At 44.8% G+C, this 57,671-nt stretch carries 52 protein-coding genes, 6 pseudogenes, 1 riboswitch and 2 other annotated features (1 of these 61 only partly in view); of the genes and pseudogenes, 10 read left to right on the forward strand and 48 right to left on the reverse strand.

Annotated elements, in window-relative coordinates; genetic code table 11:
- The first annotated feature begins 194 nt into the window (after positions 1–194).
- Positions 195–320: a sporulation histidine kinase inhibitor Sda gene (locus BTO30_RS09270; protein WP_342743396.1), complete on the forward strand. Its 126-nt coding sequence runs from the start codon at positions 195–197 to the stop codon at positions 318–320.
- Between the two features lie 39 nt (positions 321–359).
- Here BTO30_RS09270 and odhB read toward each other — a convergent pair whose 3' ends face one another.
- Together odhB and BTO30_RS09280 are read right to left on the reverse strand one after the other, a co-directional pair.
- A complete protein-coding gene (gene odhB, locus BTO30_RS09275) occupies positions 360–1,604 on the reverse strand; it encodes a 2-oxoglutarate dehydrogenase complex dihydrolipoyllysine-residue succinyltransferase (protein ID WP_075398443.1) in 1,245 nt (414 codons plus the stop codon).
- An 86-nt stretch (positions 1,605–1,690) separates the two neighbouring features.
- The gene (locus BTO30_RS09280) at positions 1,691–4,504 is read right to left on the reverse strand and encodes a 2-oxoglutarate dehydrogenase E1 component (protein WP_075398444.1); all 2,814 of its coding nucleotides are present in this window, start codon (positions 4,502–4,504) and stop codon (positions 1,691–1,693) included.
- Between the two features lie 487 nt (positions 4,505–4,991).
- Between BTO30_RS09280 and BTO30_RS09285 the strand changes: the two genes are divergently transcribed.
- Complete coding sequence (locus tag BTO30_RS09285) at positions 4,992–5,780, forward strand: ABC transporter ATP-binding protein (protein WP_083632353.1); 789 nt, start codon at positions 4,992–4,994, stop codon at positions 5,778–5,780.
- A gap of 34 nt (positions 5,781–5,814) precedes the next feature.
- On the opposite strand, the gene trpA is transcribed toward BTO30_RS09285, so the two are convergent.
- The 24 genes from trpA to efeO form a co-directional block, all read right to left on the reverse strand.
- Entirely contained in the window at positions 5,815–6,597 is a 783-nt protein-coding gene (gene trpA, locus BTO30_RS09290) for a tryptophan synthase subunit alpha (protein WP_075398446.1), read from the reverse strand.
- On the reverse strand, positions 6,594–7,805 hold the full coding sequence (gene trpB, locus BTO30_RS09295) for a tryptophan synthase subunit beta (RefSeq protein WP_075398447.1): 1,212 nt from the start codon (positions 7,803–7,805) through the stop codon (positions 6,594–6,596). The genes trpA and trpB overlap by 4 nt, the downstream gene beginning before the upstream one ends.
- 1 nt (position 7,806) lies before the next feature.
- Positions 7,807–8,415, reverse strand: coding sequence for a phosphoribosylanthranilate isomerase (locus tag BTO30_RS09300; protein ID WP_075398448.1), 609 nt, complete (start codon positions 8,413–8,415; stop codon positions 7,807–7,809).
- Between the two features lies 1 nt (position 8,416).
- Positions 8,417–9,187 carry an indole-3-glycerol phosphate synthase TrpC gene (gene trpC / locus BTO30_RS09305; RefSeq protein WP_075398449.1) on the reverse strand — a complete coding sequence of 257 codons (771 nt, stop codon included), beginning with the start codon at positions 9,185–9,187 and terminating at the stop codon, positions 8,417–8,419.
- Complete coding sequence (locus tag BTO30_RS09310; RefSeq protein WP_075398450.1) at positions 9,184–10,797, reverse strand: bifunctional anthranilate synthase component II/anthranilate phosphoribosyltransferase; 1,614 nt, start codon at positions 10,795–10,797, stop codon at positions 9,184–9,186. Before BTO30_RS09310 ends, trpC begins: the two co-directional genes overlap by 4 nt.
- Complete coding sequence (gene trpE / locus BTO30_RS09315) at positions 10,797–12,191, reverse strand: anthranilate synthase component I (RefSeq protein ID WP_075398515.1); 1,395 nt, start codon at positions 12,189–12,191, stop codon at positions 10,797–10,799. The genes BTO30_RS09310 and trpE overlap by 1 nt, the downstream gene beginning before the upstream one ends.
- A 51-nt stretch (positions 12,192–12,242) precedes the next feature.
- Positions 12,243–12,455 (reverse strand) — a binding site (T-box leader).
- 24 nt (positions 12,456–12,479) lie between these two features.
- Positions 12,480–12,717: a binding site (T-box leader), on the reverse strand.
- 40 nt (positions 12,718–12,757) lie between these two features.
- Entirely contained in the window at positions 12,758–13,423 is a 666-nt protein-coding gene (locus BTO30_RS09320; RefSeq protein WP_075398451.1) for a GNAT family N-acetyltransferase, read from the reverse strand.
- On the reverse strand, positions 13,423–14,289 hold the full coding sequence (locus BTO30_RS09325) for a carbon-nitrogen hydrolase family protein (RefSeq protein WP_075398452.1): 867 nt from the start codon (positions 14,287–14,289) through the stop codon (positions 13,423–13,425). The genes BTO30_RS09320 and BTO30_RS09325 overlap by 1 nt, the downstream gene beginning before the upstream one ends.
- Before the next feature lie 317 nt (positions 14,290–14,606).
- Positions 14,607–15,509: a homoserine kinase gene (thrB, locus tag BTO30_RS09335; protein ID WP_075398454.1), complete on the reverse strand. Its 903-nt coding sequence runs from the start codon at positions 15,507–15,509 to the stop codon at positions 14,607–14,609.
- Positions 15,506–16,570, reverse strand: a complete 1,065-nt coding sequence (gene thrC / locus BTO30_RS09340; RefSeq protein ID WP_075398455.1) for a threonine synthase — start codon at positions 16,568–16,570, stop codon at positions 15,506–15,508. The genes thrB and thrC overlap by 4 nt, the downstream gene beginning before the upstream one ends.
- The gene (locus BTO30_RS09345; RefSeq protein WP_075398456.1) at positions 16,570–17,871 is read right to left on the reverse strand and encodes a homoserine dehydrogenase; all 1,302 of its coding nucleotides are present in this window, start codon (positions 17,869–17,871) and stop codon (positions 16,570–16,572) included. The genes thrC and BTO30_RS09345 overlap by 1 nt, the downstream gene beginning before the upstream one ends.
- Positions 17,872–18,106: 235 nt before the next feature.
- Positions 18,107–19,597 carry a glycosyl hydrolase family 28-related protein gene (locus BTO30_RS09350; protein WP_075398457.1) on the reverse strand — a complete coding sequence of 497 codons (1,491 nt, stop codon included), beginning with the start codon at positions 19,595–19,597 and terminating at the stop codon, positions 18,107–18,109.
- Positions 19,598–19,637: 40 nt separating this feature from the next.
- Positions 19,638–20,390: an NRDE family protein gene (locus BTO30_RS09355; protein WP_075398458.1), complete on the reverse strand. Its 753-nt coding sequence runs from the start codon at positions 20,388–20,390 to the stop codon at positions 19,638–19,640.
- Between the two features lie 78 nt (positions 20,391–20,468).
- Positions 20,469–20,825, reverse strand: a complete 357-nt coding sequence (locus tag BTO30_RS09360; RefSeq protein ID WP_075398459.1) for a DUF779 domain-containing protein — start codon at positions 20,823–20,825, stop codon at positions 20,469–20,471.
- A 23-nt stretch (positions 20,826–20,848) separates the two neighbouring features.
- Positions 20,849–22,366 (reverse strand): aldehyde dehydrogenase, encoded by a 1,518-nt coding sequence (gene adh / locus BTO30_RS09365; RefSeq protein WP_075398460.1) that lies wholly within the window; start codon positions 22,364–22,366, stop codon positions 20,849–20,851.
- 124 nt (positions 22,367–22,490) lie between these two features.
- Positions 22,491–23,165: a phosphatase PAP2 family protein gene (locus tag BTO30_RS09370; protein WP_075398461.1), complete on the reverse strand. Its 675-nt coding sequence runs from the start codon at positions 23,163–23,165 to the stop codon at positions 22,491–22,493.
- 69 nt (positions 23,166–23,234) lie between these two features.
- Positions 23,235–24,221, reverse strand: coding sequence for a diaminopimelate epimerase (gene dapF / locus BTO30_RS09375; protein ID WP_075398462.1), 987 nt, complete (start codon positions 24,219–24,221; stop codon positions 23,235–23,237).
- A gap of 262 nt (positions 24,222–24,483) precedes the next feature.
- Complete coding sequence (gene ribH / locus BTO30_RS09380) at positions 24,484–24,954, reverse strand: 6,7-dimethyl-8-ribityllumazine synthase (protein WP_075398463.1); 471 nt, start codon at positions 24,952–24,954, stop codon at positions 24,484–24,486.
- A gap of 2 nt (positions 24,955–24,956) precedes the next feature.
- Positions 24,957–26,165, reverse strand: coding sequence for a bifunctional 3,4-dihydroxy-2-butanone-4-phosphate synthase/GTP cyclohydrolase II (locus BTO30_RS09385; RefSeq protein WP_075398464.1), 1,209 nt, complete (start codon positions 26,163–26,165; stop codon positions 24,957–24,959).
- A 12-nt stretch (positions 26,166–26,177) separates the two neighbouring features.
- Positions 26,178–26,822 (reverse strand): riboflavin synthase, encoded by a 645-nt coding sequence (gene ribE, locus BTO30_RS09390; protein WP_075398465.1) that lies wholly within the window; start codon positions 26,820–26,822, stop codon positions 26,178–26,180.
- Positions 26,823–27,905 carry a bifunctional diaminohydroxyphosphoribosylaminopyrimidine deaminase/5-amino-6-(5-phosphoribosylamino)uracil reductase RibD gene (gene ribD, locus BTO30_RS09395; protein WP_075398466.1) on the reverse strand — a complete coding sequence of 361 codons (1,083 nt, stop codon included), beginning with the start codon at positions 27,903–27,905 and terminating at the stop codon, positions 26,823–26,825.
- Positions 27,906–28,053: 148 nt separating this feature from the next.
- Positions 28,054–28,189, reverse strand: a riboswitch (FMN riboswitch).
- 44 nt (positions 28,190–28,233) lie between these two features.
- On the reverse strand, positions 28,234–29,934 hold the full coding sequence (locus BTO30_RS09400) for an FTR1 family iron permease (protein ID WP_075398467.1): 1,701 nt from the start codon (positions 29,932–29,934) through the stop codon (positions 28,234–28,236).
- Positions 29,915–31,147, reverse strand: coding sequence for an iron uptake transporter deferrochelatase/peroxidase subunit (efeB, locus tag BTO30_RS09405; protein ID WP_083632354.1), 1,233 nt, complete (start codon positions 31,145–31,147; stop codon positions 29,915–29,917). The genes BTO30_RS09400 and efeB overlap by 20 nt, the downstream gene beginning before the upstream one ends.
- A 1-nt stretch (position 31,148) precedes the next feature.
- Positions 31,149–31,979 (reverse strand): iron uptake system protein EfeO, encoded by an 831-nt coding sequence (gene efeO / locus BTO30_RS09410; protein ID WP_075398468.1) that lies wholly within the window; start codon positions 31,977–31,979, stop codon positions 31,149–31,151.
- A gap of 374 nt (positions 31,980–32,353) precedes the next feature.
- Here efeO and BTO30_RS09415 point away from each other — a divergent pair, with 374 nt between their 5' ends.
- A complete protein-coding gene (locus BTO30_RS09415) occupies positions 32,354–32,905 on the forward strand; it encodes a GNAT family N-acetyltransferase (protein WP_075398469.1) in 552 nt (183 codons plus the stop codon).
- 289 nt (positions 32,906–33,194) lie between these two features.
- On the opposite strand, the gene BTO30_RS09425 is transcribed toward BTO30_RS09415, so the two are convergent.
- A complete protein-coding gene (locus tag BTO30_RS09425; RefSeq protein ID WP_075398471.1) occupies positions 33,195–33,434 on the reverse strand; it encodes a hypothetical protein in 240 nt (79 codons plus the stop codon).
- 242 nt (positions 33,435–33,676) lie between these two features.
- On the opposite strand from BTO30_RS09425, the gene BTO30_RS09430 reads away from it, so the two are divergent.
- From BTO30_RS09430 to BTO30_RS16845, 3 genes and pseudogenes are all read left to right on the forward strand, one after another.
- Positions 33,677–34,477 (forward strand): NAD kinase, encoded by an 801-nt coding sequence (locus tag BTO30_RS09430; protein WP_075398472.1) that lies wholly within the window; start codon positions 33,677–33,679, stop codon positions 34,475–34,477.
- 314 nt (positions 34,478–34,791) lie between these two features.
- Positions 34,792–35,004 (forward strand): hypothetical protein, encoded by a 213-nt coding sequence (locus BTO30_RS17000; protein ID WP_143331935.1) that lies wholly within the window; start codon positions 34,792–34,794, stop codon positions 35,002–35,004.
- Between the two features lie 76 nt (positions 35,005–35,080).
- Positions 35,081–35,891: pseudogene (locus tag BTO30_RS16845) on the forward strand (L-dopachrome tautomerase-related protein); the annotation flags it as partial.
- A gap of 411 nt (positions 35,892–36,302) precedes the next feature.
- Here the strand turns inward: BTO30_RS16845 and BTO30_RS17005 are convergent.
- The 6 genes and pseudogenes from BTO30_RS17005 to BTO30_RS09475 all read right to left on the reverse strand — a co-directional run.
- Positions 36,303–36,795, reverse strand: a pseudogene (locus BTO30_RS17005) (transposase); the annotation flags it as partial.
- Complete coding sequence (gene fliD / locus BTO30_RS09455; protein WP_083632355.1) at positions 36,695–37,495, reverse strand: flagellar filament capping protein FliD; 801 nt, start codon at positions 37,493–37,495, stop codon at positions 36,695–36,697. The gene fliD and the pseudogene BTO30_RS17005, both read right to left, overlap by 101 nt.
- Before the next feature lie 209 nt (positions 37,496–37,704).
- Positions 37,705–37,875: pseudogene (locus BTO30_RS09460) on the reverse strand (M48 metallopeptidase family protein); the annotation flags it as partial.
- 544 nt (positions 37,876–38,419) lie between these two features.
- The gene (locus BTO30_RS09465) at positions 38,420–39,487 is read right to left on the reverse strand and encodes an ABC transporter substrate-binding protein (protein WP_075398478.1); all 1,068 of its coding nucleotides are present in this window, start codon (positions 39,485–39,487) and stop codon (positions 38,420–38,422) included.
- 13 nt (positions 39,488–39,500) lie between these two features.
- Positions 39,501–40,280, reverse strand: coding sequence for an ABC transporter ATP-binding protein (locus BTO30_RS09470; protein WP_075398479.1), 780 nt, complete (start codon positions 40,278–40,280; stop codon positions 39,501–39,503).
- A gap of 4 nt (positions 40,281–40,284) precedes the next feature.
- A complete protein-coding gene (locus BTO30_RS09475; protein ID WP_075398480.1) occupies positions 40,285–41,091 on the reverse strand; it encodes an ABC transporter permease in 807 nt (268 codons plus the stop codon).
- Positions 41,092–41,283: 192 nt separating this feature from the next.
- On the opposite strand from BTO30_RS09475, the gene speD reads away from it, so the two are divergent.
- The gene (gene speD, locus BTO30_RS09480) at positions 41,284–42,111 is read left to right on the forward strand and encodes an adenosylmethionine decarboxylase (protein ID WP_075398481.1); all 828 of its coding nucleotides are present in this window, start codon (positions 41,284–41,286) and stop codon (positions 42,109–42,111) included.
- A 54-nt stretch (positions 42,112–42,165) separates the two neighbouring features.
- Here the strand turns inward: speD and BTO30_RS09485 are convergent, their stop codons facing one another.
- The 3 genes and pseudogenes from BTO30_RS09485 to BTO30_RS09495 form a co-directional block, all read right to left on the reverse strand.
- Positions 42,166–42,345: a YjzC family protein gene (locus tag BTO30_RS09485; RefSeq protein ID WP_075398482.1), complete on the reverse strand. Its 180-nt coding sequence runs from the start codon at positions 42,343–42,345 to the stop codon at positions 42,166–42,168.
- A gap of 280 nt (positions 42,346–42,625) precedes the next feature.
- Positions 42,626–42,847: pseudogene (locus BTO30_RS09490) on the reverse strand (YnfA family protein); the annotation flags it as partial.
- A 781-nt stretch (positions 42,848–43,628) separates the two neighbouring features.
- Entirely contained in the window at positions 43,629–44,822 is a 1,194-nt protein-coding gene (locus tag BTO30_RS09495) for an acetate kinase (RefSeq protein ID WP_075398484.1), read from the reverse strand.
- 290 nt (positions 44,823–45,112) lie between these two features.
- Here BTO30_RS09495 and BTO30_RS18005 point away from each other — a divergent pair.
- The 3 genes and pseudogenes from BTO30_RS18005 to BTO30_RS09505 form a co-directional block, all read left to right on the forward strand.
- Positions 45,113–45,655: pseudogene (locus BTO30_RS18005) on the forward strand (protoglobin domain-containing protein); the annotation flags it as partial.
- A 195-nt stretch (positions 45,656–45,850) separates the two neighbouring features.
- Positions 45,851–46,423, forward strand: a pseudogene (locus BTO30_RS18010) (methyl-accepting chemotaxis protein); the annotation flags it as partial.
- A gap of 259 nt (positions 46,424–46,682) precedes the next feature.
- Complete coding sequence (locus BTO30_RS09505; RefSeq protein WP_075398486.1) at positions 46,683–47,261, forward strand: HAD hydrolase-like protein; 579 nt, start codon at positions 46,683–46,685, stop codon at positions 47,259–47,261.
- Positions 47,262–47,303: 42 nt separating this feature from the next.
- Here the strand turns inward: BTO30_RS09505 and BTO30_RS09510 are convergent, their stop codons facing one another.
- The 12 genes from BTO30_RS09510 to BTO30_RS09565 form a co-directional block, all read right to left on the reverse strand.
- On the reverse strand, positions 47,304–48,392 hold the full coding sequence (locus BTO30_RS09510; RefSeq protein WP_075398487.1) for a 5-methyltetrahydropteroyltriglutamate--homocysteine S-methyltransferase: 1,089 nt from the start codon (positions 48,390–48,392) through the stop codon (positions 47,304–47,306).
- Between the two features lie 78 nt (positions 48,393–48,470).
- Positions 48,471–49,466: a methyl-accepting chemotaxis protein gene (locus BTO30_RS09515; protein ID WP_075398488.1), complete on the reverse strand. Its 996-nt coding sequence runs from the start codon at positions 49,464–49,466 to the stop codon at positions 48,471–48,473.
- Positions 49,467–49,488: 22 nt separating this feature from the next.
- Positions 49,489–51,105 (reverse strand): methyl-accepting chemotaxis protein, encoded by a 1,617-nt coding sequence (locus tag BTO30_RS18015; protein ID WP_075398489.1) that lies wholly within the window; start codon positions 51,103–51,105, stop codon positions 49,489–49,491.
- Between the two features lie 189 nt (positions 51,106–51,294).
- Positions 51,295–52,062 (reverse strand): DUF3221 domain-containing protein, encoded by a 768-nt coding sequence (locus BTO30_RS09525; protein ID WP_158023580.1) that lies wholly within the window; start codon positions 52,060–52,062, stop codon positions 51,295–51,297.
- A complete protein-coding gene (locus BTO30_RS09530; protein WP_075398491.1) occupies positions 52,002–52,529 on the reverse strand; it encodes a hypothetical protein in 528 nt (175 codons plus the stop codon). The genes BTO30_RS09525 and BTO30_RS09530 overlap by 61 nt, the downstream gene beginning before the upstream one ends.
- 68 nt (positions 52,530–52,597) lie before the next feature.
- Complete coding sequence (locus BTO30_RS09535; protein ID WP_075398492.1) at positions 52,598–53,029, reverse strand: YhfM domain-containing protein; 432 nt, start codon at positions 53,027–53,029, stop codon at positions 52,598–52,600.
- 327 nt (positions 53,030–53,356) lie between these two features.
- The gene (locus BTO30_RS09540) at positions 53,357–54,799 is read right to left on the reverse strand and encodes a DEAD/DEAH box helicase (RefSeq protein ID WP_075398517.1); all 1,443 of its coding nucleotides are present in this window, start codon (positions 54,797–54,799) and stop codon (positions 53,357–53,359) included.
- Between the two features lie 93 nt (positions 54,800–54,892).
- On the reverse strand, positions 54,893–55,090 hold the full coding sequence (locus BTO30_RS09545) for a 2-hydroxymuconate tautomerase (RefSeq protein ID WP_075398493.1): 198 nt from the start codon (positions 55,088–55,090) through the stop codon (positions 54,893–54,895).
- 23 nt (positions 55,091–55,113) lie between these two features.
- On the reverse strand, positions 55,114–56,220 hold the full coding sequence (locus BTO30_RS09550) for an NADH-dependent flavin oxidoreductase (protein ID WP_075398494.1): 1,107 nt from the start codon (positions 56,218–56,220) through the stop codon (positions 55,114–55,116).
- A gap of 21 nt (positions 56,221–56,241) precedes the next feature.
- On the reverse strand, positions 56,242–56,559 hold the full coding sequence (locus BTO30_RS09555; RefSeq protein ID WP_075398518.1) for an IDEAL domain-containing protein: 318 nt from the start codon (positions 56,557–56,559) through the stop codon (positions 56,242–56,244).
- Positions 56,560–56,585: 26 nt separating this feature from the next.
- On the reverse strand, positions 56,586–57,005 hold the full coding sequence (locus BTO30_RS09560; RefSeq protein ID WP_075398495.1) for an Rrf2 family transcriptional regulator: 420 nt from the start codon (positions 57,003–57,005) through the stop codon (positions 56,586–56,588).
- 130 nt (positions 57,006–57,135) lie between these two features.
- Positions 57,136–57,671: the 3' portion of an MFS transporter gene (locus BTO30_RS09565; protein WP_075398496.1), read on the reverse strand. Its footprint extends 658 nt past the window's final position; 536 of the gene's 1,194 nt are visible here — the last part of the coding sequence; its start codon lies beyond the right edge, outside the window; its stop codon occupies positions 57,136–57,138.

Here is a 57,671-nt window from a genome sequence, read left to right on the forward strand (position 1 = left end):
ATAGACCTACTTTTTCATGATTTTATGATATTTTTTTTAAAAAAAACACAAAAAAATAGGTATATCGTAACTTTCTTATTCCATTTACCCATATTATTTGCATTTTTATATACAGCTAGTATAATAATCAGAAAATAAAGATATTTTTTCTTTATTTTTACACCACTCTATAGGAGGTCATAAACTTGAAGATTATGAGCAATGAGATGCTGGTGGCTGCATATCGGGACGCGTTGAATAACGGTGACGACAAAACATGGATCGAAACATTAAAATTAGAAGTGAAGAAACGTGGATTATCTCCAAAAAATGAAAAATAATGAAAAGAAACCCCGCGGCATGCCGCGGGATTTTTGTTATTATCCTTCAAGAAGAAGATCTTCAGGATTTTCAATTAATTCTTTTACCATTTTCAAGAATCCGACTGCTTCTTTTCCATCGATGATACGGTGGTCATACGAAAGAGCCACATACATCATTGGGCGGATTTCGATTGAATCGCCTACAGCTACAGGACGTTTTTGAATCGTATGCATACCGAGAATACCAACTTGTGAACCGTTTAAAATTGGCGTTGAAAGAAGGGAACCGAATACACCGCCATTTGTGATTGTAAACGAACCACCCTGCAAGTCAGCAAGTGCCAGTTTATTATCGCGTGCTTTTAGCGCCATATCCATAATGGAGCCTTCAATCTCGGCGAAATTTTTACGGTCGCAATCACGAACAACCGGTACAACAAGACCTTCTTCTGTCGATACGGCAACACCGATGTCATAAAACTTTTTCAAGACCACTTCATCGCCATCGATTTCAGCATTTACATATGGATATTTTTTTAATCCTGCGACAACCGCTTTTGTAAAGAATGACATGAATCCAAGACGCACATCGTGATCATCAAAGAACTTGTCTTTTTTGCGTTTGCGAAGGTCCATAATATTCGTCATGTCAATCTCATTAAACGTTGTCAGCATGGCAGCAGTCTGCTGTACTTCAACAAGCCGTTTTGCAATCGTTTGACGGCGGCGGCTCATGCGCTCACGTTCAACCGGCTTGCCATCATCCTGTTTTTTTGCCGGAGCTGCTGCCGCTGGTGCTTTTTGTGGTGCTGCAGCCGGCTGTTTTGGTGTATCCTGATGTGTTTCAACATCCTGTACACGTACACGTCCGAGTGGATCCGCCGTTTTCACGGCTGTTAAATCAATCCCTTTTTCACGAGCCAGCTTGCGGGCAGCCGGAGAAGCAATGGTCCGGTTGTTCGGGTCTTCTTTTACCGGCTCTGGCTGTACTTGTTTTTCCTCTGCTTTTGATGCCGGCTCAGCCTGTGTCTCTTCTGCCGGAGCTGCCGCTGGTGCGGAACCGCCCGCGCCTGCTTCTACAATGGCAATCACCTGACCCACTTCCACTGTATCGCCTTCAGCTGCCTGCAGTTCTTTAACTGTTCCTGCTTCTTCAGAAATAACTTCCACGTTTACTTTATCTGTTTCGAGTTCAACGATGTACTCGCCTTTTTCAACGTAATCACCCGGTTGTTTTAACCATTGTGCAATGGTACCTTCTGTAATCGATTCTGCCAGTTCAGGAACTCTAATTTCAGCCACTGTAAAAATCCTCCTTGTTATCAAACATGATCGTTCATCATTATGTACTCGCTGCAGACGGATCAAACCGTCCACAGCTTCTTTTATTACTGTTCTTTTGTCATGGCAGCACGCAAAATACGTGCCTGTTCTTTCTTATGGACAATCGCATCCCCTTCAGATGGGCTTGAACGGCGGCGGCGTCCGACATAACGGACAGATGCACCTTCTGGCGCCACATCACGCAGTCTTGGATCCATATATGTCCATGCGCCCATGTTCTGCGGTTCTTCCTGAAGCCAAATAATTTCTTTCACATTCGGGAAGCGTTCCAAAATCGCGGCAATCTCTTCTTTCGGGAATGGATATAGTTCTTCTACCCTTAAAACGTGGAGCCAATCCAGATTCTCTTCTGTTTTATCAATTTGCTCAGCAAGATCAATCGATACTTTCCCGCTGCAAAGAACAAGACGTTCCACTTGTTTTGGCTTGCTTCCTGTTCTTGGTTCTTCGACAATAATATTAAATGTACCATCCGAGAATTCCGATGCTCTTGATCCAGCAAGCGGATGGCGAAGCAAGCTTTTCGGCGTCATAATGACGAGCGGCCGTACTTCTTCTTTTTGCAAAATCGAAGCCTGACGGCGCAAAATGTGGAAATACTGCGCAGTGGAGGATAAGTTTGCCACTGTCCAGTTATTTTCTGCTGCCGATTGCAAGAAACGCTCCATTCGGGCACTTGAATGTTCTGGTCCCTGTCCTTCATAACCGTGCGGAAGAAGCAAAACAAGTCCTGATTTTTGTCCCCATTTTGCCCGTCCGGATGAAACGAACTGGTCAAACATGACCTGGGCCATATTCGCAAAGTCACCAAACTGTGCTTCCCAAAGTACAAGTGTTTCCGGTGAAAATACGTTGTAGCCGTATTCAAAACCAACAACAGCTGTTTCTGTAAGCGGTGAGTTGATAACATCGAATGACGCATTTGTATCGCTCAAGTTATGAAGCGGTGTGTATTCTTCCCCATTATTTTCATCGTGCAAAACAAGGTTTCTATGGGCAAATGTACCACGCTGCGAATCCTGACCGGTTAGTCTGATCGGTGTACCTTCTTTTAAAATCGAGGCAAAAGCCAGCGTTTCAGCATGCCCCCAATCAATTTGGCCATTTTCTTCAAACAGCTGCTCACGGCGCTTTAAAATACGCTCAAGCTTTTTGAACGGCTGGAACCCTTCAGGCCATTTCAAAAGCTCGCTGTTAATATTTTTTAAATCCTCTTCACTAACACCTGTTTTGTTGCAAGGAAGATCCTGTTCGACCACTTTCGGCGGATTCATAACGATATCCGGATTGTCATCCTTTTTCGGAACCGTTTCAAATATCTCTTTTAATTTCTGCTCGTTTTCACTGTATACTTTGTCCGCATGGTCAGCATCAATGACACCGCGGTCAACAAGTTTATCCGCATACAATTGACGAACGGTTTTATGCTTGTTGATAATATTGTACATCTTCGGATTTGTTGTCATCGGTTCGTCCATTTCGTTATGACCAAAACGGCGGTACCCGATTAAATCGATAACGAAATCTTTGCCAAATCGGGCACGGTAGTTAACAGCGATAAAAGCCGCCGCTACACATGCTTCCGGATCGTCTGCGTTAACGTGTACAATCGGCACTTCAAATCCTTTCGCCACATCTGATGCATAGCGCGTGGAACGGGAGTCATAGCTTTCAGTTGTAAACCCGATCATGTTATTGGCAATAATGTGAATGGAGCCGCCTGTTTTATAACCGGCAATCTGGCTCATGTTAAATGTTTCACCGACAATACCTTGTCCCGGGAATGCGGCGTCACCATGAATGATGATCGACATCGCTTTTGCCACATCGAGTTCAGGTTTGCCTTTTTTCGTCCTGTCTTCCTGGGCTGCCCGTGTATATCCGGCTACAATGGGACTGACTACTTCCAGATGGCTCGGATTGTTCGCCAGCGTAATGCGCGCTGTTTGTGTATCTTCTTCTTTATAGCTTCGGTCAGCGCCAAGGTGATATTTGACATCACCTGTCCAGCCGTAATAATTCATTTTCATCGAGCCGAGCGGCAGCATTTTTTTATTTGGTGCATGTGCGAATTCAGCGAAAATCATTTCGTACGGCTTGCCGAGAATGTGGGCCAGTACGTTTAATCGTCCACGGTGGGCCATCCCGATATTGATCGTTTGAGCACCTTTTACAGCAGAGTGATGAACGAGCTCATCAAGAAGAGGAACCATTGCATCCAGTCCTTCAATCGAGAAGCGTTTTTGCCCGACAAATGTTTTATGGATGAATTTCTCAAAACCTTCCACTTCTGTTAATCGTTTCAACAGCTTTTTCTTGTCATCGTCTGAGAATGTCGGGTAATAATCCGTTGATTCAATTTGCTGACGAAGCCATTGCTTTTCTTCAAGATCATGTACTTGTGCAAATTCAAAGGCCACTTTATCCGTGTATACTTTTTTCAAATGCATGATCGCTTCATAGCCGTCCTGCACATGAGCGGGTGCGCCTTTACAAATGTATTCAACCGGAATCGCGCGCAAATCCGCTTCTGTTAATTCATACGTCTCAAGATCGATTCGGCGTGAATCTTTATGGCTGTTATCAAGCGGATTAATATCCGCTGCCAAATGCCCGTAAAGACGAATGCTGTCCGCAAGCTTTACGGCTCTGTAAAGCTTGTCAAGATCGCCTGCTGCGGCAGGCGCTGCACTTCCCGCAGGAGAAGCAGGTGCTCCCCATTTGTCAAACAACTCTCTCAATTCCTGATCCACTGAGTCTGGATCAATAAGATAGTGTTCGTACACTTCCATCACATATCCAAGATTCGGTCCGGAAAAATCTTTCCACGGACTGCCTTGGCCATTCTGCATGTTCATTGTGAAAAACCTCCAACTGTTTCGCCCATTTGAATTTCCTGTTCGTTGTTTTTATACGTTCGTCGTAAAAAATATGTACAGATAAAACATAAAACGCTTTCACATCCAGTTTAACACTGTAAAGCGCTGTGAGAAAGAAAAAGGCCTTCCTTTTTGATAAAAGCCATCCAGTCATCTGGATACTGCCTTTTTCAAGTACCATATTACTACTGTTCCATATAAAAACCAATGTTTTTTTGCAAATTTCTTTAATAAATTTTCAGTTTTTCTGAAAACGCTCCAAATCGCGCTGTTATGCGGTTTTTTCTGCCTCAAAAGAACGAAAAATACCGTTATGGAACCATTGTTTTTCATTAGTAAAGTGTTATGCATCTACAGTGAAAAAAGATTGAACACGTTACCGGTAATTTGCGGTTTCAGACTCGTAACCTTCATTTTGTATTAATGACATTCTTTTTTCTGCTAAACTAATGACGAGGTGATGACGTTGACAGAAATAATTTCATATAAAAATGTGCGGTTTATACGGGGAGAACGCATCATTTTAGATGACGTGAACTGGACAGTGAGGACCGGAGAACATTGGGCAGTGCTCGGACTTAATGGTTCCGGCAAGTCGACGATGCTTAATATGATGGGCGGTTATGAATTTCCGACAAGCGGCACGATTCATGTTTTTGGCCGCCAGTGCGGAAAGTACAATTGGGAGCATATAAAAAAACGGATTGGATTTGCCGGCAATACATTAAATCGTTTTTTATCATCATTAAATAACGAGACAGCTCGGGAAATTATCGTCAGCGGCAAGTTTAATTCCATCGGTATTTATGAACAAACGACCGATGAGGACTGGGAAAAAGCCGACCGGCTTCTTAAGGATTTTCAACTTACGTATTTAACAGACGAGCCATACCGTCATTTATCGCAGGGAGAGCAGCGGCGTGTATTACTCGCCCGAGCGTTTATGGCCAGTCCCGATATGATGATTTTAGATGAGCCATGTTCGGGACTTGACGTGCGGGCGCGTGAAGATTTGCTTGATTCACTGCAGGAACAGGTTGTTAAAAAAGAGACCGTACTGCTGTACGTGACACCTCATATTGAAGAAATCATTCCGGCGATCACGCATGCAGCGGTTATTGCTGAAGGGAAGGTGGTCGCTTCCGGCTTAAAAAAAGAGGTGCTGACAAATCACGTGCTGAGTTCCGCCTTTGGACTGCCCGTAGAGGTGGAATGGCGTGACGGACGAAGCTGGCTGCATGTCGTAAAAAAATAAAAACTGTCCGGATTTTTTCCAGACAGTTTTTTTATTACTTCACACCGACTCTCCCCGGCACTAAATTCTTAATTTCATGTCCGCGCCCTTCATGAAGGAGCGACACAATTTTACTGCCGACAATAACACCGTCGCAGGCTGCTCCCAGTGTTTCAGCCTGTTCTTTTGATGAAACACCGAATCCCGCAAGAACCGGCACATTGCTTTTTTCCGTAATACGTGCAAGATGTTCAGACAAATCACCCGCAAAACCTGCTCGTGCGCCAGTAATGCCGTTAACTGTTACGGCATAAATAAAGCCTTCAGCACCATTGACAGTTTCTGAAATTCGTTCATCAGAGCTTGTCAGCGTCACAAAGCGGATAAGGGCAATGTCGTGTTTTGAAAGCGGATCTTTAAACTCCTTTTCTTCCTCCATCGGGACATCGGGAATAATGACACCGGAAACACCTGCTGCTGCGCAATGATCAGCGAAGTTTTGCGCTCCGAATTTAAAAACAGGATTCGCATAGGTCATGATTACGATGGGAATGCTGATATCATCCTTGATGGATGCCAATTCATCCAAAACGGCTTTCAGCGTTACTTTTTCCGCAAGTGCACGCTTCCCGGCCTCTTGAATGACAGGGCCATCTGCAACGGGGTCGGAAAACGGGATGCCAAGTTCGACAATTGTCACGCCTGCGTCTTCCAATAGCAAAATCGTTTCTTTTAACGTATGAAGGCCGCCATCGCCTGCCATAATGTAAGCAGTAAAAGCTTTTTTGCCTTCTTCGTTTACACGTGCAAATGCGGCAGCCATTTTATATTTTGTCATTGGTTCCGGCCCTCCCTTTCAAAACGCTCTTTTATTTGAGCCACATCCTTATCACCGCGGCCGGACAGGCAAATAGCGATAATCTCCTCTTTCTTCATCGTTTTTGCCAGTTTCACGGCATAGGCGATCGCGTGGGAGCTTTCCAGCGCAGGAATAATGCCTTCTGTTTTTGTCAGCAATTTAAAGCCTTCCAAAGCTTCTTCGTCTGTAATATGTTCATAAATAACACGGCCGGAGTCTTTCAAAAAGCTGTGCTCAGGACCGACACCCGGGTAGTCGAGACCGGCTGAAATAGAATGCGCTTCTTGAATTTGACCCGCTTCATCCTGCAGCAAGTACATTTTACTGCCATGCAAAACGCCGACGCTGCCCATTGTCATGGATGCTGCGTGCTTATCCGTATCAATGCCGCTGCCGGATGCTTCAACGCCATACATCTTCACAGACTCGTCTTCAATAAACGGGTAAAACATGCCCATTGCATTGCTTCCGCCGCCGATACAGGCCACGACCGCATCCGGGAGACGGCCTTCTTTCTCCTGCAGCTGCCGTTTCGTCTCGTTTCCGATAACAGCCTGAAAATCCCGGACAATCTGAGGGAATGGGTGCGGACCAAGCACAGAACCCATAATGTAGTGCGTGTCTTCAACATTCGTTACCCAGTAGCGAAGCGCCTCGTTTACGGCATCTTTCAATGTGCCGCTTCCCTGAGAAACACTTTCCACGCGCGCGCCGAGCAGTTCCATCCGGAAGACGTTTAATTCCTGACGGCGGATATCTTCTTCGCCCATGAAGATCACACAGTCGAGATTTAGTAATGCACAAACGGTCGCAGTTGCTACACCGTGCTGGCCGGCACCTGTTTCAGCCACGACTTTTTTCTTGCCCATGCGGACCGCTAAAAGCGCCTGGCCGATTGTGTTGTTAATTTTGTGCGCGCCGGTATGGTTTAAATCTTCCCGTTTTAAATAAATTTTTGCGCCGCCGGCTGCTTTTGTTAAATTTTCCGCAAAATACAGCGGATTTTCACGTCCGACATAGTCGGTTAAATAGTGATTCAATTCCGAAAGAAATGCGTCGTCCGCCATCGCTTCCTTGTATGCTTCTTCCAGCTCTTTTACAGCCCTCATTAATGTTTCAGGCACATAACGGCCGCCATATTGGCCGAAATGACCCTTTTCATCGGGCTGGTTATATCCATTACTCAATTTATTTTGCTCCTTTCGCACGCTGCACAAATTGAAACACTTTCACTTCATCTTTTCTGCCGTCCGTTTCCACCCCGCTTGAAATATCAACGGCAAATGGCTGTACCGAGCGGACCGCTTCTTCAATATTATCAGGGCTTAATCCCCCTGCCAAAATTAATCGTTCTTTATCGACATCCGGATCTTTAAGAATCGACCAGTCAAATGTCCGGCCGCTGCCGCCTCGAAATTGCGCAGGCGGACTGTCAATCAAAATGTACTCAGCCGGAAAGCTGAACATGGTTTTAAACGGAATATTTTCTTTAACCGAAAACGCTTTGATGACCGGCACAGGCATTTGTTCCGCAAATTCGGGTGTTTCATCACCATGCAGCTGAACATAATCAAGACCGGCTGTTTTCACTATTTCACGAATCACTTCCGCTTCTTCATTTACAAAGACACCGACTTTTTTCACATTCGGTCCGACGGCTTCTGCAAGCTGGCGGGCAAATTCGGGCGGGATACGCCGGCTGCTTTCAGCAAAAACGAAGCCAATCATATCCGCTCCGGCTTCACGTGCCCAGCTTGCCGCTTCAAATGAGGTAATGCCGCAAATTTTTACATTCATATTATAAATCTACTTTCAATGAGCGGACGGCTTCAGCCACGTTACCAGCCCGCATTAATGTTTCGCCGACAAGGAGTGCTTTGGCGCCGGCTTCTTTTAAACGAATAGCATCTTCCTGCGTTTTAATGCCGCTTTCCGATACGAAAATGGCGTTTTCTTTTCCGTATGAACGAAGCAGCCGCTCTGTTGTCGTTAAGCTTGTTTCAAATGTACGAAGATCTCGGTTGTTAATGCCAATGATGTTGGCTTCCATTTTCAAGGCACGCTCCATTTCAGCTTCATCGTGCACTTCGACAAGCACATCAAGACCATACTCTTTAGAATGGCGGTATAATCGATGCATTTCTTCATCATTTAATGCCGCCGCGATCAGTAAAATAATATCGCCCCCGGAAGCATAGGCCCGGTCAATCTGGACTTCATCCATAATAAAATCTTTATTTAAAACCGGAATGGAAATGTTTTCTTTCACGGATTTCAAATCATCCATTGTTCCTTTAAAAAACGGCGTATCCGTTAAAACCGACACCGCATCCGCTCCGTTTTCTGCATAAGTCGACGCCTGCTCAACCGGATTGACACCAATATTAATATCGCCTTTTGACGGTGAGGCCCGCTTTACTTCCGCAATAAGGGCCATTGTTTTCGAAGCAATCACCCGGTCATAAAACGAAACCGGCGTCCGGTCTGCTGTATAGGAAAGACCGGCCTGCTTTAAAAGAGAAACTTCTTCGCGCTTTTTCTCCATAATTTTATCTAAAATCGTTGTCATCCTGTCACCGCTTCTTTCTTTCGTGATTTAGAGTATTCGACAAGGTAGTTTAGTTTTTCAAGCGCCGCACCGGAATCGATGCTTTCCTGCGCCATCAACACACCTTCCCGCACCGTTTTCGCTTTTCCGTTCGCAAAAAGACCGATGCCGGCATTCAGCACAACCGTATCACGAGGCGCACCACGTTCCCCTTCTAAAATACGTTTTAAAATCTCAGCGTTTTCAATCGCTTCGCCGCCTTTAATATCATCCAGTGAATATTCCGGCAGCCCTGCCGATTCCGCTGTTACAATCATTCGTTCCATTTTGCCGTTATCAAGCAAAATCAGATGGTTTTCTCCAGACAGTGAGGCTTCATCCATATAACCCGCTCCGTTTAAAACAACGGCGCGTTTGCGGCCGAGACGGTGCAATACGTCCGCCATCATTTCCAGCATATCCCGGCGGTAAATACCAAGGAGCTGTGTATCAAGCGTCACAGGATTTGTAAGCGGGCCGATCAAATTAAAGATCGTTGGAATTTTCAAATCACGGCGCACTTTCATAATGCGTTTTAATTTCGGATGAACATGCGGCGCAAACAAAAACGTAATGCCGTTTTCATCAAGAAGGCGGTCTGTTTCATCCGCCAAGAAATCAAGCGACACGCCCAAATGTTCCAATACATCGGCACTTCCCGTTTTACTTGAAACACTGCGGTTGCCGTGTTTCGCCACTTTTACACCGGCGCCGGCCAGCACAAAAGCGGATGTCGTGCTGATATTAAAGCTTTGTGAGCCGTCACCGCCCGTTCCGCAGTTATCCATGACATTTTTCCATGTCGTGCGGGTGGAAACCGCATTTTGACGAAGCACATGAACGAGCGCCGCAATTTCATCAACCGTTTCGCCTTTCGCTTTTAACGCCATTAAAAAGGCTGCAATTTCACTATCAGAGATGTCTTCCTGCAAAATTTCCGATACGGCGTCTTCCATTTCCGCGGAAGTCAGCGAATCACCATTCGATAATTTTAATAAATGCTTTTTCATGTTCTTTTCCTTCCGGTATGAACGGAAAAATTCAGCAATTAGTTCATCACCGACTTGTGTACCGATGGATTCCGGGTGGAACTGAAGACCAAAGACCGGATATTCTTTATGTCGAATCGCCATAATTTCATTGTCATCTGTCGATTCCGCGATAATTTCAAGCTTTGGATTCAGTGTGTTCCGGTCGACGGCCAGCGAGTGATAACGCATGACCGGCACGGGTCCCTGTACAGCTGAGAACAGCCCTTTTCCCTCATGGCGGACCATCGACAATTTACCGTGTTTAATCGTTTTTGCTTGAATAACCTCTGTGCCGAATGCCGCCGCAATCGCCTGGTGTCCAAGACAAATTCCAAGGATCGGGATACGGTGGTAAAAGGCATGCACCACTTCGATGGAAATACCGGCTTCTTCCGGTGTACCTGGTCCCGGAGAAATGACAATCGCTTCCGGTTCCAGCGCTTCAATTTCGTCAATGGTAATTTCATCATTTCGCACAACGCGGACATTTTTGCCGATCCGGCCGATTTGCTGATACAAGTTGTATGTGAAAGAATCGTAGTTATCGATAAGTAAAATCATTATTTTTGCACCTCCAGTAAGGCTTTTGCTTTATGCATCGTTTCTTCAAATTCTGTCTCCGGTACGGAGTCATATACAATACCCGCTCCGGCCTGTACATGTGCCACATTGTCTTTAATGACCATCGTGCGGATTGCGAGGGCAAAATCCATGCTGCCTGTTGCGGATAGGTAGCCGACTGCACCAGAGTACACACCGCGTTTCACCGGCTCGAGATCATTAATAATTTGCATTGCCCGGATTTTCGGTGCGCCGGATACGGTTCCAGCCGGCAGACACGCCGTAAGGGCATCAAGTGGGTGATAGTCTTCTTTTAATTCACCTGACACTTCGGAAACAATGTGCATCACATGTTTGTATTTTTCAATTTTCATGTATTTATCAAGTGTGACAGAGCCGATTTCTGAAATTTTCCCAACATCATTCCGGCCAAGATCAACGAGCATTCGGTGTTCTGCGATTTCTTTTTCGTCTGCTAATAGCTCTTCTGAAAGACGCGCATCCTCATCCGGTGTTTTGCCACGCGGGCGGGTGCCGGCGATTGGATTTGTCGTCACCGTATTGCTGCTAACTTTGACAAGGCTTTCCGGAGACGTTCCGAGCACGGTATAGCCGTCAAAATCGATATAAAACATATACGGTGATGGATTCGATGTGCGAAGACGGCGGTATAATGTAAACGGATCGCCTTCAAACGGGGAAGACAGCCGCTGTGAAAGAACAACCTGGAAAATATCTCCTCTAACAATGTGTTCTTTCGCTTTTTCCACCATGTCACAAAACGTTTTGCGTTCAATTTTCGAGCTGAATGCCAGTACATTCGTTTCATTGCCTGCAGATGGTTTTTGATCGGCATGAATCTCTGCATACACTTTTTCAATGGCTTGATCCATATCAGTTTCCGAACGTCCCCCGAACAGGTCGACCGCCACAATTGATACGCGCTGTGTTAAATGGTCATAGACAACGAATGTATCGTAGAATAGCATGTGTACATCTGGCATACCAAGCTCATCCGGAAGCGGCTCGCCGATTTTTTCTTCAAAAAATACCGTATCGTAGCCGATGTAGCCTGCAGCACCGCCGAAAAACGGAAACGGATAGTTGTTTGTGCCATGAACCGGCATGATCTCTTTCAGCTTATCCATAAACTTTCCAGTGCCAGTTTCCGTAGTGCCGTCTTTTTTAGTGAGCGTATAACCGCTGCCGTCCGCCGTAAATTGAGCGACAGGATCAACGGCCAAAAACGAATAGCGCCCGCTTTCTTCATGTTTTGCCGAGCTTTCGAACAACATCTTTTGTTTGCCGCCGAGCGCATGATAAATGGAGATTGGCGTTACCATATCCCCTTCCATTTCTTTCAGTCTGTACGGAATCGTTTCCTGTAATTTCATCGTTTCTGCCCCTTTCTTTCCATAAAAAAACTCCATAGATGATCATCATCTATGAAGGACGGTTTCCCGCGGTGCCACCTCTCGTTGAAGCCATACAGCTTCCCCTTAAAACCGGTTAACGGCCGGATGCCGGGCGCTCTACTTAACGAGTTCAAGCTGCCACTCACGGACCCATTCGAGCTGCTGCTGCGTGCCGGTTTCCACCATCCCGGCTCTCTTTGACGCGCATAACACAGCTCTACTTTTTCCGATCAACGTATTTTTCTATACAAAAAGGCTCCCTCATCGCAAAAGGACGGGGAGCCGTGGTACCACCTTTATTGACCGCACACATGCTGCGATCCACTTTAACAGCAGAAAATCTGCCTGTCCCATGTAACGATAAGACATTCGCCGGAGCCTACTGCTAGTTGGTTCGGTCCGGAAGCTCGGAAGCCCATTCACAATGTTTCCTGCACCGGCTTGCACCACCCGCCGGCTCTCTAAAGCATTCCACTTTGCTACTCTTCTTCTTCATTGCTCATGTATTTAACTGTTTATTATCATAAAACAATTTATTGAAGAATTCAACTGTTTTTAAAAGGATTTTTCCATTCCATTAATGCGGCGCAGTTTCCGGATTCTTCATCATCCAGATAGTTGTGGGCCACACCGACCGGCACGCGGCCGACACGCATAAGGAATGTTGTGACCGGATCGTTCAATTCCCCTGTCACCACTTTATCCAAATATTGCTCAGGTGTTAACTCTGCAGCGTATTTATGATAGCCAGGCAAGCGGCCTCCGCCCAGAAGCCTGTCAAGGTTTAACTGCACAACGGTCTCATACATGGCCTGCATCATTTTTTTACCGATGCCAAGCTTTCGGTATGCCGGTTTTACACTTATATCCACGACATATAATGTATTTCCATCCGGTTGGTGATTGCGGATATAGCCATTGTCCGTGATTTCTTCCCATGAATGGGTATCTCCCTGCTCGTAGTGAACAATCAACGCCGTCATAGAGCCGACAATTTCACCGTCAATTTCTACACAGAATGCCCCATCTTGAAACAGCTCCACATGATTTGTGAGCTGATCCTTATTCCACCACAATTCTTCAGGAAAAGGAGGCGGGAAACATTCTTTCTGAACAGCAATGAGTGCGTCAAAGTCTGATTTCGTATAATGACGGATCACCGCTTTAACAGGGGTGCGTTCGCGAAACGCAAAATACTCTTGATAATACATTATTCTGTCTCCCAGTCCGGATACAAATCTGTCCGGCGGTCACGCCATGTTGTGACCGATCCTTTTTTACGCACTTCGTATAAGAGGGATAGATCAAGATCAGCCGTGATGATCATATCATCATTCATGATCCCTTCTGCGACAATGCCGGCCGGTGGAAACGGAATGTCATTCGGTGAAATAACTGACGCCTGGCCGACATTTGCCCGCATTAAATCAACCGTCGGCAATGAACCGACTGTACCGGTCCCGACAACATATACTTGGTTTTCAACCGCCCGCGCGTGGCTTGTATAGCGGACGCGGTGGAATCCATGACGGTCGTCTGTGCAGGACGGACAGAAAATAACGTCCGCGCCGCGCGCTTTTGCCATGCGGACAATTTCCGGAAATTCGATGTCATAGCATGTAAGGATGGCAATCGTTCCTTTGGCCGTTTCGAAAATACGGAATGATTCACCTTGCTGCATGTTCCAGCCTTCCACTTCCGCCGGTGTAATATGGAGCTTCGGCTGCATTTGATAGGAACCGTCCGGATAAAACAGATAGGCTGTATTTTGGATGCCGTCCCCTGCTTTGGTTACATGTGTACCCGCGATAATATGAACATTGTATTGAACTGCAAATTCCGAGAAAAGACGCTCATATCGATCCGTAAATAACGGTAAATCCGTAATTTTCAGCGCCTCTCCCGTTTCCTCGTCTCCGATGGATAAGAGCTGTGTTGTGAAAAATTCAGGAAATAAAATAAACTCCGCTTCAAACTCCATCGCCGTTTTTATGTAATGCTCACACTGCGCTGCAAACTCGTCAAACGAGCTGATGGTGTGCAAATGATATTGAACTGCTGATACGCGCATTTTCAAATAAAGCCGCCCCTTTTCATATAATTGTCGCTTACAATATAAATCAACTGATCGATTTTGACAAGAAAGCCGCCTTTTTGTTTTGAAAAGTCTATTTCGAAAAGCGTTTTCCTTATATAGATGTACAACTTATTCAGCCGGTCTAATGGGCGCTTTCCCACAAAAAAAAGACAGCGGTAATCGCTGTCCAACGCCGGATGCTCAATTCAGTCTCAAAGAGGGGGTTAATGAGAATGAATCTCAATTTCAATTATAGCGTAATTTTTAAAAATGTCAACCGTCAAAAGCTATGATTTCCGAATAAAAAACCGGCGAAATTATTCGCCGGTTTGAATCCATTCTGGTCCTTTGGAATCAACACTTAGCTGCAGCACATCGCAGCCATTGAACGCCGCTTGGAATTGAGCAGCGATCCCTTGTCCTTTTCCACGTGGAGCCACAGTCAGTACGGTTGGACCCGCACCGCTGATGACCGTTGCGTATGCTCCATAACTTCGTGCCAGTTCACGTGCCGGAGCGAACTCTTTAATAAGCGGCGTACGATATGGTTCATGGAAGACATCGCGTTCCATCATACGGCCGGCTGTCTCGTAATCTTGCTGCATAAAGGCCGCCACAAGAATGTTTGAAACCGCACTGCCGAGCACCGCATCTTTACGTGCAAATGAAGCAGGCAATACATTTCGCGCATCTTCCGTTTTCAGCTCATAGGATGGAACAAGGGCAATCAAATCGATGTCAGGTGCCGGAAGCTTCAACAGTTCCGCTGTTTCCCCGAGTGACACGCCGCATACCATACCGCCGAACAGAGACGCGCCAATATTATCCGGATGTCCTTCAAACTGGTCCCCGATGTTCAGCTTTTCAGCGTCCGTTAACTGCAGACCGGCCAATTTGTCCGCAATTTCGATCCCCGCCGCAATGGCAGCAGCGCTGCTTCCAAGCCCCCGTGCAAGCGGGATGTCACTTTCTAAAACCGCTTCAATAGGCGGCATTTCTACACCGCGCAGCGCAGCCGTTTTTTTCGCCACGACGGCAATTAAATGACGGTCATCTTCCGGAAGCCCGTTTAAAAGAGCGGACCGGTGTGAAAATATCCACCGGTCAGATGGTTTAACCTCTACTGTTAAATAAAGACTGAAGGCAAGGCCGATTGAGTCAAAACCCGGCCCTAAATTGGCCGTACTTGCCGGCACTTTTAAAAGGCCGGATACACTCATGCCTGCACAACTCCTTTAATGAAGTCAAATACTGCTTCTTCACTGTTTGGCAGAACAGTCGGTTTTTTCTCAATTTGTGCAATCGCTGTCTGCGGATCTTTTAACCCGTTACCTGTAAGTACAGCAACGATATTGGCACCTTGTTCAATTTCACCGGACTTTACATGTTTAATGATACCGGCGATCGATGCGTTGGAAGCGGGCTCTGCGAAAATACCTTCTTCACGTGTCATCATTTCATACGCTTCTAAAATTTCCGCGTCTGTTACGAAGTCAATTTTTCCGTTTGATTCATCGCGTGCCGCTTCAGCGAACTTCCAGCTTGCCGGGTTTCCGATACGGATCGCCGTTGCCACTGTCTCCGGCTGTGCGATTGGCGCGCCCTGTACAATGGCTGCTGCGCCTTCTGCTTCAAAACCGTGCATACGCGGAAGACCCGTGCCGAATTTTTCGTTATATTCTTTAAATCCTTTCCAATAGGCAGTAATGTTACCTGCGTTGCCGACAGGAATAGCCAGTACATCTGGTGCCTTACCAAGCTGGTCGCACACCTCAAATGCCGCTGTTTTCTGTCCTTCAATACGGTATGGGTTTACGGAGTTCACGAGCGTGATCGGTGACTTTTCGCTAATATTGCGCACCATTGTGAGCGCTTCGTCAAAGTTTCCTTCGATCGCCAAAATTTCGGCACCGTACATCATCGCCTGCGCCAGTTTACCCATCGCGATTTTTCCGTCCGGAATGACCACGATTGTTTTCATTCCGGCACGTGACGCATAGGCCGCCGCTGCTGCAGACGTATTGCCTGTTGATGCGCAGATAACCGTATTGCTTCCTTCTTCTTTCGCTTTGGCAACCGCCATTACCATACCACGGTCTTTAAATGAACCAGTCGGGTTGGCACCTTCTACTTTCACGTGAATATTAACGCCAAGTTTTTTTGAGATATTTACAAGTGGAATAAGTGGTGTATTTCCTTCCATTAATGAAAGCATTGGTGTATTTTCGTTCACCGGTAAAAATTCTTTATATTGTTGTAATAACCCTTCCCATTTTGCCATTACTTCGCACCTTCTCCTTCGACGCGGTAGAAACTTTCAATTGAACGTACAACCGCTAAATCTTTAATTTGTTCTTGCATTTTTTGATAGTTTTCCATAGACGCTTTGTGTGTCACAATGACGATTTCCGCGACACCTTCTTCTTCAAGAGGAAGCTGAAGAATTTTTTCAAAGCTGATTGAATTCGCAGAAAACAGCTTCGTCAATTCTGAAAATGCGCCGACTTCATCACGTACGTGCAGACGGATAAAGTATTTTGCAAATTTTTCTTCCGGCTTTTTCAGCTGTTTCTCAAACTGAGGCGCCGAAATGCTTTTGCCGTTGACGCCAAGACGCATATTTGTAATAACCGCAACCAGGTCGCTGACGATAGACGTTGCTGTTGGCAGGCTTCCTGCGCCGGGTCCATAAAACATCGTTTCGCCGACTGCTTCACCGTATACGTACACGGCATTGTACTCATCATTAACCGACGCGAGCGGATGGTCATTTGATAAAAATGTCGGCTGTACGCTGACTTCTGCACGCGCATCAGATTGGTCCGCATACCCGATTAATTTCATGGTATAACCGAGAGTCTGACCGTGTTTTAAGTCGCTGTCCGAAACAGAAGAAATGCCGCTTACATCCACATCTTCCAGTTCAATGTTCATTGAAAACGCAAGGCGGGCGAGGATCGCCATTTTACGAGCCGCATCCAGGCCTTCTACATCTGATGTCGGGTCTGATTCCGCAAAACCAAGATCTTGTGCTTCTTTCAGCGCCGCTTCATAGCACATGCCTTCTTTATTCATTTTGGTAAGGATAAAGTTCGTTGTGCCATTGACGATTCCCATCAATGTTTTAATTTTATCAGAAGCAAGACCGTCCGCAAGACCGCGGATGATCGGGATACCGCCCGCCACACTCGCTTCATAATAAAAATCGCAGCCGTTTTCAGACGCAGCTTTTAAAAGCTCCGAGCCGTACAAAGCCACTAAATCCTTGTTTGCGGTTACGACATGTTTCTTTTGGTTGAGAGCATCGAGAAGCAATTTCTTCGTGTCATCGATTCCGCCCATTACTTCGACAATGACATCTACATCCGGATCATTGATGACCTCATAAGGATCTAGCGTCAGCGACTCTTTCGACAGCTCCACATCACGCTTTTTATCCACATTCTTGACGAGCACTTTCGTTACTTCAACAGAGCAGCCAACACGGTGAGCAAGCTGTTCTTGATGATCTTGAATCATCTTCACTACGCCTGTTCCGACTGTTCCAAGACCAAGCAATCCTACTTTTACATTGTCCTTCATCTATCGTCACCCCAACTATGTATTTGTATGATGTACATTTGTTTTTACATAGTAGACATTATATCGGTCTTTTTTGCTTTTTACAACCAATTATTTTCGCAAAATAGAAATTTTCTGTCTTTAGGCGTAAAAGGCGCTGGTCATGAAGATGCGGCGGCGGGATTGAAGCGTGACAACCAAGCGCCGCGCTTTTAACTCTATGACCCTTTTATAATAAAGAAACGAATGAGGTGTTTCAAGCTAATGTTACAATTTCTCCTTGCCCTGCATGGACATCTGCCGCTACGTGGAGCGGTTTCTTTCCGCAGTTTTTAAACGCCGCCTTTTGAATAAATACATGATCCGCTTTCTGGGCACCGCCGAATACTTTTAACCCTGAGCCGGCGGTTGGAAAGTCTTCCATAACCACGTTTTGGATATGAACGTGTTTTGATTTATACTGTATGCCCGCAGCCGGCAGCCGTTTATAGTCATATGACGGGTTGCCAATGGCCCGCAAGCCGTTAATAATGACATGTTTATACGCTGAAACGGTCAGTGCGCGCGGCGATGAGTCTCTATATAAATCGGTGTACACAGGATGGATGGAGACAATTCGTGTTGCCGTAACAAATAGAGCCGTTTTTGAATCCGGATCTTTTGCATGATGGTGTCCGATATGACGAAAATTATAGGACCGATTGTCGTTGACAGATAGATGGCCAATAATATGAACATTTGCGGCGGCAGAACTTGTCGCATGCGCTTTCACCTCAATCCCGCCAAAACATCGCGTTGAGGCATTATGAATGAGCCATACATATCGCGACCCGTCATCAGCTTCAAACCCGTTTGAATTGGAAAAGCCCTTTTGATGGCTCCGGCCGGATGGATCATGCATATAACAGTTTGAGATCAAAATATAGTCACTGTGATGTGTGGTCACACCGTCATCGCCGAAACCCGATCCGGTACAGCCGTCAATCCATATGTACCGGCTTCCGCCGCGTGCCCGGTAACCATCCCCGGAATAATCGTATAAAGTGGATGAAACATCGTAACAGTGTAATCCCGGATTGATTGCCTCGCAATTTTTCACCCAGCCAAACTCCACATTCGCAAATGTTAAGCAGCTTGAACGGTTATTCCCGCTTGATGATTTTTCATCGGGCTGAAGCCGTTCGATGTTCCAATCCATTGTGATTCCTTCTATTAAAATATGACTGTTTCCTTTTACATGATTTTCATTCGTCAAAACAAAGCTTCGTTTCGGCGCAGAATCCCGAAGCCTGATAACCGTTTTGCCAGCCCCCGCTCCCTTTAAAATCGTGAATGATGGAACATGAAGTTCATCGACTATGAACGTCCCCTCTGAAAGAAAAACGGTTCGTTCGCCGCCTTCCAATGCCGCTGCGATATGATCGCCGGGCTGTACGTACACTTCTTTTCCTGCTTTTTTCTGCAAAACATCCCATTCCTGGTCCAATACTGTTTTCCAATCCGGATATATGCCGTTCTCATCAGCTATCGTATGATGCATCTTCATCAATTCATTCTTTTTGGTCCACATTGATTTCACCCTTGAGAAAATTGACTTCTTTTCTATTTCTGGTACCCATTTAGCTGCAGATTCACAAAAAAGCCGGTCCGTTTCCAGCACAGATTCTTTTAAGGATGGACCATCTTCAAAAAAAAATTCAATTAACCGGGCATTGTCATGTGGATGATGAAAATTAGTTAAAATCATTTTTATCACCTTTTTTATTTGAATTTTACACATAGTACTTTTAACATTTTATAAAGGAAAAAGATTGTTCATTTTGAAATATCCCCGCTTCAAATGTTCGTTCCCTCCATTCGATGGTGCCGTCTGCTTTCATCATAATAACGGTTGAACAGCGGGTGCCGTACTCCCTGCTTTTAATGAAAATCGGTGACAGCATCCGCTCCCATTCAATCGACACACCCGTATTTGGAAGCACATCATCCGGCGCTTTAGTTTCATCTGCAAGCAATGAAAATAAAGCCTTTTGATCTTGAAAGCACGCTGCCATTTCCCTTTTCGCTTTGACCGTTTTTGGCCAAGGGGTGTTCATGAATGCGTTGCTCACACTGTGTATACCCGGCGGAAGCAGAGAAGGCTTTTCTCCAGAGCTGCTGCTGTATGAATAAAGTGTCTCGCTCGTACCAGCGACAATGTTAAACCCGGGATAACGATCCTTTTCCTTGTCAAGATCGTTCAAAAACGTCCATGCATCCATTTCTCCTTCTAAAAAAGAGCGAACGATATGGCCGCGCGACTCTTTCTTCAAAGAAAATTGTGACGGATCACGATAATTCGTAAGCGCACAGATGCGGCCGGCTTTCGACACACCAAGCCACGTACCGCCTTTTTCAAGATCACGTCCGGCGAGAATACCAGGGGCATCTTCCCACCAATGCGAAGGCGCGGTCGGCCGGTGATAAAACTCATCCCGATTTGCCGCTATTACAAGCGGCAGCTCTGGCTCCAGTTGAAAAGCAATATTGACTAAACACATAGTACGGTCCCACCTTCTTTTTCCTTCATTATGGTACAAACAGAAAAAGGCTGTCCAACAGGACACCCTTTTTCCTCATCATTGATTTAATTCTTGCCGCTCTTCTTCTGTGAAGACACGGGAGCGGGTTAAGAATCGCTTTCCTTCCGGCCCTTCCAGTGAAAACATTCCGCCCCGGCCGTCGACCACGTCTATAATCAGCTGTGTATGTTTCCAATACTCATACTGAGCTTCACTTATATAAAACGGGCTTCCGCCAATTTCACCGAGAAGTTTATCAGAATCTCCCGTTAAAAATTCGCCGTCCGGATAGCACATCGGCGAACTTCCATCACAGCATCCGCCCGATTGGTGAAACATGAGCGGCCCGTGCTTGTCCTTTAGCTTTTCAATCAAATCAATGGCAGCTTCAGTAGCCGTTACACGCTCTGTCATGATACGTTCCACCTCACTTTCCATTAAAAGAAGCCAAGTGCGTCTTCCGAGTAGCTGACAAGCAGATTTTTCGTCTGCTGATAATGATTAAGCATCATTAAATGATTTTCACGGCCGACACCAGACATTTTATAACCGCCAAAAGCCGCATGAGCCGGGTATTGATGATAGCAGTTTGTCCACACCCGGCCCGCCTGAATGCCTCGGCCAAACCGGTACATGCGATTGGCATGACGTGACCAGACACCGGCACCGAGTCCGTACAGTGTATCGTTCGCAATCTCAAGTGCTTCCGCTTCGTCTTTAAACGTTGTAACTGACACGACCGGACCGAAAATTTCTTCCTGGAAAATGCGCATTTTGTTGTTTCCTTTAAAAACAGTCGGTTTGATGTAGTAACCGTTTTCCAACCCTTGGATGGTATTTCTCTCTCCACCCGTTAAACATTCAGCACCTTCCTGTTTTCCGATATCCAGATACGAGAGAATTTTTTCCATTTGTTCGTTCGATGCCTGTGCGCCCATCATCGTATCGGTATCAAGCGGATTGCCTGTTTTAATGGCTTTGACACGCTCGATCGCCCGCTCCATAAACTGATCATAAATGTTTTCTTGAATGAGCGCGCGGGACGGGCATGTACAAACCTCGCCCTGATTTAAGGCGAACATGACAAACCCTTCAACCGCTTTATTCAGGAACGCATCGTCTTTTTCCATAATATCATCAAAGAAAATATTCGGTGATTTTCCGCCAAGCTCAAGTGTCACCGGTATTAAGTTTTGCGACGCATACTGCATAATGAGGCGGCCAGTCGTCGTTTCTCCGGTGAAGGCAATTTTCGCAATTCTCTTATTAGACGCCAGCGGTTTTCCTGCTTCCAAACCGAAACCATTGACGATATTGACGACACCCGGCGGCAGCAGGTCTTGAATCAGTTCCATTAGGACAAGGATCGACGCGGGAGTCTGTTCAGCAGGCTTTAAAACAACACAGTTTCCTGCTGCGAGCGCCGGCGCGAGCTTCCACACACCCATTAAAATCGGGAAGTTCCACGGAATAATTTGTCCGACAACACCGAGCGGTTCATGAAAATGGTAGGCTACTGTATCATCGTCAATCTGGCTTAATGATCCTTCCTGTGCGCGAATCGCGCCGGCAAAGTAACGGAAATGATCGATCGCAAGCGGCAAATCGGCGTTCAGTGTTTCGCGTACCGCTTTGCCGTTATCCCACGTTTCGGCAACCGCCAGCATTTCTAAATTTTCTTCAATACGATCAGCGATTTTATTTAAAATATTCGCACGGTGTGCAGCGGACGTTTTCCCCCACGCGTCTTTTGCTGCATGAGCGGCATCCAGCGCAAGTTCAATATCTTCCGCCTGAGAGCGGGCTACCTCACAAAACACTTTGCCTGTGACCGGTGTGACATTTTCAAAGTATTGTCCACCAAGCGGCGCCGTCCATTCACCGTTAATATAGTTGCCATACTTCTTCTTAAATGTAACTTTTGAACCTTCCTGACCTGGATTTGCGTAAATCATTGACCATTCCCCTTTCGATTTTGAATATGTACCGTGGAGCTGGAATCATGATATAAAGCGCTTACATTAACAATGTAACTTTTTCAGTTTTATCTGTCAATCAATATACTTAAAAAGACTTCCTCTATGAAGAAGCCTTTTTGAGACGACGATTCCATTTATATTCACTAAAATGAAACATCATAATACAAAAAAGCAGCCATGCGGCACCGATCGAAAAACCGGCGATCACATCACTCGGATAATGGACGCCCAGATAAATACGTGTTAATCCTACTAAAATAATCATACACCCTGCGGCGGCAGCGCCGATCATTTTTTTCCATTTTCCTTTTAACAGACGGAATAGCATAAATGAAAGCGCACCGTAAAAAATAAACGAGCCCATTGAATGTCCGCTCGGAAAGCTGTAGCCTCCCTGTTCGATCAGCGGCAGAATATCCGGACGCTGCCGTTTGAACAATTCTTTCAGCAATCCATTAAATAAGCCTCCAACTGCATTGGCGAAAATAAAAAACAGCGCCCATCCGTATCTTTTGCGGATGATTAAAAAAAGCGCAATGACGGCCGTTGCAGCGGTTAAAAACAGAACGGAAGCCAGATCCGTGATCATCACCATGCGGGCAGTCCGGCCTTCATTGACCCAGGACTGTACTTCGGTTATGACAGCCATATCAAACGCGGCTATTTCGTTTTTCTTAAGCGCATCGACCACTTCAAAAAACATCCACGTAAAAAAAAGCAGAAATGTAAAGAGGGAGCTATAATACGCATACGGCCTCCATTTTCTTTTCTTCAAGCACCATCTTCCTTTCTCCACAGTAACATTTGCATACTATCATAAAAAAATCCAGGAAAGTCTCCTGGATTAAAATACGTTTTCGCTCAAATATAATTCCACTTCTTTACGTAATTGACCGTAAGCTGTCTGTTCAGTAAATGCTTTTTGATCTTTCAGCTGAAAATGACCCGGAGTGTCAAGATCTAACTGAACGACCGCTTCGAACATATACGTGCCATTTCCAATGAGGTCAATAGAATAGCGGCCTGTCTCATGCTGATGCACTTCGCAGCGTACTTTTCCGCCATTATTATACACTACAACCGGCTCCTCCAGTTCATTCAGACCAAGCTGGCAAGTGGTCAATGTTGACGCCGACATCGCTGTACCACAGGCGTTTGTAAAACCGACGCCGCGCTCAAATGTGCGTACATAAATAATCCCTTTTTGAATCGGGTGAACAAAGCTGACATTGACACCGTCCGGAGTGATTTGATTTTCACCGTTCAGCATTTCCGCAATGCGTTTCTGCTCGCCGGAAGCGATTAAATCCCGTCCTCCGACCGCAATCAAATGTGGATTCGGCACCGCAACAGCAGAAAAACGAATGTCATCAGATAATTCCGGTACGATTTCATTAAACAGGCGGTCTTTGCCAATTGTCATCGGAAGCGCATCAAGATCGAACAAAACGGGTGAGATTTCCACGCGATACGCGGGAACTCCTTCATAGACTTCTCCATCGCGCTTCACATATAAATCGGCTTTATTGGTCTCTACTAAAATTTCATCCCGTCTCAATTTATCCAGCACGTAGCGTCCGTGCAAACGAAGCCCATTGCCGCACATAGATGCTTCGGAACCGTCTGAATTAAAAATGCGCATTTTGGCATCCGCATGCTTGCTTTCCATGACAAAAACGATGCCGTCTGCACCGATGCCTGTTTCGCGGTTACAAAGCGCAAGGGCCAGGTCATGGCGGTTCTCTTCTGTAAATATATAGCCATATGTCCATTCATCAATCAATAAAAAATCGTTGCCTGATCCATGGCCTTTAATCAACTTCAATTCCAACACAATCGCCTCTTTCACTACATCTATTTACGATCATTATAGCAGATCCATCCCCTTTTTCGAACCTTTCGTATTCGATGATTTTCACGAGCCGCCTGCTTCATCCCGTGTACCAAAAAAGCTGCCGGCATCGCCGGACAGCTTAATAAACCATCGTCATTAAAAGTAAATGCTCCGCAATGAGATTCACGACCGCAAAAACCGGCTGGATCTGCTAATGGTTCCTTTCATGCAATCGTCTCACGGTCACGGCCGGAATAAATCACGCGTCGAATGAACGAAGCAAGTTGGCCATTTCGATTGCAGAGACAGCTGATTCCCAGCCTTTATTTCCCGCTTTCGTGCCGGCACGCTCAATCGACTGCTCAATTGTATCAGTCGTCAGTAAGCCAAAAATAACCGGTACGCCTGTTTGAAGTCCTGCCTGTGCAATGCCTTTCGCCGCTTCATTGCAAACATAGTCAAAATGGGCCGTTGCACCGCGAATAACAGCGCCCAGTGTAATAACAGCATCATATTTACCGCTCTCAGCCATTTTCTTTGCCACAATCGGCAATTCAAATGCCCCCGGTACCCAGGCGATATCAATATCATTAACTTCAACGCCATGACGAACAAATGCATCTTCTGCACCGCTGACAAGCTTATCAGTTATAAAATCGTTAAAACGCCCTGCAACGATCCCTACTTTTAATCCTTTTCCTATTAAATGTCCTTCAAATGTTTTTCCCATGTTTATCTCTCTCCTTCTGTTATGTTTAAAATATGGCCGAGCTTTGATATTTTTGTTTTTAAATAGTTTCGGTTATCTTCATTGGGCGGCATTTCAATCGGCACACGCTCGATGATGTCGATGCCGTACCCTTTTAATCCGGTAATTTTCCGCGGATTGTTTGTTAATAGCTTCATTTTTGAAATACCGAGGTCCTGTAAAATTTGAGCACCGATGCCGTAATCGCGCAAGTCATCTTTAAAGCCGAGCTTCACGTTCGCTTCAACCGTGTCGTAGCCCTGCTCCTGAAGTTCATACGCCTTCAGTTTGTTAATGAGGCCAATCCCCCGGCCTTCCTGCCGCATGTACAACAGCACGCCCCGGCCTTCTTCTTCAATTTGGCGGAGTGCCGCATGAAGCTGCGGTCCGCAGTCGCAGCGGTGTGAACCGAATATGTCTCCTGTTAAACATTCCGAATGTACTCGAACGAGCACAGGTTCATCACCGGAAATATCACCTTTAACAATGGCAATATGTTCTTGTCCGGTCAGCTCCTCTTCATAGCCGACTGCCCGAAACTTTCCAAAGTCCGTCGGCAGATGAATATCGGCTTCACGGCGAATAAGGGATTCATGCCTGCGCCGATAGGCAACAAGCTGTTCGATGGTAATAATTTTCAGACCATGTTTTTGAGCCATTTTTTCAAGCTCGGGCAGCCGTGCCATCGTACCGTCTTCATTCATAATTTCGCAAATGACTCCAGCCGGTTTTGCACCAGCGAGCTTGGCTAAATCAACGGCTGCTTCCGTATGACCTGTCCGGCGCAAGACACCTCCGCTTTTGGCAATGAGGGGAAAGATATGACCCGGCCGTTTAAAATCAGAGGGGACAGATTGTTCATCAACCAACGCGCGGACTGTATCCGCCCGTTCAAAGGCACTGATACCTGTTGTGGTGGACACGTGATCAACGCTCACTGTAAAGGCGGTTCCGTGACTGTCTGTATTTTGATCAACCATCGCATGCAGGTGAAGGCGTTTCGCAATATGTTCTTCCACTGGAACGCAAATTAAACCGCGGCCCTCTTTCGCCATAAAATTAATCATGGCACCATCCGCGAATTCAGCAATCCCGACAAGGTCTCCTTCATTTTCACGGTCCTCATCATCGACGACGATGATCATTTTTCCTTGCTTCAAATCTTCAATGGCTGATTCGATGTCTGAAAACATGGTGTTTCCCCCTTATAAATAGCCGTTTTCTTTAAGTAAATCCATCGTGACACCTTTTGATGGCGCTTCTTTTTTCTCCAGCATATTCCCGACATATTTCGCCAGCATATCACACTCAATATTAACCGGATCACCAACGCCTTTTGAGGCAAGCACCGTTTCGTCCCGCGTATGCGGAATAAGCGACACGGTCAAATCATGATCGGTTACACCAAATAAGGTAAGAGATGTTCCATCAAGTGCAACGGACCCTTTATATAGAAAATAGCGGCCGAGATGCTCCGGATAAGAAATGGTAATATATAGAGCATTTTCCTCCTGCTGCTTTGAGGTAATATGACCCACACCGTCTACATGGCCGGAGACGAAATGCCCACCAAACCGGCCATTTGCGGCCATCGCCCGCTCCAAATTAACCGATGCACCTGGAGTCAGAGCGGATAATGATGTTGTTTTAAACGTTTCCGGCATGACATCTGCCGAAAAATGCGTTTTGGTAAAAGTGATGACGGTTAAGCAGACACCATTAACGGAAATACTGTCGCCGAGCTGCACATCCGCTAACACTTTTTTGGCGGCAATCGTTAATTGGAGCGACTTGCCGCCGCGGACAATTCGCTCGATTTTACCGACTTCTTCTATAATGCCTGTAAACATTTAGAATCCCCTTCTTTCGGCGACAATTTTCAAATCAGGTCCGATCATTTCGACCGACGTAAAGTCGATGGCCAGTGCTTCATCCATTACTGAGCCACCAAGACCGCCAAATGAGGACGGGGCAGACTTGCCTCCAATAAGTTTCGGTGCCATATACATAATCAATTTGTTAAATGTGCCGGCATCTAAAAAGGAAGCATTGATTTCCGCACCCGCTTCAACAAGCAGCGTCATGATCCCCATTTTACCGAGTTCGTTGAGCACTGTATCTACCGACATATGAGGAAGGCGTATTACCGTGACACCTTCGTCTTCAAGCGCACGCTGTTTTTTTGTCTGTGCATCAATTGCACAAAAAATAATCGTTTTCGCTTCTTTGTTTTGAATAATGTGGAAATCCACCGGCACGCGTAAATGCGTATCCAGCAGCACCCGAATGGGATTTTTTCCTCCGCGGGGCAGACGGGAGGTGAGGAGCGGGTTATCGAGCAAGACGGTTCCGATGCCTGTTAAAATAGCATCATTTTGCGAGCGCAGTAGATGCACATCTTCCCGTGCAGCGTCGCTTGTAATCCAGCGGCTGTGTCCTGTGTGGGCAGCCGTTTTGCCATCGGCGGTGACAGCAGTTTTAATCGTTACATATGGACGTTTCGTTTGAATAAAATGAAAAAAAGGTGTTAATAAGGCGATGGCTTCTTTTTCACAAATGCCGGTTGTCACTTCAATGCCGGCTGCGCGTATTTTTTCGATCCCTTTTCCGCCTACAAGCGGATTTGGGTCGACCGCGGCAATGAACACACGGCGTATGCCTTTTTCAATGACAAGATCTGCACACGGCGGCGTTTTCCCGAAGTGGGCACACGGTTCAAGTGTGACATAAATATCGGCGCCTTCCGCATCAGCTCCAGCCTGAGCCAGCGCCGTTACTTCCGCATGGGCTTCACCGGCTTTTAAATGGGCGCCCATGCCGATCACCCGGCCGTCTTTGACGACGACAGCGCCAACCGGTGGATTGGGTGACGTTTGATAGGCGGCGCCTTTTGCAAGTGACAGAGCCAGCTCCATGTAATATTCTTCCTGCATGAGCACTCTCCTTTTTTAAAAATATTCCGCCGATAACATGAATGACAAACAAAAAGGGACCCTGCATTGATCGACAATACGGGGCCCCTGCTTTTTTGCATCAAGAAAAAAACGTTTATTCATGATTAAAAAATCACAAAACGCGTCTCGTCCTTTCCTCCCATCCAGACTTTCACTGTCGGCTCCGGAATTACACCGGATCCACCGCATATATGCGGGTCACGGACTGAGGGCTGCTGCCCATCACCGCCGGTCGGGAGTTGCACCCTGCCCCGGAAAGGTAGTATTCGAATGTTGCATTTATTATGAACTTTTTTTGATGTCTGTGTCAAGCAAGTGATTTTTGTTTTTTCATCCTAATGGCAGTCCCGGCAATCAATCCGAGTAACAGCAGCTGAGGCACGACCGTTTCAATTGTTGGATATAAACCGACTTCATCGATAAATGGAACGATATTTGTTGGATGAATTTCAACAGCGCCGGCCACCTGAAGTGCATGTATACTTTTCCCTAAAATTTTAAATGCAAGCACGTAAATTAACAGTGCTGCACTAATAAAAAACGACCGAAGTGGAATTTTGACGCTGAATTTCATCATAAACAGACCGAATATCATGATGACGGTGATCGCTGAAAAAACGCCGATCAACAGAGCGCTGACACTCATATTCGGTGCCATTCCTGCATAAAAAATGATGGTTTCTGCTCCTTCTCTAAAAACGGACAAGAAACTAATTGCCACAAAGGATACGATGCTTCCTGATGCGGCGGCTGCAGCCATTGAATCATTCACAAGGCGATTCCATTTTTTCACATTGGCCTTTCCGTGCAGCCACATGCCGACGCCAATCATCATCACAACAGCGGTAATGCCAGCAAAGCCTTCAATATATTCGCGGCCTGCAGCACCTGACAGACCATTGAAAAGTTGATTGAGAACAACCGCCATCAAAATGCTCGCACCAATACCGGCAGCAGCACCAATCCAGATCCATTTTTTTGCCGCACGCTGACCTGTTTTGGATAAGAACGCAATAAGCGCTGAAATGATGATGACCGCTTCAAGTCCTTCCCTAAGCAGAATAAGTGCAGCGTCCCACCATGTGTATGATGTCGCTGCTGTCAGCGGCTCAATACGCTCGGCAATGCCGGCAATGAGATCCGCTGCTTTCACAGCATCACCATCGGCAGACGAGAGTATACCGGCTGCCTCCGGAATGATTATTTCCACATCGGCATATAATGCGGTATCCTTCACCTGTACGGATCCTTCCACTGCCGGCCACACCAACAGTGCTTCTGTTAATTTTATTACTGCTGTCTCGCTATTTCCAGCACGTGCCTCTTCTTCTGCATCTTTCAGTAAAGCCAAATAATCAGCAAGTGAAGAGTCTTTCGCAGGTGCTGCACTTGTATTTCCATCTAAAAATTGCTGCACAGCCATTTTTAACGCATCAAGTGCTCCACTTACCTCAAGGGGACTGGCCGGTTCTTTCACGACAGCAATCCGTAAAAGCGCCATTTTCGCTTCAATATCTCCGTATGAAGCGATACTTTCAGCACGAACAATTTTTTCGACTGACGTCCACTTTTTTTCTAAATATTGGTATGTCCATTCATTCACTTCTAAACGCCTGATCTCATCAATCATTGGCAACAAAGACCTTACTTTTTCCAATTCAGCTGACTGATCAACCGGATTCAGTTTTTCATCATAAGAAACGAGTGCTTCTGAAAGCAATGATAATGCTTTCTGTACATCATTTACATTTTTTTCAGCAAGGGACTGTTGAACGGACTTGAATGCTTCTTCAACAGATTCTGAATGTCCATTTATCAATCTCCACTCCGATTCAAAAGATGTCATGTTTTCCTGAACCGATTCAAGATTGCCGTCTTTCGCTTTCATAATCGCATCACCAACTGGTACAAATAAATGATCAATATTCGTGTTTGCACTGGCACTCGCCGCAATCAAAGTGCATATAATGATCATTATAAAAAGGAGGTTAATAAAATAACGTTTCACCTAAATAACCTCCTTTTTTCACACCTGGCAGGCAGGCAAAAACGGCACTTCCCCGATGAATCGTATACTCATTTAATTTATCATTGTTCGCAAGACGTGTTTGAATCGGAATAAACTGATCGGAAATGCTTTTTTGGAAACTGATAAATAAAAGTCCTGCATCAAAGCTGCCTGTTTTTGTGTCAAGTCCGTCCGCATAAGAATATGACCGACGGAGAATCTTCTTCTTGCCATCCCCATGTGCAAGAGCAGTATGTGAATTCGCTGGAATGAGTTTATTTCCATTCACATCCTTTTTGTTCACATCAACTGGGTCAAATTCATTTTCACTTCCAATTGGTGCACCAGTATCTCGATGACGTCCAAAGGTAGCTTCCTGTTCGCCCAGCGCCGTCCGGTCCCATACCTCGATAAACATTTGCACTCGGCGCACTACCATGTAGGTGCCTCCTGTCATCCAGCCATTCTGCACCCAGACATGGTTATTCATCGCTGAATGACTAGAGGTATCAGGGTTCCCGGTTCCATCTTTAAAACCAAATAAATTACGTGGCGTTTCACTTTTCGTATCGGCCTGTTTTGTTCGCTGAAAAGCTGCTTGTGTCCACTTTAATTGGACTTTCCCACGGGCAATCCGCACAAGGTTGCGAACAGCATGAAACGCCACCTGAGGATCATCAGCACATGCCTGAATGCAAAGATCCCCGCCTGACCATTTTTCTTCAAGTGCATCGAACGAAAAACTTGGCAATTCTTTCAATTCTTTTGGCTGTTTAGACGTTAAATTTAGTTTTTGAAAAAATCCAGGCCCCACTCCGAATGTAACCGTCAAATTAGATGCATCAAGTCCGGAAGCCTCACCCGTATCATCAGGCGGTAAGAGCAAGCTTTCTGCTGCTTTGCCAATAGACTTTCCTTCCGTCATCATGGCAGCGGTTTTGGTCCACTCTTTTAAAAACTGTTTGACTTCAGAGGTATCCATTGTTGTCAATATAAGCGACGCAAAATACAAATGATTTTGTGGATCTGTTGTAATACCCGCTTGATAAGATCCATAAAACGGAACAATTCCAGTACTGGATTTATCTGCGGATGCAGTAAAGGTCAGCAGACTCCCTGCACCGGATGCGCCAATCAGCAGGCCCGCTGCTCCTATTCCGCCCGCTTTTAATACATTACGACGTGACACTTCTTTATTAAGAAAGTCATTCACATTACAACGCCTCCGTTACGATACCAAGCTGCGACAGTGGTTCTGCAAGTGCATCAATGGATTGACTTAATTCCTTTACGTCTGTTTCCGAAAGGTTGTTATACAGAGTATAGCCGTCTCCTTTTTTATGTTTATTTAAAAGTGTGTATACATCTGCAAAACGAACACTGATTTCAGCTGCCAGCGCTTCGTCCTTTTTTTCAAGGTCTCCCTGAAGCAGTCTGAAAATTTTCTCTGCACCTTCTACGTTTGCCGCAAAGTCATAAAGGTCCGTATGTGAGTAGCGATCTTCTTCACCTTTTACTTTTGAAGTCGATACTTCGTTTAATAAATCCACCGCTCCAGTTACGAGCATATCTGGCGTAACGTCGACCGTTTCGACTTTCGCACGAAGCAATTTTGTATCATCGATCAGCTGTTGTGCATATTCTTCATAACCTTCAGTCGTACCATCGATCCATAAACCTTTTTCAATACGATGATAACCGCCCCATTCCGCAGCTGGAATATCGCCTTCACGCGCATCAATTTTCGGGTCCAGATCTCCGAAGGCTTCTGCAATCGGCTCAGCCCGCTCATAATGGGCACGTGCTGGTGCATATAGTTCCTTTGCAAGTTCAATGTCACCCACTTTAACTGCTTCGGCGAATTTTTCGGTTTCAGTAACAAATAGACTGATTTCACCAATTGCATAGTCGCGGTATTCATTGGTGACTTTTGAAAGATCCGGGGCTGTAGTTGTTTCAGCCGGTTCAGTTATCTCTTCATTTCCGCATGCTGTTAAAACTGATCCAGCCATTAACATGAGAACTGTTAAAGTCCGTTTTTTCATCGTATGGTCGTCTCCTTAAAATGTAATTATAATTCCACAATAGCATTATACGATAATGAAATTCATTTTCAATTAATTCTTTCAAAAAAATGTCGAAAAAATTTTCTTTTCATGTTTAAAACCTATTTTCAAACGGGTAAAAATTTTATATTATGAAGTTACAGCGACATTTTAATGATAGTTGTTTATGGGAAGGCAAATGGTGCGCCACCGGTTTCTTCAATCGGTTCTAATGGGTTCGATTCCCATCCCGGAATTTTTTGTGGACAGGCTGAAGTTGTGACGGTCTTGTTGAACTCTATAAAAAATTTCGAGGGCGAATCGGACTATAATGAACCGCTATGCCCTCAATGTGTAAAAAGGAGGGAAATATAATGTTGAAGAAACGCGATGTTCATGAAAGTCATGCTTTATTCGATTTAATGACGCACCCGGATGTCTTCCCTTTTGTGCGCCATAAAGCCAAATCTTATGAAGAATTTGTGTTTGTCACGAAGCAAAATATTGAATCGGAAGAGCGCGGCGAATTAATTTCACGGACCATTCTCGACGAGTGGGGAAATCCGATTGGCACAATTAACCTTTATGACATCGAAGACAATGCCGGCTATCTTGGCACATGGCTAGGCAAGCCATACCACGGCAAGGGGTACAATGAGCCTGCAAAAAAAGAATTTTTCAAAGAATTATTTTACGAAATGGGCATTGAATCCATTTATATGGCGATCCGCAAAGTGAATGTCCGTTCACGCAAAGCAGCGGAGAAACTCCCCTATGCTGTGCCGGCGAACGAAACACGGCCGGATGTCTTTGCCAAACTGAATAAAGATGAGATTGTGTTTGATCTATTTGAAGTACCGAAAGACCTCTTCACGCTTTATTTGATGCGCAAACAGCAGGAAAACGAACAGGCAATGGAAGCGTAACAAACAATTCCGGAACCCCTCATGCGTACCTTACCTTCTAATGAAGCGACTATTCCGTCCATGGATTTCATTCCAAATGACGACAAATTCCAGAAAGGCCGGCAAGCGATATGCTTGCCGGCCTTTTACATGGAAGAAATGGTACATTCAAGCTGTTATAACGTCATGACTGATGAAAGTCCATCAACACCGACACCGGTCACAATTGCTTTTTCATTTTATTTTTTTCATTACCATATTATGAAAAATTGATATAAAAAAACGGCCTGTGAAAAAAAAGACCGGTCCTTTACCTTTTCTGAGGCGAAACCATGCCGCCCGCCCCCGCTGACAAAATATCCGATTGTACCTGAACGCCGCCTTTTTTATCGGATCCTCCTTCCGACGGCGCATCGGTTCGGATCGGCTGATGATCCGTCAATGCGCTCACTTCGATTCCATGACCACGGAGTGCTTCTTTCAATAATGATTGAAGGTCAGCCGGGATCTTCGCTTCATCATAAACTAACTCAGCAAAGACCGTTTTCATTTTCTCCTCTCCTTTCATTCCCATTTTAACAATACTATTCCCATTTCATTCGTAAATAAACAGTTCAATTTCATTTATATGGACTCTGGTTATTTTCTTCATATGAGCCGCTTTGTAGAGGAACAAAATTCAAAAAAATACCATGATCATTTTTCAAAAAGGATACTTATTTCGAAAGTGGATAATTACCGTCTTTTCCATTAGAATGAGGATAATCACGTATGTTAAAAGGAGTTTTTTCGATGGAAACGAGACGGAATATGTTTTTTTCTTACAAAAAAGATCCGACAAAATGGCCGGCTATTGAAAAATTAATAAACATCGCGAAAGAGCAGGGATTTGAAATTGTGTCGAAGTCTGAAGACGCCAATATTATTGTAGCGGTTGGCGGTGACGGGGCGTTTTTGCAGGCGGTCCGCAAATCAGGGTTCCGCGATGACTGCTTGTATGTCGGGGTAACCGATGAAAAAGAAACAAGTTTATACTGCGACTTCCACATTCACGATACAGAGGAAATGATCGAAGCGATTCAAACGGCAGGTGTTTCGGTGCGCCGCTATCCCGTTATTGATGTCCATTTAGACGGACATACTCATTTTCAATGTTTAAATGAACTGTCTGTCCGTTCTTCTATTATTAAAACGTTTGTGATCGACGTGGTTATTGACGATTTGCATTTCGAGACGTTTCGCGGCGACGGGATTGTTGTCTCGACACCGACAGGCAGCACCGCCTATAACCGCTCTTTGAACGGCGCTGTGGTCGATCCCCGCATTTCGTGTATGCAGGTGAGTGAAATTGCGTCACTTAATAATAACCAGTTCCGTACACTCGGTTCATCGTTTATTTTAGGTGACAGCCGAAAATTAACGCTTCAAATTGTGCAGGATGGCAATGATTACCCGATCATTGGACTCGACAACGAAGCACTGAGCATTCAGCACACAAAAAGCATCGAAGTCGAGATGTCTGGAAAGATTATCAAGACGGTTAAACTGAAAAACAACTCATTCTGGCATAAAGTGCAGCGGACGTTTTTATAAAAGGAAAAGAGCGAATCCCAAGCAAGGGTTCGCTCTTTTCTCATCCGATTCACACCCCATGCAATCATGCCTTCTTTGCTCCTTGGAAGAATTTCAAAAAAAGCATCTCCTATAAACCAATTCTCAAAGTGGATTCTGCCTCATTCATTTACTTACTGAACCCGCTAATAAGTAAAAGCATCCCGACCTATTGTCCTTGCCCACGCCCTTTTCCCTTTATGGAGTAATCTATAACAGCAGGTGATCATCACTAATCTGGGGGAGGCCGTGTTACATGCAAGATATTGAATCTTGTGTAAAGGAGTTCCCCAAAAATGAACAACGGCATTTTTATCCTCAGCATGAACAATCCAATTATCACTATGTTCGATATAGACAAATTCCTTCCCAGACATATGCATACTTCCGCCAGCCATATCAACCATATCTCCATTTGTATAAAAAAACCCTTATCAGCAAGTTCGGTTTCAGCCTTTTCAATACCCGCCAGCGATGTATCAACAAATTCCATATTGGCAAAATCGTGATAAAATGAATTCATACACGCAGCCGTATAAATGGGATCTCCTTTCTCAACAGGGTTTGAATAGAGGGCGGTATCATATGATTTTTCATTGGAACCATTTGTACTGGAATTTTCCTGATCGCAGCATGAATCAGCAGTTTGAGGCAAATCAGTATTGGAAAAGAGCGATGCCTGCTGGAATCAAGGTGGATCAGCAAGGGGACTATTATGTTTCGGTGCCGCGATGGGCTCATGGCATTACTGCTACGATGAATCGAATTGTCATGAAGAATGGTAAGCCGCTGTTAGATCATTTCCAAGCTGGGAGTGGAACAAGGCAGGAGATGTGAACGTCCTGCAATCTGTGCTGGGCTACGAAATTGATGAACATAACCGAATGTGAATTCTGGATCAAGGAAAAATAGCCTATGCTCCTTCCCCGGAAGGGTCACAAAAGCTGGTAATATGGGACTTGAATACAAAGAAAATAATGGAATCGATTACAATACCAAATGAAATCGCACCCTACCAGACCTCCTTTTTAAATGATGTAGCAGCGGATAATAAAAATAGTTTTGTAATGGCTGGCCTGATCATCCGCTTGCGGGCGCTATCATTGTGTATAACATGAAGACAAAAAAATTCCGGCGTGTACTCGACAGACATTACAGCACGCAGGATTTTCCCGGCTTTGTTTTTGAAATTGACAATAAACCGGTCTTTAAAGACAGGCCAATCAGAATAGGTGCTGATGGAATAGCCTTGTCGGCGGACCGCTTGACCCTTTATTATTTCCAGGTAACGGGCCGGAATTTATATACAATCGACACTGCACTGTTAAGAGATTTTCATACACCGTTAGAACAGCTCCAAGCTTCCGTACAGCACATTGGCAGCAAAGGCAATACTCATCACGAGCCTTAACCATGTGAATTCAGGTAGATTTGTCGCGGATAAAGTCCTTCAACATAATAATCGAGATGGTATATAAGCTGACTTCATCTTAATTTCCATTTTCTTCCTCATAACAAATCCAATAATTCATTACCCTTTGTAAATTTTCATAGCAACAACCTTGATAAAAAAGCAAAAAAAGAACCTTAACATAGATGTTTCGTTTTCACTCTTGAAACAAAACTTGTTATAAAATAAAAAAGCGAGACTGTAAAAAATCCCGCCCAGCTTGTAGACAAAAGGGACTTGGAATGGCCTCATTCCAGGTCCCTTTTCAGTTTTTTATGAGATTTTATTGGGAACTGGTCTCAAAACGAATAGAAAAGATCTATTTTTGGCCTTTATATCCTATGCGTATGCCTCATTTTAGGCCGCTGTCGGACCTTTCCATGTCCAGCAGGCCAGCTTCTTCAAATTCATGGCAGCAAAAGTCAGCATCGCCTGCACGGGCAATTTTTTAAGCCCTCTTAGGGTTGTCCATCGCATGCCATGCTTTTCTTTCGCATCGGCAAAGACCCGCTCGATCGTTTCCTTGCGCCGCGCATAAATTTCTTTGACTTCTGGTGTATTCAATGTCGTCCTCCCACAGTTGGCGCTGAATCATCTTCTGATAGCTCTGGCTTTGCGTACACTGTGCCAGCAGCGGACAGCCCGCACACACCATTGGATCAGACTTGTACTGGCGGTATCCTTCCTTCGTGGTTGTTGTGTAGCGCCATATCTCTCCTTGCGGACAGATATAGCAGTTGTAGTATTCATCATAAGCGTATTCGCTCTTTCGCATGAAGCCTTCCTTTGTTTTCGGACGCGTGTACGGAAGGGCAGGCAGGATGCCCTGCTCGAAAAGGAAATTCGCAATCGCCTAATGTGTCCAGCACACGCTTTGCAATTCCAGTACCGTCAGTTGTTGTTCCTGCCTTTGTAAACAACTCTTTTACTTCAGCCGGATTTGACTTTATCGCCGCACAAAGCTTCGATTCGTCTAATGTCAGTTTGCCGTTTTCTTGGTACGAACCTTTGACCGAAATACCGATTTCAGATAAAGTATCGAAGTTCGTATTTGTCGCTCCCGCTAGAGGAATACTCAATTCAGAACGCATCTCTGTTAAAATACCACGCAGCATCGAATCATTTTTTAGCATCCCGCTTCTCGCTTTCGCATCCCAACGCTCTGCTTGTTTATCACTCATGGCATCTCTTTGATCATTGGTAAGCGGTTGATAATCAGCATAACGATCTTCGTTTATTTTTCCATTGATAGAAACGGTTACTTCGTTATACGTGTCAACAAATTTCTTAATTTTAGCAATAATTCCGTCTACTTCCAGATCTGTCGGAGGTGCTGAAACTTTGAAAGTACCCTCCAATCTGAGCGGATCAGCACTATCGAAAAGATTTTTCAATTTAATGTTCATTTCACGATAATCGTCCTGTTTCCACTCTAACGTTTGCTTCTCTCTTTCCATTTTCATTAACGGAATACGCTCCGCATCCATTAACGATTTAACGATGCTCTCCGTATCCATTCCCGTAGCCATTCCACCTACTCTTAATACCATTTAATCCACATCATTCCTATTTTGGCTAAAAACATAAAAACCCAATAATACCGGGTAGATATGCGTTCATTAGGGATGCCTCTTCACGTAAATGTTTGGTCGTACTTACATTTTACAAGAAGGCATCTCTTTTTTGGCGTTTATTTATGGAAGATTATTCATAATCAACACGCGTGATGCAATAGCAATGTTTCCAAAGATGGCTACTGCTAAACAGTCATTTTCCAACTTGATAATGCTAACCAGTTTTCTAGTTCCTTATAATCAGGTATTATTTTTCCAACAAGGCGCCAAAAGGATCGATCGTGATTTAGATGGAGCATATGACACATTTCGTGAACGACTACGTAGTCGTTCACCTCCAGTGGTGCCATTGCTAGGGCACTATGAATTTAAGTACATCTCCACGAATCATGCTTGCCATAAAAATAGCCTGCAGCGTTGACTAAGAGAAAAAGCAGTACTTTGATTTCTCAAAAACACTGTCCATTTTCTGCCCCAAACTTATTTCACGAAAAAAGCTTTCCCGCATTCAACCTCCACAGTTCATTGGCTTAGGCTGAGTATCTGCTCAACTAGGACATGCGAATCCACGAGTGACATTGGAAATATACGCTCATCTTATACCAATGAATCAAGTAGATGTAGCGGAAATCTTTGAGGATGTCATGAAATATCAGCGCAGCATATCCCGTGAGCAAATGACTCACAGGACGTAATAAGAGGACCTGTATCCCTTGATATACAAGGAATACAGGCTTCTGTTAAAGTATGATTCCGACTGGGCTCGAACCAGTAATCTCTACCCTGTCAAAGGCGTGTCGCTCGTTATCAATAGTTCATAGCACTTTTTAAATAAGTCTATTCCACAATAATGCCCCAGAATAGTTGCACAATACGATTCCTGGACTATCGTTTTCCTGATTATTCATATTCTCCAATAATCTTGACGGCTTTTTCTGTTATATCCGTGTCAATTGCTTCGTCAAAATTGAGTTCCCCGCTAATGGCTCCGTTTTTCTTGTACAGTTCATACTGATTGCGAATGTCATCGAGGAACATTTTGCCAGTTGGATCAAGTCCTGTAACATATACCTCTTCCCAAACGGCCGCATCTTTTAAGGCGGTGTATTGGGTCATAATGTCGATAATTTCGCTTTTCCCTTCACCTTTTTTGAAGGCATCGTTATAGTCACGGACTCCTTTTAAATACGCGGCCATGAAGCGCAGCGACACATCTTGTTCTTCTTCCATGAATTGTGGTGATCCAAGCACCATCGCGATTTGTGCTTCCGGCGCAAAATCGGTTGCATCACCGAAACGAACGTGAATGCCTTCCGCGACACCTTGTGTAATGAGTGGTTCAATTTGCAGCGCCGCGTCAATCGAGCCATTTTCAATGGCTGCGAGCATGTTGCCAAAGTCAGGCATGAGAACAAATTCAACGTCGTCTTCCGTCAGACCCGCGTGCTCAAGCATTTGACGGAAAATGTAATCATCCACCGCATGCTCCGTTGAAACGGCCACTTTTTTGTCTTTCAAATCGCTGTAGTCTTTAATTTCCCCTTGTTTATCTGCACCTATCACAAATGTGAAATATGATTTTCCTTTTACATTGTGGCCTTTATCGGCAATAATTTTGACATCTATTCCCTGGGCAATGGCGTTAAAAAAGGACGCGGAAGAAATGCCTCCTGCAATATCGACCTCACCGGATGCGAGGGCTGGCAGCATATCATCGCTATTTGAAAATGCCGCAAATTCCACTTCAATGTTGTAGTCATCAAAATATCCTTTTTCATTCGCGATATAAAAACCTGCGCCTGACGCAGAACCATCTTCCGCAATGACCACTTTCGTCTTCTCGCTTAAAGGTGCTAAATCGCCCGACGGATGATCTTTGCTTACGTCGTCATTGACCTTCACCGATTCCCCTCCCGTACACCCCGCAAGCAAGAAGAAAACGCCTAACATTCCTAACCACTTTTTCATCGATACTCCCCCTTCATAATCTTGATCCTTGTACTTCCACCTGCAAGTGCCGCCAAATATCCAAAAATTTAGATGCCATTTCCGGATTTGATCGAATGTCTTCCAGTTTTCTTGGCCGCGGCAGATCTATTTTTATTTCTTCAATAATCTTGCCGGGCTGCGCACTCATGAGCAGCACCCGATCGCTTAAATATAATGCTTCATCTATGCTATGCGTGATGAACAGCACCGTTTTTTTTGTTTCCGACCAAATGGATAACAGTTCCTCCTGCAAAATGTATCGATTCTGCTCATCCAACGCGCCAAACGGTTCATCCATCAGCAAAATTTCAGGATCGTTTGCAAATGCTCTCGCAATGCTGACCCGCTGCTTCATCCCGCCGGACAGCTCTTTCGGGTACATGTTCGCGAATTTTGCAAGGCCCACTTTATTCAAAAAATAGTTTGTTCGTTCTTTTACATGCGATTTTGGTTGATGACGCATCTTCAGGCCGAACGCTACATTTTCCTCAACCGTTAACCATGGCAGAATGCCCCGTTCTTGAAACACCATGGACTGGTTCGGTCGATCTTTTTCACTTCTCTCGATTTTGAATTCACCTGAACTTTGGTTTTCTAGTCCGGCTAATATGCGCAGCAGTGTCGTTTTTCCGCAGCCGCTCGGTCCAACAAGGCACACAAATTCCCCCTCTGCGATATCGAGTGAAATATTCTCAAGCGCTGTAACGCTATGTTGTTTTTTGTAAAACACTTTCTTCAATTCACGAATGGATATTTTCGGTTTCGGTCTCACGTCGTCACCTCCACGGGATTAGTTTTCGCTGCAGCCACCGTAATAATAATGAAAAGATATAGCCAAAAAACGAAATCAGAATTAACCCGACAAACATTTCTTTTAATAAAAAGGCACTGTAGGACGTCCAAATCAAATAACCGATTCCTGACCTTGCCCCCATCATTTCCGCTGCGACGATGGTAAGCAAGGCGATGGCCTGCCCCATTTGAATTCCTTCCATCATGACGGGAAGTGAGCCAGGCAAAGCGATTTTCAAAAAGAAATCTTTTCTGCCCGCTTCATAGTTTTTTGCGACATCCAGGTAAATGGAGTCGATGGAGATGACGCCAGCGGCTGTATTGATTACAACAGGGAAAAAAACACTTCCCGCAATGGTGACGACTTTCGACACTTCACCAATTCCAAAGATGATTAAAATAATCGGCAATAAAGCAAGTGTGGGGATAGGCATTAGCGCCATAATAATAGGAGAAATAAAGTGCCGAATTGGTGCATATAAACCCATACACAAACCGAGGATGATTCCGGGAATGACACCCAGTAAGAAACCAGCGAAGATACGAACCAAGGAAATGCTGATGTGATGAAACAATTCACCGCTTGTGAGCAATTCTATAAATGTGGAAATAATAGCCGTCGGCGGCGGGAAAAATCGTGCATCAATCAGTCCGCTTTGAGATAAAAACTGCCAGATAAGCAAGAGACTTATGGGAGAAAATATGGTTAACCATGTCTTCAATCTTTGTTGGGTTTGTTGTTTCCGCCATTCTTGTTTTTCCGTTTCCATTGGATTTTTTATATCCTTCATTTTTCACCACCCCTTCATCAAAATAATATGTAGGCTTCCGGAAATGTGTGCAGGACCCATAAACGGAAACCTTAACAAGACGACGAAAACCCGCCCTTGAAATGAAAAAGTGTTTTTTATACATAACGGATGGGTAACATATGTAGGTATGTAAGGATGGCTTCGCCGGAAATCATTTAAGGAGGTCGAGTTATGGGACTTACGCCGGATAATCGTATTCAATTGCATGATTTTAACAACCTGACGAAAACGCTTAGTTTTAATATGTATGATATATGCTGGACCAAATCAAAAGAAGAACGGGCCGCTTATATTGAGTACATCGATGATCAGTATAATGCGGACAGATTAACCAGTATTTTAAAAAATGTGACGGATATTATTGGCGCGCATGTATTGAATATCGCCAAGCAGGATTATGTACCTCAAGGAGCCAGTGTCACCGTGTTGATTTCAGAAGGACCCATTGCAGAAATACCGACAGAATCGTTCGAGGAATCACCAGGGCCTCTTCCTGAATCTGTTGTATGTGCATTAGATAAGAGCCATATCACGGTTCATACGTATCCCGAATACCATCCAAATGAAGGGATCAGTACGTTTAGAGCGGATATTGATGTGTCTACCTGCGGGGAAATTTCACCGCTTAAAGCCTTAAATTATCTGATTCATTCGTTCGATACGGATATTATGACGATGGATTACCGCGTCCGTGGCTTTACAAGAGATATAAATGGAAAAAAATTATTTATTGACCACGATATTAATTCTATCCAAAACTACATACCAGAAGATATAAAACCCCTGTATGATATGATTGACGTGAATATTTACCAGGAAAATATTTTTCACACTAAATGTAAGCGGCGGGAATTCGACTTAGACAATTACTTATTCGGACATACAAAAGAAGATTTACGTTCTAATGAAATAGAAGACATAACAAAAAAACTGCATCATGAAATGGATGAAATTTTTTATGGAAAAAATATCACTCCCGGTTCAATTAAAGGGGATTAACGGAAGATAAGCACACGCTCTGTGTGCTTATTTTGGTTCCATTTCATAAAATGATTATGGTTTCGGTGCGTGCGTCCATACTCGATTATGATTTTTTGTATCCGGGAAAGGATCTCCTGCTTCCAGCTTGATTTTCTGTGGATCATTTACGCTGCTTCCTGTTTCGCCAATTTCGACATAAACTCCATTGTTCGGCACCTTTTGGCCAGGCTTAAATTGATTATTTTGTCCCACGTTGCTCCCTCCTTTGAAATGGTTGCACGGTTAGCCTTTCCGAATTAAATCCAGTTTATGAATGTTTTCAATGAAGCCTTCATTTTTTTCTTTTTTTCACCAATAAAAAACCCCTAACCGTTCGATTGTTTCATAATGTAGAATGTTTTTTTCAAATGCGTGTATAATGTGCATCATGGCCAATCCCAAATTATAATCAACATTTCTATTGGTTTATACAGATGAATATGTATGAATGCGTCACAAAAAGGAGAGCTGAGTTTTGCCCGCCTTTTAAACTCTAATGCCGCGGCGCAAAAAGCATAACCCCGACACCGTTCAAACATATTAAAGCCCCAATCCAATCAAACAAATCAGGTGTCTTTTTATCTATCCCCCATCCCCACAAAACTGAAAGAATAATAAAAACGCCGCCATACGCAGCATGCACGCGCCCGAACGAAGGGAACGTCTGGAACGTTACAATCACTCCGTAAAGTGCCAGTGAGACACCTCCTGCCAGCAAAAACAACAAAATAATCTGTATCATTTATTTTTCTTCCGCATTTCTTCGATGAATTCTTTCATCTTAATGTTGATCCAAGAAACCTTGATTCCTTTTTTGCCGGCATACTTGCAAAACTCTTCATAGATTTCTGGCTCAAGTGTGATATTTTTTCAAGTTACAGGCATGATCCACCTCCAAATGAGTATGGGAATATTGTCCACTAAACACGAATATTTATCAATAAACACTAATTCATACTAAGACACATTATATTCCAAATGTACCAAAAAAAAGCGACATGAAACGTTGACAGTTAAATCACCTTTTAATTTCTCTGGATTCTTTATTTTAATTGACATACCTTTTCCACAGTTTATGCAAAAAGTGTATATTTTTTACGAACCAAAAGAGAAAAAACACGCCTGTCTTTTAACAGTGTTATATTGTAGTATCCCGTTCCGATTGTTTATCAAACCGCTTATGGCATTGCGAGAATCGTATCCCGTTCAGCCTGTATATATAACCTTTTGATAAAGCGTTGTTCAGATCCACTACTTCTCTTCCCATCATCCACATATGCTTCACTCTAAAAATAGTATCTCTAGCTTTTTCAACGATTAATTTGTGTTGGACCTTCGTTTTTTAGCCAATAAAAAATCCCCCTTTCAGTACTTGAGTCAGTACAAAAAGAAGGATTAGGGGTCATTTGTGGTTATGGTCACAAATGAACGTATTTACCTCTTATCTAACATTTCAATCATTACCAAATGTTTCTAACAAACGTTGATTGGACGCCTTACACGCCAGCCAACCGCGATACATCACGGGCAATCATCACTTCTTCGTTCGTCGGGATGACAATGACTTTCACCGGTGAATGCGGGTAGCTGATAAAGGCTTCTTGTCCACGCACGCTGTTAAGTGCCGGATCCCAGTATACACCCATAAATTCAAGACCGCGCAGGACACGCGCACGTGAGGCGATGTCATTTTCCCCTATACCGGCTGTAAAAATAATGGCGTCCACGCCGGACATACGAGCTGCATACGAGCCAATGTATTTATGAATGCGGCTTGCGAATACTTCCAGCGCTGTCTCCGCCCGTTCGTTTCCTTCTTCCGCTGCTTTCGTAATGTCTCGCAAATCGCTGGACAAACCGGAAATGCCGAGCATTCCGCTTTTCTTGTTCAGTGTATCAAGCACTTCATCCGCCGTCTGCCCTGTTTTTTCCATAATATAAGGCATTAAGGCAGGATCAATGTTCCCTGAGCGTGTACCCATTGCAACACCAGCCAGCGGGGTAAAGCCCATGGACGTATCGATCGATTTACCGCCTTCAATCGCGGCGATACTTGCGCCATTACCTAGGTGGCAGGAAATTAAACGCAAATGTTCAATCGGACGCCCAAGCAGCTGTGCCGCGCGTTCTGACACGTATTTATGCGACGTGCCGTGGAAACCGTATTTTCGGATGCCATATTCTTTATAATATTCATATGGCAAGCTGTATAGAAACGATTTTTCCGGCATGGTTTGGTGGAATGCCGTATCGAAAACAGCGACAGCCGGGACATTTGGCAAAACCGTGCGGAATGCGCGAATCCCTGTTACGTTTGCCGGATTGTGAAGCGGGGCAAGTTCTGACAGCTCTTCAATTTGCGCCAGTGTCGCATCATCAATAACGACAGAATCATCGAACGCTTCCCCCCCGTGAACGACGCGGTGGCCGATCCCGTCAATTTCATCGAGTGATGCGACAATTCCGTTTGAAACCAATTTGGAGAGCAGCATTTGAACTGCGACAGAATGGTCCGGGATATTCGTTACTTCTGTATCCGTGGAACCATCAGGCTTAGAGATGGAAAACACGGAATCTGATAAGCCGATCCGCTCGACCAGCCCTTTTGTCAGCACCGTTTCCTGCGGCATTTCAAACAGCTGAAATTTTAATGATGAACTTCCTGCATTTATTGCAATTACTTTAGACATTATATCCTCCTCTGAATCGAACAAGTTCTCTATATATAGAAATAACGTGTTCTCACCTAAATAGCAAGTATTCATTATTTAGTTAAACGTTTACACGAAATAATAATTATTTTCCGACAAATCTGTCTCATGTATTCGTTTTTCTGCTTCGTTCGTGCTTCTTCTTTTTTCCGTAACATACCTATGAGTCAAAAAGACTCCTATTTTGTCTGGAATTGTATAGTCATCCTATGAAAAAAGTTGTATGATACATATATAAATACCCCCAGATGTTGAAGGAGGCCACTAAGATGTTTTTCACAAAAAATCGTTCCACTCAAAAAACGGTCCCTCGTTTCCAGACGGTCAATACAGCGGATGTTCAGCTGTCTGTGCCCAATGGTTCGGAATTGACAAGTCAAATTGAAATGATTGGACTGACGAAGCGCGATTTGGCAATCGTTCACTCGATGAAGCCGATCATGGAGCAGAGAATTAATGATATAATTGAAACGTTTTACGCCAATATTACGATGCAGCCTGGCCTCTTACATATTATTGAATCGAACAGCAGTGTCGATCGATTAAAACAAACACTTCGGGGGCACATTGAAGAATTGTTTAACGGAAATATTAATGAGGAATTTTTGCAAAAACGGTACCGTATTGCCCACGTTCATGTTCGTATCGGTTTAGAATCAAAGTGGTATATGTCCGCTTTTCAAAACCTTCTGAATTCCATGACCGCGATGGTTTCCGTTCAACAATGGACTGCTGAAGAAAAAATAGAAGCGATTCAAGCGCTTACAAAGCTGCTGAATCTTGAACAGCAAATTGTGCTTGAAGCGTACGAACTTGAAAATGAACGAATACGTCAAGAGGAATTGGAACAAAAAGAAAAACTGACACAAAGAGTCTACAGCATTTCACAGGAACTTGCTGCCATTTCTGAAGAAACAAGCGCATCCGTGAAAGAGCTGGCATTGCAGTCTGACTCGATTAAACAAATTGCACAAGACGGCATGACACAGGCGGATGAATCAGAAACGCATTCCCTGCAAGGCCAAAAGCAGCTGCAGGAACAGAGCGGCAAACTCACAGACATTCAAAGTGCTGTCGCCGATATTCAAGCCTACTCATCCGAATTAAATGAAATTTCAATGCGAATCGTCGATGTCATCACAATTGTCGGCAACATTGCCGGCCAGACAAATTTACTGGCGCTGAACGCATCCATCGAAGCAGCCCGGGCCGGCGAATATGGTAAGGGATTTGCGGTTGTCGCGGAAGAAATTCGCAAGCTGTCCGATCAGACAAAAGAATCAACCACCAACGTATCCACTCATATAACGAAAACAAACGATCTGATTAAGCAAATGAGCCAGTCTGTCCACACAGTTAACAGTTTAGTGGAAACAGGCATCGAGGGCATGAATAAAACCGACCATGATTTTTCAAAACTGTTGTCCTTAATAAGCCAGACAAAAGCACAAAATAATCAAATTGATACCCAGCTTCAGCATTTTTTCCAGGTCATTAAAGAGATCGAAAAAGCTTCCGGTGAAGTCGCCCAATCCGCCCAGACATTGAACGATGTGACGGAAGGCTTTTTAAATCAATGAAAAAATCCGTCCTTCTCATAAGGACGGATTTTTTCACTGTTCAGTTTCATGTGACGTCATGAAGAAGCCCTGTCCTTCAATAATAATCCCAAAACAGCATCCGGGTTCATATGCACGCGTGTAAGCCTTCTTTATCCATTTATTTTTATTGAAATAAATAAACACGGCGTCCTGTATCGTCTCCTGAAAACAATGATGTTAACGCCGGTCACAAAATAGTGTAAAATCATTTCAAGACAATAATGAAGGAGAAAATATGATGAAGTTGTTATGGGATTTAGATGGCACGATTTTTGATACGTATCCGGCAATAGTGGACAGCTTTCTTGCTGTCCATGAAGCGGCCCACGGTGTAACGGCCGATCGGAAGGAGGCGCTGAGGTGGCTGAAAAAGAATTCCCAGCTTGCGTTCCAGCAATATGGTATTTCTGAAGAATTCCGTCCATTGTTTAAAGAGCTTGATCATAAACGCGCTGAAGCGGGCAGCCCTCCATTTGAAGGAATTCAGGACATACTCGCTGCTGCAGAGGTAAATGTTATTGTGACACACAGGACAAAAGCGTCAACGATCGAGCTGCTGACAAAATGGGGGCTGATGGAATATTTCGATGAAATTGTCAGCCCGGAAGATGATGGCTTCCCACGTAAACCGGACCCGGCGGCCTACCATTATTTGAATGAAAAGTACGACCTTGACTGGGCGATTGGCGACCGGTCTCTCGATTTAATTCCCGCCCGGGCGGCAGGATTGAAAACCGTTTCGTTTCAAAATGAGGATATTGAAGCGGACGTTCATCTCGATACGTATGATGAATCCTTTTTTGAAAAATTGACATAAAGAGGAGCCGCCTCATGGTGAGGCAGCTCTTCTTTTCCATATTTACTTCCAGACGTCGTTTGCAATTTGCACAACATGACGCACTTTTGCCCATTGCTGTTCTTCTGTCAGCAGGTTTCCTTCTTCTGTTGAAGCAAAACCGCATTGCGGGCTGAGGCATAATTGCTCGAGTGGTGCATATTTCGCTGCTTCCGCAATACGCGCTTTAATCGCTTCCGGCTCTTCAAGATCACCGTATTTTGATGTAATGAGTCCGAGAACAATTTTCAAGTCCGGGCGGTTGACGAATTTCAATGGTTCAAATCCGCCTGAACGCTCATCGTCGAACTCAAGGAATAATCCATCGACATTGAGGCCGCCGAAAATGACTTCTGCTGCTGCGTCATAACCACCGCTTGCTGTGTAAGTTGATTTAAAGTTTCCCCGGCAAATGTGCATTGTGATGACCATATCTTCCGGCTTGTTCGCAACCGATTCGTTGATCGCGCACTGGAACAACGGGAGAAGTGTCTCCGGATTTTGACCGCGTTTTGCGATCTGCTCTTTTCCAGCCTCCGAGAAAAACACCGCCCACGCTGTATCATCAAGCTGTAAATAACGGCAGCCCGCATCGTAAAAAGCTTGAATCGCTTTTTGATAGGCTTTTACTAAATCGTTGAGCAGAGAATCCAGATCCGGATAAACCTTCTCGTCAATTGTGCCGCGGAAGAGCAGCATATTCGGGCTCGGAATGGTAAATTTGGCAATATGATTCCCTTTAATGCTATGTAAAAATTTGTAGTCTTCAATCATCGGATGGTTCGTGAAATCAATTTTACCGTTTACTCTAATACCGTGCGCTTTCGTCTGCACACCTTTAAATTGAATACCCTCTTCCGCTTCAAACAACTCCACACCGTCAAGACCGGCAAGGAAATCAAAATGCCACCATGCGCGGCGCATTTCACCGTCTGTCACAGCTTTTAGTCCTGCTTCTTTTTGCTTTTCAACAAGGCGGATAATTTCCTCGTCTTCAATCGCACGCAGCTGTTCTGCTGTGATCTCCCCATTTTCTTTTTGTAATCGTGCTTTCTTCACCCGCTCCGGGCGTAAAAAACTGCCGACATGATCCGCATAAAATGGTGCTGTCATCTCTATCAAACTCCTTTCATTCCAAATGGTATCATTTTCACGCAAAAAAAGAAAATGGTGGAGACCAAGCGACCGTTTTCATGCAAGTGTGAATTTATTCATTTCTATCTGCAGACTTTCGGCCATATGAGAAAGCGATAAAGCACTGGATAAAATTTGCTCACGCGCAGCCAGCTGCTGCTCTGTCGCGGCATTTGAATTTTGGGCGCTGGACACCGTTTCTTCTGCACTTGTTTTGACAAAACCGGCTGTATCGGCCGCTTCAATGGCCATCGCTTGTATTTCTTCCACTGCAGCTGATACCGTCTGCAAGTTTGAAACCACTTTTGAAACAGCCTGCTCAATTTGCGCAAACGCATCAAGCGATGTTTCCGACGTCAACAGCCCACGGTTAATTTCACCGCTTCCCTCTTTGATGGACAGCGCAGCAGCAGCGGTATCTCGTTGAATTTGACGCACGGTCTGTTCAATATCGGCTGCTGATGATTTCGACTGTTCCGCGAGTTTACGAACCTCATCTGCAACTACAGCAAACCCTTTTCCATTTTCGCCAGCACGGGCTGCTTCGATAGCCGCATTCAACGCCAGCAAATTCGTCTGATCAGCAATGGATGTAATAAGTGTCGTGATCGTTTGAATATCCGCCGATTGTTTTTCAAGATTCACCATAATGGCCGTTGTTTCTGCCATCGATTTATGAATATGCTGAATTTGACCGGCCACTTCCTGAATACCTGAGGCGATATCACTGATCGACCCGGTCATTGTGCTGACGGACCGAAGCTGCGATTCGCTTTCTTGCATATTGTTGCGTGACGATTCGGCTACTTTTTGGGAAGCAGCTGTGTTTTGCTGAGCAGCAGCGGACAGCTGTTCCGATTGACCAGCCAGCGACAGAGCGGATTCATTCACGTTACTGACAAGCATCCGTAAATTTTCTTTCATCCGATTTAACGATTCCGCCATTTCTCCTACTTCATCTTTATTTTTAATTCGAATATCATCGATAGCCAAATTTCCATTTACCAACGCTTTCATTGCATCAGTGGCAAGCCGTACCGGACGGGCAATCATACAATTGACGGGGTTTTTGTCCTTAATTTTTATCGAGAGTAAATCGTTTGACGATCCGGTTTAAACCATCTACATCCGAGGACAGCTGCATGGCATCTCCAGCCAGCTGCTGGACACCTTCTTTATTTTCGTCCATAGCTGTAACGGTTTTGGCCACCTGTTCGGTAAACTGCTCAGCAATATGATTCACTTCCTGAATCACCGTTTCCAGTTGTTCTCCGTCACGCAGCACTTGTGAAGCGTACGTCCTGTTGATTTCGACAGCACTTAACGTAACCGATGCGATGTGATTCAAGCCAAGAATCTTCTGTCCTGCTTCTCTAACATGCAGAACTCCATTTTCAATTTCTTTTTGGCTGCCTTCTACCTGCACAGCTACTTGATGAATTTCATCACGTGTTTTTTCAAGGGCCGTTAATATATCCGCCGAAAATGTATTCGTCTCTTCCGCCAGTTTGCGCACTTCTTCCGCCACAATCGCAAATCCTCGTCCCGCCTCCCCCGCCCGGGCTGCTTCAATCGACGCGTTTAACGCCAGCAAATTTGTCTGCGCTGCAATTTCCGTAATCGATGCTACAATGGACATCGTAGCATCCGTATCTTTGGACACGATCCGCATTTTGCCGGAAGCTTCACCAATAATGTTTTGCAAATGAAGCATATCCTGTTCAATTTTCTGCATTGTTTTCGCACCCTGTTCAGCGGAAGATGACGTCTGTTCAGACATCGTAAACGTTTCGTCAATTTCTTTTTCCATTCCGCGGATGTTTGTCATCATATCCTGAACGACCACGTGAGCCGACTGAAGGGAAGACATTTGTGCTTCCGTGCCGGCTTGAAATTCCTGCATCGTCACCGACAGCTCGGCAAAAGTTTCAGACAGACGTGATGACTGTTCTGCCTGGGCAGCCGACACATGATTGACCGAATGAGCTGACTTTTGCAGCTCCGTCAAAATGTTGCGCATTCCAAGCACCACTTTGTTTAACTCGAAGCCGATTTGGTGAAATTCCGTGCGGCGTTCACTTTTCACTTCGGTTGTTAAATCGCCGGACGACACTTTCCTTGTCAATTGATACCAGGCACGGACTTCAGAAATAATCATTTTGTATAAAAATAGACCGGCAGCAGCAGACAAAATAAGGGTTACCATGAATACGAAAGCGATGGTGGAAGTCATCTGCCCCATCAGCAAAATCAAAAGGGCTGCCACCAGAACCGGCGTGATGCTTAAAGCGGTAAATGCCGGTTTTAAAAAAGGCTGCTGGGCAATGCGGCCAAGACGCAAATTAAAGCGCTTACCATTTTCAAGAGTATGAATCGGCGCGGATACATCTATAATCATTTCGCCAGTGTTCCGCGCATACATCTGAGCAAGCGTCTCAGTTGTTCTCGCTGCATTCTGTCCTGTTTCATCGGAAAATAAAATACCTTCACGCAGCCGGTTTGTATGAATATGGCTTAGGCCGGTTTCATCGACAATAAGCAAGTATTCATTATCCCCCAGTTGTTCATCCAGCAAACGGTGCAGTGTTTCATACTTTTCTTCCATCGACTGTTCACTTGTTATGTACGGTTTGACCATAGCCGCAATCTCTTCCACTTGCATTCGCAGTTTACGTTCTGTGTGTCGATTCATGCACTCTCCCCCCCTCCTTCATTATAACGGATGTCATATGTAATTTTTATCATTTTTTTCTATGTCCTGTACAAAAATACCGCTCACGAATAAAAAGGTGAGCGGTATTGCTATAGAGATCAATGAAAATAATTTGAGCCGGACAGAAAGCGGCCGGTTAATTAGCAAGTACATTTTTTGAACAAGAAATCACTCGATTTCTTTTTGGTCTCTCACTACAATTTCCATAACATCTTTTTCCGTGGAAAATGTTTCAATAAATGTGACGATCCATTGGTCTTTTTGTTCATCAAATGTCAGATCAGAGATGACATCCCGCCCGCCAGTAAACTTTTTTTTCGTAAGCGCCCGCCGCACGGCTTCCGCTTCGGTTATGTCCGCTTTTTTAGGCTGATACGCCGGGAGCACAGTGACAAATTTCGCTCCTCCCTGTCCCGGATATGATTCCATAATCGAACCTGATGCTTCCACCAGAATACGCTGACCGACTTCTAGCTTTTCATCCGCTTTCGGAAATTTGTAGCTTACGGCAGCGAAATATGGATTTTCACCGCCGGTTGCGGAATAATCATCAGGTTCAGCAGCGACCACAAGCATGCCGGATTTTGATACACTCATCACGTAGCTTCCTTCTTTGGACGGCTCACGGGTCACGTCTTTATCCAGGTATTCCACATCCGGCTCACCGGGAAGCGGCACCATCCGTCCTTCCTGTTTAAAATGAATCCAGTGATCCGGAAACTGGCTTTGAATGCCTTTCTTTTGCTCTTCTTTCAAAAAATCATGCGTCACGTCGACGATGCCGGTTATGGTATCGACCGAGACAGAAGAGGCAACCCGCTCCGGCGTCGGATGGCTGCGGGCTGCGCGGTTCATTGTTGCTGCCACTTCCCTCATCAGATCATTGTTTTCCTGCTCAGTAAAATCGCTTTGATAAAGATGAATGTACTTCGCCAAAATTTTCCCTTCGTCCATCTGCTTCTGCAGCATATTGACAAGTTCATCCACTTTTTCATCCGGTTCTTTAATACCAATCCAAACGCCAGGCTCGTCCTGTCGTCAGACGGATTACCCAAAAACATAATCCCATAACCGCTGATCGAGCCAAAAACATCCGTAACCGCCTGTTGAACAACTTCAAATTCAATCATCTGAACGCCCATATCTTCTTGAAGTGCCGGCGTATTCTCGCCCAAATATCCGCCCTTCAAGATATCGCTTTTAAGTACTTTCTCGTACGCCGCATCGCGCAGCGCCGTATCGTCCGTTGTCTGCTCCAGCTCGGAGATGATTTTTCTCTCCTGTTTCGGCACTTGGCTTATTTGTGCGTCTCCATTTTTCATTCCAGCATCACCAGCCTCCTGACAACCGGTCAGAATAGCGGGTAATACGAGTGCCAATACGGGTATGGCAGCTTTTTTCATCTGGCATCCACATCCTTTCATTTTGCTGCTTTCAACATAACTGAGAAACATATGTATATGAGAAGAAATTATTCGTTTTCTACTATATTTTTTGTCAAGACCTCTTCGACCTTTTTCGCGTCTTCTTCCGTCAACATAAAACGCTTACCATCATGTTCCACCGCACCATTATCTTTTTCTTCGTCAAGCCACATGAAATACGTTTTTTCCGATTCATTTTCTGCTAGAAAAACGAGCGTAAAATCCTCGCCAATGCCGGGTACCGCTCCATCAAAACGAGAAGCACGTTCAATGGCCTTTGCAAATACAGTAATATCTTCTTCTTTTTCCAGCAGAACCGTTATATCTATATCTACTCGTTCCGCTTCATCAAGCTGATAATAAGAAAGTCCCGGTCCCTTAATCGTTAAGAATGCAATATCATCCGGCAAAGAATGGGCTGTTTCATTCTTGCGTCCCGTCAAAAACAGCAGCAACAAAATAAAAACGACTTTGCGCAAGAGCAGTCTCCTTTCTATGGTTCGGAAGCCGCGTATTTTCATTCTATATTTTACCATAAATATCATCATTGGAAATAACAGTTATGGTGAGGGACACAAAATTACAACAAAAAAAGAGATGCCTCAAAAGTTCATCAAGACATCTCCTTCCTATTTGGATGGCCGGATTTTCTGATTTTCGGCCGGTTTTATTGCTTTTGGCCGAATTTTCAATGAATCAGCCTTCAAGAAGCAGAATCCGGCTATAATTTCGGGAAATCGGCCTAAACGGGGCAGAATACGGACGTCATTACACCAGCAGCAACTTATGGGACAGCCCGGTTTTACTTAATCCCTTGCTTTTTGCACTTTCAGCTGCTTTCCTTTAACCGTCGTCGTTTTCATTGCTTTTAACACAATGGGGCCTTTTCCGTTCAATATTTCCACGTATGAAACGTTGTCCTGAATGGTGATGATCCCGATGTCTTCTGCGCTGATATCCTTGATGTTTGAGATCGTGCCAACGAAATCAACGGCGCGGATTTTCTTTTTCTTGCCGCCGTTAAAATACAATTTCATAATATCTTTATTTAAGCTGCGGCTTTTTTCTTCTTTCAGCTCCGGCCGCTCGCTCATTTTTAACTCGAATGCTTCCCGTCCGGAAGATACATCTTCCTGTGAAGGGCGCACCTCTCGGGGAATTTCAAAGCCGATATACTTTTCAATTTCCACCAGAAACTTTTCTTCGTATGGTGTCAAAAAGGTAATGGCTTTGCCAGAATGACCAGCACGTCCTGTCCGGCCAGTCCGATGTACATAGCTTTCCTTTTCAAAAGGCACATCATAATTGATGACAAGCGGCACATTCGCCACATCAATCCCGCGCGCGGCAACATCCGTGGCACATAAATATCTGAACTCACCGCGCTTAAACTCCTTCATGATGGCAAAACGGTCTTCCTGCACCATTCCGCCATGAAGCATGCCGCATGAATATCCGGCATGATCGAGTGCTTCAAACAACGTCTCTACCCTCTCCTGCGTCCGGCAAAAGATCATACAGCTGTCCGGATTTTCCGCGACTGAAATGTCTTTGAATAACGAAAATTTTTCATCCTCACTCACCATGATGGCTGCATGATCAATTTTCTCCGTGGTCAACGTCTGGGCCATCTCCATTTTCACAGGATGGATCATATAATTTTCAGCAAGAGCCGACACCTCTTCCGAGAGCGTGGCTGAAAGCAGCATCGTCACGCGATCGGCAGGCAATTTTTCGATAATGGCCGCTACCTGATCAATAAACCCCATATTCAGCATTTCATCAGCTTCATCAATGATGAGACAGCCGATTTTCTCTACGGGAAGCGTATCTTTTTCCATATGGTCAAGCACACGGCCAGGTGTGCCGACAACGACATGCGTTTTCTGCTTCAATTCTAATTTTTGCCGTGAAAACGGCTGTTTTCCGTATACGGCCGCTGCTTTAATCCGCTTAAACCGGCCAATGTTCGTGATCTCGTCTTTTACCTGTGCAGCAAGCTCTCTCGTCGGTGTCAGAACAAGCACCTGAGGTTTATTTTCATTCCAGTCGACCAGTTCGACAATCGGAATGGCAAATGCCGCCGTCTTCCCGCTCCCTGTCTGTGATTTTACGACAATATCCTTCTTTTCAAGCGCCACAGGAATGACCGCTGCCTGTACATCTGTCGGTGTTGTATACCCTAGTTCTGCCAGCGCTCTTGTAATGTCGCTGCTTAACAAAAAATCGTTAAATGATGGTTTATTCATAATTGACCTCGTCTGCTTCATATAGTTTTTACCTTCTTATTATACAGAAAAACAGCCTGGAATCATCCAGGCTGCCGCAACATGACAAACAACTTACTTATTTTCGTCTTGAAATGAATATAGTTCGCCTTGTTTTCCGTAGTCATCTGCTTTCAAGTCTTCAAAAAAGATGAAGACTTTCTCTGCATCGACATCAAATGATTCTTTGACGGCGGCGGTCATTCTTTTAACAAGATCTCGTTTTTGTTCGGGTGTTTTTCCTTCCAGTACTTTCACTGTAATAAATGGCATTATCGTTCACCCTTTCTATTAAATTAGACGCCCGGGAACCAGCCCGGTGTATTTATAATCGCATTCCAGAGCGGATCTGGCACAACAAGCTTGTCTTGATTATTTTTATCAATTTTGGTGACAATTTGGTCTTCCTGCCCATTTTCAACCTTTTGCACCCAGTCTGGCTCGATAATTAAGCCGCGGGCGATTGCGATTAATGATACGCCTGTTGACAGTGCTTTAAGCGCATCATCTGCAGTGTAAATCGATCCGACGCCAATCACCGGCACTTTATCGCCAGCACGTTCTTGAATAATTTCTAAGCGTGAGCGTGAATCATCCACACCGCGTCTTGGTTTTGACCAAAATTCGAATAGGGACACATGCAAATAATCAAGATCTTTTTCTTTTAGCGCATTGATCAGCTCCAATGTATCTGCCATCGTAATACCCGGTGTTTCCGGCTCTTCCGGTGAAAAACGGTAACCGACCGCAAACGGTGTCTTCGCATATGCCGCCACTGTTTTTTTCACTTCATCTACAACAGCCAGCGGGAAAGCAAGCCGTTCTCCCCATTTGTCCGTTCGACGGTTTGAATGTGGAGAAAAGAATTGCTGGATTAAATAGCCGTTTGCACCGTGAATTTCGACGCCGTCAAAACCGGCTTCAATCGCGCGTCTTGTTGTTTCGCCAAACGCTTTGATGATCTCGTCCACTTCAGCAGCGGACAATTCACGCGGCACCGGGCTGCCTTCCGCTTCAGCCGGTACGGCACTTGCGCTGACAACATCACCGTCCACTAAATGGGGCGGTGCCATTCGGCCGCCGTGGAATATTTGCAAAATCACTTTGGCTCCTTCTCCTTTTATGGCAGATGCAAGGCGGCGCAGGCTTGGAATCATCTCATCGCTGTGGCCGCCAAACTCTCCATCGAACCCTTTTCCGTTCAGTGTGACGTATGTGCAGGCAGTAATGACCATGCCAACACCATTCGAGCGGCGTACATAATAAGCCACTTCATCATCGCTTACCGTGCCGTCCTCATTTGACGAGAAATTGGTCATCGGTGCCATGACAATACGGTTATCGGTCTCAATGCCACTTTTAAACGTAAAAGGCTGGAATAGCGGTAAATATTTTTTGTTCATTCGTAAATAGCCTCCAAAAAATTAAGAATATTGTTTTTTCGCTGCTTCAAGCTGTACTGTTAACTGATCAAACCATTTTTCATCTTTCGTGAGTAATGCAAGATCAATCAGTTGTGCCAGTGGTGCTTCTTCCGGTGCAGAATCAGGTACTTTTTCAAATGACTTCGACAGCACGCGGATCATTCGTCCCACAAGCTTATTATTAACCGAATCGGTCACATACACTTTCATAATATCTTCCGGATCTTCTATTTTTACGGTGTATCCGTAAATTCTTTGTTGATCCCATGTTTCACCTTTTACCCAGTCTCCCACCTGAAAATGCACTTTATTGCCCATTTCTTTCACTTCCCTGAATAAATCGTTCATTCTTGCGATTTAATATTGTCCAGTACGGATGCCACCGTAAACTGGCGTAAAAAGGCCTCGTAATGGTCTTCTGCCGCGCTGAAAATACGGTCCATCACTACTTGTGTGTTCGACGAAACCGGACATGAATGATCGGGAACACCCGTACACCAGTTAGGCTGGAGCGTTCCATAAGAAACAGCATGATACACATCTGCAAGCGTAATATCGGTTGGATCACAGCCAAGCATATATCCGCCTCTTGTTCCTTCTTTCGTCCGGACAAGACCTTCTTTTCTGAGCGCGCTCATCACTTTTCGAATGCGTGCAGGGTTCGTCGCCACGTTATGCGCAATCGCTTCACTGCTCGCCATATGCCCGGGCAAATACGCCAAATAAACGAGACTATGAACCGCGATTGTGAATTCGCTTTTCATCGACATTTTTCCCCCTTCCCGAAAAGTGTACTGTAATTTTATTTTGTACAGTTTGAAAAGTCAACGAAATTGACTTGACAACATTTCGACTTTTTTAATATTCATCAATGTTCTAAAAAAGCCGCCTTCTTTATGAAGACAGCACGTTTTGTTTCACAGCCCTTTTTTGCCAGATGACAGTAATCAAAAGCGTCGCGGCAAGCAGAATGAGGCCTAATATAAAGGGATAAATAATATTTACATCATAAAGCAGTCCGGCACATGCCGGACCAAGGACATTTCCAATGCTCATATACATATTGTTCATGCCCATCGCAAAGCCCTGTTCATCGCCTGCCATTTTGGAAATGAGGGTATTTAATACCGGACGTAAAATAGACGTCGCCAGGAAAATAAGCAAGGATATGCCGAAAAACAGCATGTAATTTTTCGCAAAAAGCGACAAGAAAAAACCGAATGCGGCTACCGCCAAAAATACATTTAACACGGCCCCTTCACCGTAGCGGCGCACAATCCGGTCCACGATAAACAGCTGCACAATCACGCTGACAATCCCTGTTGACGTGACCATCAGCGCGATATCCTGCGGCGATGCACCGAATTCGTCATCAACAAACAACCCGAGCACCGATTCATACGCCATCAATCCGAAACTCATGACGAGTG

The organism is Domibacillus antri (assembly GCF_001936625.1).
GTDB classification, from domain to species: domain Bacteria; phylum Bacillota; class Bacilli; order Bacillales; family Domibacillaceae; genus Domibacillus; species Domibacillus antri.

Bases quoted from the DNA above. Each gene is read 5' to 3' on its own strand.
- BTO30_RS17000 (WP_143331935.1), top strand. From the start codon at position 34,792: ATGAACAACGGCATTTTTATCCTCAGCATGAACAATCCAATTATCACT.
- trpC (WP_075398449.1), bottom strand. From the start codon at position 9,187: ATGACAACGATTTTAGATAAAATTATGGAGAAAAAGCGCGAAGAAGTT.
- BTO30_RS09540 (WP_075398517.1), bottom strand. From the start codon at position 54,799: ATGAATAAACCATCATTTAACGATTTTTTGTTAAGCAGCGACATTACA.
- BTO30_RS09280 (WP_075398444.1), bottom strand. From the start codon at position 4,504: ATGAACATGCAGAATGGCCAAGGCAGTCCGTGGAAAGATTTTTCCGGA.
- adh (WP_075398460.1), bottom strand. From the start codon at position 22,366: ATGATTTACGCAAATCCAGGTCAGGAAGGTTCAAAAGTTACATTTAAG.
- BTO30_RS09430 (WP_075398472.1), top strand. From the start codon at position 33,677: ATGGAAACGAGACGGAATATGTTTTTTTCTTACAAAAAAGATCCGACA.
- BTO30_RS09465 (WP_075398478.1), bottom strand. From the start codon at position 39,487: ATGAAAAAGTGGTTAGGAATGTTAGGCGTTTTCTTCTTGCTTGCGGGG.
- BTO30_RS09555 (WP_075398518.1), bottom strand. From the start codon at position 56,559: ATGGGCAATAAAGTGCATTTTCAGGTGGGAGACTGGGTAAAAGGTGAA.
- BTO30_RS09345 (WP_075398456.1), bottom strand. From the start codon at position 17,871: ATGAAGGACAATGTAAAAGTAGGATTGCTTGGTCTTGGAACAGTCGGA.
- BTO30_RS18015 (WP_075398489.1), bottom strand. From the start codon at position 51,105: ATGAATCGACACACAGAACGTAAACTGCGAATGCAAGTGGAAGAGATT.
- BTO30_RS09355 (WP_075398458.1), bottom strand. From the start codon at position 20,390: ATGTGTTTAGTCAATATTGCTTTTCAACTGGAGCCAGAGCTGCCGCTT.
- BTO30_RS09270 (WP_342743396.1), top strand. From the start codon at position 195: ATGAGCAATGAGATGCTGGTGGCTGCATATCGGGACGCGTTGAATAAC.
- thrB (WP_075398454.1), bottom strand. From the start codon at position 15,509: ATGAGTGTATCCGGCCTTTTAAAAGTGCCGGCAAGTACGGCCAATTTA.
- BTO30_RS09530 (WP_075398491.1), bottom strand. From the start codon at position 52,529: ATGAAAAAAGCTGCCATACCCGTATTGGCACTCGTATTACCCGCTATT.
- speD (WP_075398481.1), top strand. From the start codon at position 41,284: ATGGGACTTACGCCGGATAATCGTATTCAATTGCATGATTTTAACAAC.
- BTO30_RS09310 (WP_075398450.1), bottom strand. From the start codon at position 10,797: ATGATTTTACTTATCGATAACTACGATTCTTTCACATACAACTTGTAT.
- efeO (WP_075398468.1), bottom strand. From the start codon at position 31,979: ATGAAAAAACGGACTTTAACAGTTCTCATGTTAATGGCTGGATCAGTT.
- BTO30_RS09360 (WP_075398459.1), bottom strand. From the start codon at position 20,825: ATGACAGAGCGTGTAACGGCTACTGAAGCTGCCATTGATTTGATTGAA.
- BTO30_RS09415 (WP_075398469.1), top strand. From the start codon at position 32,354: ATGTTGAAGAAACGCGATGTTCATGAAAGTCATGCTTTATTCGATTTA.
- BTO30_RS09505 (WP_075398486.1), top strand. From the start codon at position 46,683: ATGAAGTTGTTATGGGATTTAGATGGCACGATTTTTGATACGTATCCG.
- BTO30_RS09385 (WP_075398464.1), bottom strand. From the start codon at position 26,165: ATGTTTTCAGACATCGAATCAGCCATTGAAGATTTGAAGCAAGGAAAA.
- BTO30_RS09515 (WP_075398488.1), bottom strand. From the start codon at position 49,466: ATGATTGCCCGTCCGGTACGGCTTGCCACTGATGCAATGAAAGCGTTG.
- ribD (WP_075398466.1), bottom strand. From the start codon at position 27,905: ATGCAGGAAGAATATTACATGGAGCTGGCTCTGTCACTTGCAAAAGGC.
- BTO30_RS09320 (WP_075398451.1), bottom strand. From the start codon at position 13,423: ATGTATTATCAAGAGTATTTTGCGTTTCGCGAACGCACCCCTGTTAAA.
- BTO30_RS09425 (WP_075398471.1), bottom strand. From the start codon at position 33,434: ATGAAAACGGTCTTTGCTGAGTTAGTTTATGATGAAGCGAAGATCCCG.
- fliD (WP_083632355.1), bottom strand. From the start codon at position 37,495: ATGGTATTAAGAGTAGGTGGAATGGCTACGGGAATGGATACGGAGAGC.
- ribH (WP_075398463.1), bottom strand. From the start codon at position 24,954: ATGGGAAAAACATTTGAAGGACATTTAATAGGAAAAGGATTAAAAGTA.
- BTO30_RS09300 (WP_075398448.1), bottom strand. From the start codon at position 8,415: ATGAATGTAAAAATTTGCGGCATTACCTCATTTGAAGCGGCAAGCTGG.
- BTO30_RS09510 (WP_075398487.1), bottom strand. From the start codon at position 48,392: ATGACAGCACCATTTTATGCGGATCATGTCGGCAGTTTTTTACGCCCG.
- BTO30_RS09495 (WP_075398484.1), bottom strand. From the start codon at position 44,822: ATGTCTAAAGTAATTGCAATAAATGCAGGAAGTTCATCATTAAAATTT.
- thrC (WP_075398455.1), bottom strand. From the start codon at position 16,570: ATGGCAAAATGGGAAGGGTTATTACAACAATATAAAGAATTTTTACCG.
- trpE (WP_075398515.1), bottom strand. From the start codon at position 12,191: ATGAAATTACAGGAAACGATTCCGTACAGACTGAAAGAAATGGAAGGG.
- trpA (WP_075398446.1), bottom strand. From the start codon at position 6,597: ATGACAAAATATAAAATGGCTGCCGCATTTGCACGTGTAAACGAAGAA.
- BTO30_RS09550 (WP_075398494.1), bottom strand. From the start codon at position 56,220: ATGAACAAAAAATATTTACCGCTATTCCAGCCTTTTACGTTTAAAAGT.
- ribE (WP_075398465.1), bottom strand. From the start codon at position 26,822: ATGTTTACAGGCATTATAGAAGAAGTCGGTAAAATCGAGCGAATTGTC.
- BTO30_RS09475 (WP_075398480.1), bottom strand. From the start codon at position 41,091: ATGAAGGATATAAAAAATCCAATGGAAACGGAAAAACAAGAATGGCGG.
- BTO30_RS09560 (WP_075398495.1), bottom strand. From the start codon at position 57,005: ATGAAAAGCGAATTCACAATCGCGGTTCATAGTCTCGTTTATTTGGCG.
- BTO30_RS09350 (WP_075398457.1), bottom strand. From the start codon at position 19,597: ATGATTTTAACTAATTTTCATCATCCACATGACAATGCCCGGTTAATT.
- BTO30_RS09545 (WP_075398493.1), bottom strand. From the start codon at position 55,090: ATGCCATTTATTACAGTGAAAGTACTGGAAGGAAAAACACCCGAACAA.